54 protein-coding genes and 1 riboswitch are annotated in these 57671 nt (G+C 40.4%); of the genes, 15 read left to right on the forward strand and 39 right to left on the reverse strand.

Features of this window, described 5'->3' with window-relative positions; all coding sequences use genetic code 11:
- Positions 1 to 5: 5 nt before the first annotated feature.
- The 7 genes from ACYQ0H_RS08885 to ACYQ0H_RS08915 all read right to left on the reverse strand — a co-directional run bounded on the left by ACYQ0H_RS08885 (position 6) and on the right by ACYQ0H_RS08915 (position 8782).
- Positions 6 to 2198, reverse strand: a complete 2193-nt coding sequence (locus tag ACYQ0H_RS08885; protein ID WP_459812494.1) for an ABC transporter ATP-binding protein — start codon at positions 2196 to 2198, stop codon at positions 6 to 8.
- 25 nt (positions 2199 to 2223) lie between these two features.
- Complete coding sequence (locus ACYQ0H_RS08890; protein ID WP_459812495.1) at positions 2224 to 2712, reverse strand: NUDIX hydrolase; 489 nt, start codon at positions 2710 to 2712, stop codon at positions 2224 to 2226.
- 34 nt (positions 2713 to 2746) lie between these two features.
- The gene (locus tag ACYQ0H_RS08895; RefSeq protein ID WP_459812496.1) at positions 2747 to 3283 is read right to left on the reverse strand and encodes a DUF1854 domain-containing protein; all 537 of its coding nucleotides are present in this window, start codon (positions 3281 to 3283) and stop codon (positions 2747 to 2749) included.
- Between the two features lie 12 nt (positions 3284 to 3295).
- Complete coding sequence (locus tag ACYQ0H_RS08900) at positions 3296 to 3820, reverse strand: GNAT family N-acetyltransferase (RefSeq protein WP_459812497.1); 525 nt, start codon at positions 3818 to 3820, stop codon at positions 3296 to 3298.
- Between the two features lie 22 nt (positions 3821 to 3842).
- Complete coding sequence (locus ACYQ0H_RS08905) at positions 3843 to 5048, reverse strand: RtcB family protein (RefSeq protein WP_459812498.1); 1206 nt, start codon at positions 5046 to 5048, stop codon at positions 3843 to 3845.
- Positions 5049 to 5099: 51 nt separating this feature from the next.
- A complete protein-coding gene (locus tag ACYQ0H_RS08910) occupies positions 5100 to 7370 on the reverse strand; it encodes an ABC transporter ATP-binding protein (protein WP_459812499.1) in 2271 nt (756 codons plus the stop codon).
- Positions 7371 to 7717: 347 nt separating this feature from the next.
- Positions 7718 to 8782 (reverse strand): acyltransferase family protein, encoded by a 1065-nt coding sequence (locus ACYQ0H_RS08915; RefSeq protein ID WP_459812500.1) that lies wholly within the window; start codon positions 8780 to 8782, stop codon positions 7718 to 7720.
- Between the two features lie 284 nt (positions 8783 to 9066).
- Here ACYQ0H_RS08915 and ACYQ0H_RS08920 point away from each other — a divergent pair, with 284 nt between their 5' ends.
- The 7 genes from ACYQ0H_RS08920 (at position 9067) to ACYQ0H_RS08950 (ending at position 15131) form a co-directional block, all read left to right on the forward strand.
- Entirely contained in the window at positions 9067 to 9546 is a 480-nt protein-coding gene (locus ACYQ0H_RS08920; protein WP_459812501.1) for an Lrp/AsnC family transcriptional regulator, read from the forward strand.
- The gene (locus ACYQ0H_RS08925; RefSeq protein WP_459812552.1) at positions 9546 to 10730 is read left to right on the forward strand and encodes an aminotransferase class I/II-fold pyridoxal phosphate-dependent enzyme; all 1185 of its coding nucleotides are present in this window, start codon (positions 9546 to 9548) and stop codon (positions 10728 to 10730) included. Before ACYQ0H_RS08920 ends, ACYQ0H_RS08925 begins: the two co-directional genes overlap by 1 nt.
- Positions 10720 to 11601, forward strand: a complete 882-nt coding sequence (ispE, locus tag ACYQ0H_RS08930) for a 4-(cytidine 5'-diphospho)-2-C-methyl-D-erythritol kinase (protein WP_459812502.1) — start codon at positions 10720 to 10722, stop codon at positions 11599 to 11601. Before ACYQ0H_RS08925 ends, ispE begins: the two co-directional genes overlap by 11 nt.
- Positions 11602 to 11790: 189 nt before the next feature.
- Positions 11791 to 12249: an HIT family protein gene (locus ACYQ0H_RS08935; RefSeq protein WP_459812503.1), complete on the forward strand. Its 459-nt coding sequence runs from the start codon at positions 11791 to 11793 to the stop codon at positions 12247 to 12249.
- Positions 12250 to 12418: 169 nt separating this feature from the next.
- A complete protein-coding gene (locus ACYQ0H_RS08940; RefSeq protein WP_459812504.1) occupies positions 12419 to 13522 on the forward strand; it encodes a hypothetical protein in 1104 nt (367 codons plus the stop codon).
- Entirely contained in the window at positions 13512 to 14444 is a 933-nt protein-coding gene (locus tag ACYQ0H_RS08945) for a radical SAM protein (RefSeq protein ID WP_459812505.1), read from the forward strand. The genes ACYQ0H_RS08940 and ACYQ0H_RS08945 overlap by 11 nt, the downstream gene beginning before the upstream one ends.
- A 147-nt stretch (positions 14445 to 14591) precedes the next feature.
- The gene (locus ACYQ0H_RS08950; RefSeq protein WP_459812506.1) at positions 14592 to 15131 is read left to right on the forward strand and encodes an HDIG domain-containing metalloprotein; all 540 of its coding nucleotides are present in this window, start codon (positions 14592 to 14594) and stop codon (positions 15129 to 15131) included.
- A gap of 126 nt (positions 15132 to 15257) precedes the next feature.
- On the opposite strand, the gene ACYQ0H_RS08955 is transcribed toward ACYQ0H_RS08950, so the two are convergent.
- The 19 genes from ACYQ0H_RS08955 to ACYQ0H_RS09045 all read right to left on the reverse strand — a co-directional run bounded on the left by ACYQ0H_RS08955 (position 15258) and on the right by ACYQ0H_RS09045 (position 33310).
- On the reverse strand, positions 15258 to 16565 hold the full coding sequence (locus ACYQ0H_RS08955; RefSeq protein WP_459812507.1) for an ATP-binding protein: 1308 nt from the start codon (positions 16563 to 16565) through the stop codon (positions 15258 to 15260).
- A gap of 19 nt (positions 16566 to 16584) precedes the next feature.
- Entirely contained in the window at positions 16585 to 17265 is a 681-nt protein-coding gene (locus ACYQ0H_RS08960) for a response regulator transcription factor (protein WP_459812508.1), read from the reverse strand.
- Between the two features lie 526 nt (positions 17266 to 17791).
- Positions 17792 to 19237 carry a nicotinate phosphoribosyltransferase gene (locus tag ACYQ0H_RS08965; protein WP_459812509.1) on the reverse strand — a complete coding sequence of 482 codons (1446 nt, stop codon included), beginning with the start codon at positions 19235 to 19237 and terminating at the stop codon, positions 17792 to 17794.
- Positions 19234 to 19785, reverse strand: coding sequence for a cysteine hydrolase family protein (locus ACYQ0H_RS08970; RefSeq protein ID WP_459812553.1), 552 nt, complete (start codon positions 19783 to 19785; stop codon positions 19234 to 19236). Before ACYQ0H_RS08970 ends, ACYQ0H_RS08965 begins: the two co-directional genes overlap by 4 nt.
- 65 nt (positions 19786 to 19850) lie before the next feature.
- Positions 19851 to 21638, reverse strand: coding sequence for a Na/Pi cotransporter family protein (locus tag ACYQ0H_RS08975; RefSeq protein ID WP_459812510.1), 1788 nt, complete (start codon positions 21636 to 21638; stop codon positions 19851 to 19853).
- Between the two features lie 131 nt (positions 21639 to 21769).
- Positions 21770 to 22174 (reverse strand): ATP synthase F1 subunit epsilon, encoded by a 405-nt coding sequence (atpC, locus tag ACYQ0H_RS08980; protein ID WP_459812511.1) that lies wholly within the window; start codon positions 22172 to 22174, stop codon positions 21770 to 21772.
- Positions 22175 to 22189: 15 nt separating this feature from the next.
- Entirely contained in the window at positions 22190 to 23593 is a 1404-nt protein-coding gene (gene atpD, locus ACYQ0H_RS08985; RefSeq protein ID WP_459812512.1) for a F0F1 ATP synthase subunit beta, read from the reverse strand.
- A gap of 64 nt (positions 23594 to 23657) precedes the next feature.
- A complete protein-coding gene (gene atpG / locus ACYQ0H_RS08990; RefSeq protein WP_459812513.1) occupies positions 23658 to 24524 on the reverse strand; it encodes an ATP synthase F1 subunit gamma in 867 nt (288 codons plus the stop codon).
- Between the two features lie 57 nt (positions 24525 to 24581).
- Positions 24582 to 26096, reverse strand: coding sequence for a F0F1 ATP synthase subunit alpha (gene atpA / locus ACYQ0H_RS08995; protein WP_459812514.1), 1515 nt, complete (start codon positions 26094 to 26096; stop codon positions 24582 to 24584).
- A gap of 26 nt (positions 26097 to 26122) precedes the next feature.
- On the reverse strand, positions 26123 to 26665 hold the full coding sequence (gene atpH, locus ACYQ0H_RS09000) for an ATP synthase F1 subunit delta (RefSeq protein WP_459812515.1): 543 nt from the start codon (positions 26663 to 26665) through the stop codon (positions 26123 to 26125).
- Positions 26665 to 27174 (reverse strand): F0F1 ATP synthase subunit B, encoded by a 510-nt coding sequence (atpF, locus tag ACYQ0H_RS09005; protein ID WP_459812516.1) that lies wholly within the window; start codon positions 27172 to 27174, stop codon positions 26665 to 26667. The genes atpH and atpF overlap by 1 nt, the downstream gene beginning before the upstream one ends.
- Positions 27175 to 27221: 47 nt before the next feature.
- Positions 27222 to 27476, reverse strand: a complete 255-nt coding sequence (gene atpE / locus ACYQ0H_RS09010; protein WP_459812517.1) for an ATP synthase F0 subunit C — start codon at positions 27474 to 27476, stop codon at positions 27222 to 27224.
- A 55-nt stretch (positions 27477 to 27531) separates the two neighbouring features.
- A complete protein-coding gene (locus tag ACYQ0H_RS09015; RefSeq protein WP_459812518.1) occupies positions 27532 to 28269 on the reverse strand; it encodes a F0F1 ATP synthase subunit A in 738 nt (245 codons plus the stop codon).
- A gap of 4 nt (positions 28270 to 28273) precedes the next feature.
- Positions 28274 to 28690 carry an ATP synthase subunit I gene (locus ACYQ0H_RS09020; protein WP_459812519.1) on the reverse strand — a complete coding sequence of 139 codons (417 nt, stop codon included), beginning with the start codon at positions 28688 to 28690 and terminating at the stop codon, positions 28274 to 28276.
- 247 nt (positions 28691 to 28937) lie between these two features.
- On the reverse strand, positions 28938 to 29243 hold the full coding sequence (locus ACYQ0H_RS09025; protein ID WP_459812520.1) for a hypothetical protein: 306 nt from the start codon (positions 29241 to 29243) through the stop codon (positions 28938 to 28940).
- Between the two features lie 140 nt (positions 29244 to 29383).
- Complete coding sequence (locus tag ACYQ0H_RS09030) at positions 29384 to 30271, reverse strand: hypothetical protein (RefSeq protein ID WP_459812521.1); 888 nt, start codon at positions 30269 to 30271, stop codon at positions 29384 to 29386.
- A 210-nt stretch (positions 30272 to 30481) separates the two neighbouring features.
- On the reverse strand, positions 30482 to 31462 hold the full coding sequence (locus ACYQ0H_RS09035) for a hypothetical protein (protein ID WP_459812522.1): 981 nt from the start codon (positions 31460 to 31462) through the stop codon (positions 30482 to 30484).
- 345 nt (positions 31463 to 31807) lie between these two features.
- A complete protein-coding gene (locus ACYQ0H_RS09040; RefSeq protein ID WP_459812523.1) occupies positions 31808 to 32653 on the reverse strand; it encodes a hypothetical protein in 846 nt (281 codons plus the stop codon).
- A gap of 162 nt (positions 32654 to 32815) precedes the next feature.
- The gene (locus ACYQ0H_RS09045) at positions 32816 to 33310 is read right to left on the reverse strand and encodes a PTS sugar transporter subunit IIA (protein ID WP_459812524.1); all 495 of its coding nucleotides are present in this window, start codon (positions 33308 to 33310) and stop codon (positions 32816 to 32818) included.
- Between the two features lie 401 nt (positions 33311 to 33711).
- Between ACYQ0H_RS09045 and ACYQ0H_RS09050 the strand changes: the two genes are divergently transcribed.
- Both ACYQ0H_RS09050 and ACYQ0H_RS09055 read left to right on the forward strand, forming a co-directional pair.
- The gene (locus tag ACYQ0H_RS09050; RefSeq protein ID WP_459812525.1) at positions 33712 to 35652 is read left to right on the forward strand and encodes an ABC-F family ATP-binding cassette domain-containing protein; all 1941 of its coding nucleotides are present in this window, start codon (positions 33712 to 33714) and stop codon (positions 35650 to 35652) included.
- 104 nt (positions 35653 to 35756) lie between these two features.
- The gene (locus ACYQ0H_RS09055; protein WP_459812526.1) at positions 35757 to 36293 is read left to right on the forward strand and encodes a hypothetical protein; all 537 of its coding nucleotides are present in this window, start codon (positions 35757 to 35759) and stop codon (positions 36291 to 36293) included.
- Here ACYQ0H_RS09055 and rpe read toward each other — a convergent pair.
- The 4 genes from rpe to ACYQ0H_RS09075 form a co-directional block, all read right to left on the reverse strand.
- On the reverse strand, positions 36286 to 36930 hold the full coding sequence (gene rpe, locus ACYQ0H_RS09060; RefSeq protein WP_459812527.1) for a ribulose-phosphate 3-epimerase: 645 nt from the start codon (positions 36928 to 36930) through the stop codon (positions 36286 to 36288). The genes ACYQ0H_RS09055 and rpe overlap by 8 nt on opposite strands.
- Positions 36931 to 37017: 87 nt before the next feature.
- Positions 37018 to 37599: a 5'-deoxynucleotidase gene (gene yfbR / locus ACYQ0H_RS09065; RefSeq protein WP_459812528.1), complete on the reverse strand. Its 582-nt coding sequence runs from the start codon at positions 37597 to 37599 to the stop codon at positions 37018 to 37020.
- 61 nt (positions 37600 to 37660) lie between these two features.
- Positions 37661 to 38887 (reverse strand): sodium ion-translocating decarboxylase subunit beta, encoded by a 1227-nt coding sequence (locus ACYQ0H_RS09070; RefSeq protein WP_459812529.1) that lies wholly within the window; start codon positions 38885 to 38887, stop codon positions 37661 to 37663.
- Positions 38888 to 38928: 41 nt separating this feature from the next.
- Complete coding sequence (locus tag ACYQ0H_RS09075) at positions 38929 to 39354, reverse strand: OadG family protein (RefSeq protein ID WP_459812530.1); 426 nt, start codon at positions 39352 to 39354, stop codon at positions 38929 to 38931.
- Between the two features lie 471 nt (positions 39355 to 39825).
- On the opposite strand from ACYQ0H_RS09075, the gene ACYQ0H_RS09080 reads away from it, so the two are divergent.
- Complete coding sequence (locus ACYQ0H_RS09080) at positions 39826 to 40632, forward strand: mechanosensitive ion channel family protein (RefSeq protein WP_459812531.1); 807 nt, start codon at positions 39826 to 39828, stop codon at positions 40630 to 40632.
- A gap of 59 nt (positions 40633 to 40691) precedes the next feature.
- Here ACYQ0H_RS09080 and ACYQ0H_RS09085 read toward each other — a convergent pair whose 3' ends face one another.
- The 7 genes from ACYQ0H_RS09085 to ACYQ0H_RS09115 form a co-directional block, all read right to left on the reverse strand.
- A complete protein-coding gene (locus ACYQ0H_RS09085; protein WP_459812532.1) occupies positions 40692 to 41579 on the reverse strand; it encodes a YesL family protein in 888 nt (295 codons plus the stop codon).
- Between the two features lie 40 nt (positions 41580 to 41619).
- Positions 41620 to 42225, reverse strand: coding sequence for a hypothetical protein (locus tag ACYQ0H_RS09090; protein WP_459812534.1), 606 nt, complete (start codon positions 42223 to 42225; stop codon positions 41620 to 41622).
- 53 nt (positions 42226 to 42278) lie between these two features.
- Positions 42279 to 43079, reverse strand: coding sequence for a pyrroline-5-carboxylate reductase (gene proC / locus ACYQ0H_RS09095; RefSeq protein WP_459812535.1), 801 nt, complete (start codon positions 43077 to 43079; stop codon positions 42279 to 42281).
- Positions 43080 to 43279: 200 nt separating this feature from the next.
- Positions 43280 to 43912, reverse strand: a complete 633-nt coding sequence (locus ACYQ0H_RS09100) for a folate family ECF transporter S component (RefSeq protein ID WP_459812536.1) — start codon at positions 43910 to 43912, stop codon at positions 43280 to 43282.
- A 107-nt stretch (positions 43913 to 44019) separates the two neighbouring features.
- Positions 44020 to 44132, reverse strand: a riboswitch (THF riboswitch).
- Between the two features lie 68 nt (positions 44133 to 44200).
- Positions 44201 to 45163: a 6-phosphofructokinase gene (gene pfkA / locus ACYQ0H_RS09105; protein WP_459812537.1), complete on the reverse strand. Its 963-nt coding sequence runs from the start codon at positions 45161 to 45163 to the stop codon at positions 44201 to 44203.
- 166 nt (positions 45164 to 45329) lie between these two features.
- A complete protein-coding gene (locus ACYQ0H_RS09110; protein WP_459812538.1) occupies positions 45330 to 47153 on the reverse strand; it encodes a protein kinase domain-containing protein in 1824 nt (607 codons plus the stop codon).
- Positions 47154 to 47295: 142 nt separating this feature from the next.
- Positions 47296 to 48114, reverse strand: a complete 819-nt coding sequence (locus ACYQ0H_RS09115) for a hypothetical protein (RefSeq protein WP_459812539.1) — start codon at positions 48112 to 48114, stop codon at positions 47296 to 47298.
- Between the two features lie 239 nt (positions 48115 to 48353).
- On the opposite strand from ACYQ0H_RS09115, the gene ACYQ0H_RS09120 reads away from it, so the two are divergent.
- The 4 genes from ACYQ0H_RS09120 (at position 48354) to ACYQ0H_RS09135 (ending at position 54465) form a co-directional block, all read left to right on the forward strand.
- Positions 48354 to 50336, forward strand: a complete 1983-nt coding sequence (locus ACYQ0H_RS09120; RefSeq protein ID WP_459812540.1) for a DNA gyrase/topoisomerase IV subunit B — start codon at positions 48354 to 48356, stop codon at positions 50334 to 50336.
- Positions 50337 to 50350: 14 nt separating this feature from the next.
- Positions 50351 to 50566: a hypothetical protein gene (locus ACYQ0H_RS09125; protein WP_459812541.1), complete on the forward strand. Its 216-nt coding sequence runs from the start codon at positions 50351 to 50353 to the stop codon at positions 50564 to 50566.
- Between the two features lie 32 nt (positions 50567 to 50598).
- Entirely contained in the window at positions 50599 to 52848 is a 2250-nt protein-coding gene (locus ACYQ0H_RS09130) for a DNA gyrase subunit A (protein ID WP_459812542.1), read from the forward strand.
- Positions 52849 to 53031: 183 nt separating this feature from the next.
- Positions 53032 to 54465 carry an LCP family protein gene (locus ACYQ0H_RS09135; RefSeq protein WP_459812543.1) on the forward strand — a complete coding sequence of 478 codons (1434 nt, stop codon included), beginning with the start codon at positions 53032 to 53034 and terminating at the stop codon, positions 54463 to 54465.
- A gap of 46 nt (positions 54466 to 54511) precedes the next feature.
- Here the strand turns inward: ACYQ0H_RS09135 and ACYQ0H_RS09140 are convergent, their stop codons facing one another.
- Positions 54512 to 55339: an AraC family transcriptional regulator gene (locus tag ACYQ0H_RS09140; protein WP_459812544.1), complete on the reverse strand. Its 828-nt coding sequence runs from the start codon at positions 55337 to 55339 to the stop codon at positions 54512 to 54514.
- 187 nt (positions 55340 to 55526) lie between these two features.
- Here ACYQ0H_RS09140 and galE point away from each other — a divergent pair, with 187 nt between their 5' ends.
- Positions 55527 to 56540 carry a UDP-glucose 4-epimerase GalE gene (gene galE / locus ACYQ0H_RS09145; protein WP_459812545.1) on the forward strand — a complete coding sequence of 338 codons (1014 nt, stop codon included), beginning with the start codon at positions 55527 to 55529 and terminating at the stop codon, positions 56538 to 56540.
- Between the two features lie 45 nt (positions 56541 to 56585).
- Here the strand turns inward: galE and ACYQ0H_RS09150 are convergent, their stop codons facing one another.
- Entirely contained in the window at positions 56586 to 57533 is a 948-nt protein-coding gene (locus ACYQ0H_RS09150) for a PP2C family protein-serine/threonine phosphatase (RefSeq protein WP_459812546.1), read from the reverse strand.
- Positions 57534 to 57671: the final 138 nt, after the last annotated feature.

A 57671-nucleotide genomic window follows, 5' to 3' on the forward strand; every position in this document is an offset into this window, starting at 1 on the left:
CCCGCTTATGCTTCCGATGCCGTCTGAGGCAAAGCCGCTTTTTTCATTTTTGTAGTCTGTCTCTGAGCCATTACCAGCTTATAATATACTCCTTTTGCTCTCATAAGCTCGTTATGAGTACCGAATTCGGCAAGCCTGCCCTTGTCCAGCACGATAAGACGGTCGGCGCTGCTGAGTGTCGAAAGCCTGTGAGCAATGGCGATAGTAGTTCTGCCCTTTGTAAGCTTTCCAAGCGCCTCCTGTATCTGCTTTTCGGTCTGGGTATCAAGCGAGGCTGTAGCTTCGTCGAGAATTATTATCTTGGGATCATGAAGTATTGCTCTTGCTATTGCAATTCTCTGTCGTTCTCCGCCCGATAGCTGATAGCCCTTGTTGCCTACTCTGGTGTTATATCCATCGGGAAGCTTAGTTATCAAATCGTGGGCGTTTGCAATTTTCGCCGCCTTAATAACCTCCTCAAATGTTGCGTCAGGCTTTGCATAAGCGATATTTTCAAGAACGTTGCCGTCAAAAAGAAAGGTTTCCTGCAAAACTACTCCTACCTGAGAACGAAGACTCTGCTGAGCAATTTCCTTTATGTTAACTCCGTCTATACGTATCTCTCCCTGAGTGCAGTCATAAAGACGGAGTATAAGATTTATCATTGTGGATTTGCCTACCCCCGAATGACCTACGATACCGATCATTTCTCCCTGATTTATCTTACAGGTTATGCCTTTAAGCACAGGATTATATACCTTGTAGCCGAAATAAACGTCATCGAATTCAATTTCTCCCTTAATATCAAGCTCAACCGGATCTTCTGCATCACGGACGTCAGTTTCCTCGTCGAGAATTTCAAATACTTTACCGGCTGAAACCGAAGTGTCAGCAAGATTCCTCGGGATCTGTATCAGCCAGCGGAGCGGCTCATAAAGCATAGCCACATATGTAGTAAACTGTATCAATGCTCCTAAGCTCATCTCGTTTCCGAGGATCATATTACCGCCGAAATACAGAACAAAGAAATTACCTAAAGTTAGTATGAATTCGGAAACAGGCATAGTAAGATACCACATAATTTCCGCTCTTACAGCGCTTTTTGCCCACTGCTCTGAGCATTCGGAATAACGCTGAATTTCCCTTACCTCGTTTCCGTAAGATTTTACTACTCTTATTCCGTTAAGAATATCGTGCAGTGTTTCTCCGTGAGAAACGCCTTTCTTCCATACCTTAGTATAGCGTATAGCCATCGTATCAAAGAGCTTGCTTATAATTATAAAAACTATTGGAACCGGAATTACAGTCATAAGCGCAAGCCGCCAGTCCATAACAAAAAGAAGTACGCCGATTATTATCAAAGAGAGGATTTTTACAATAGCGTCCTTTCCGTTTGCTGTAATAAAATCCTCCAGCTTTGCGGCGTCGCTTGATACACGGTTTATAAGCGCTCCGGCAGTACGCTTTGAAATCGAGCTCATGGAAAGCCTCTGAGATTTCTCAAAAACGTCCTGTCTAAGATCCCTGCCCAGATTAAGCGCTACCTTAAAGCTGTTCTTCATATTGAAAAATTCAAATATCCCTGCAAACAGAAGCATAAGAATTATTGTGACAACAACAGCGGCAAGTCCCGACCATTCCGCCGCTTTCGGGGTAACGTATTTATCAATAATTATTCTGTCAAGATAAGGCATTATAACCCAAAGAGCTTCTGAAAGTATTGTACAGATAACGGCAATAGCAAAATATTTTTTATACGGCGCTATCCTCTTTATCAGCTTGAGCATAGTCCTGCCCTTGCTTATACAGAAAATACATTCCTTTGCGCCATCTAACGGCAATCCGCATTTAGGGCATACCGGTTCTTCTTCATCTGTTTCATTTATGAATTCACCTGTTCTTGCATAGTAATCCAGCAGCTTAAGAAGCTCAGCAAACCTTAAAAACCTATCCTGTGTAAAAGCACAGAAGCAAACAGTTTCACCCTCAGCAGTAGTTCCCCAAGCCATTGAGGTTCCTATTTGCTGCCGGCATTCAAATTCAGAAAAGTCCGAAATTTTGTACTCATTAACTATTTTTTCATCTATATATATTATTATTTTAGTCCTTGTAACACAGAAATGACCGTTGACCTCTTCTCCGCTGCTGTTAAAATTAAAGGGCAGCGAATATATTATACCGTCGTCTGCATTTTCAGGCTTTGATGTGCATAAATTCATTTTTTATCAGCTCCTTTGCCGAAAATTATTCATGTGTTACTATATGGCATATTCCATTGTCGGTTACAGGCAGCTTTTCTGCAAAAAAAGTCGGAAAAGCCTTGTATTCCGAAAGTCTGTCAATAGGCAGCCAAAACATTTTTTCCTTAACGCCGCCCTCACAAACGCTATTGCAGTTAAACTCCGTTATTTCTCTTTGCTTCATAAGATAATAAAAAGTTATCTCATGACAGCTTTTTGAGAAAATAGCATCGTTTTCTTCGCCTTTAAAAAAGTTTTCATGGATAAACGCAAGACGGTCTATCTCATAATTCACGCCAGTTTCTTCATAAACCTCACGCACTACCGCCTGTTCAGAGGTTTCACCGTGATGAATTGCGCCGCCTACTGAGTAAAAGTAATCATCTCTGTCATTGCCTGCAAAAAGCACGCATCCGTTTTCAATAATTATCGCTGCTGCACGAAGTCTGAACAATCGCTCGCTGTCAGAAAAACCAATATTATATTCTTTCATTTTCTCCTCCATCAGTTTATATTCCGACTGATAATTATGTAAACATTTCAAGCACCAGCTGACTTTTCTTATCAAGCTTATGAATATCGGGACAGAAATACTTATTTCCGTCGGCGTCGTTGACATAAAGATAATCATAGCCTATCATACGGAAATTCTGATACCAGTCCCGTATGCATATAGTTTTCTCTCCCGAAGTCGTATCCGCCTTTACAAATATTGCTCCGTGCATATTATCCTTTATACTGTAAACCTTTGTAATTTCAGGCATATAGTATTTATATTCAAGATATGTGTCCAAGATTTTGTACTGTTCTTCCGGCAGCTGAGCCATATCCCTGATGACTCCGATCTCTCGGAACTCCTTTTCGGAATTTTCATAAGACAGGCTTATATATGTTGTTTTTGAAAAAAACGGTATAAGTCTTGTGGGGTTGACCTTATAATAAACCTTACCGTTATAGTCAAGAGTAAGGTAGCCGCTTTTCTCCTTAGAAAGCTTGATTTTTGAACAGTCAAGCAATGTAAGCTTATCGACCTCGTAAACTTCTTCTGTATTTGTTTGTGTCATACATTCACGCTCCTATCTCAGTTTTTTCAGCAAGTATAGATTCAGATCATCATTATTTTTGCACTCAGCGTACTGAGGGCAGACTTTATCTCCGTACCAAACTCCCGAACCGTCCGGAATATATCCGCGCTTAACATATAATCGCTGTGCGCTTCCGTATCCGCTGTGAAGTCCGACGCCAAGATATACTGTATCGGAATATTCTGCGGATAGCTGTTCGGCAATATCCATTAGCTTTGAACCTATTCCCTTCTTACGGAATTTTTCCAATACGGCGAAATCAATTATCTCTGTATACCCTTTTCCTCCCAAAGCTCCCCATTTGCAGTCGGGATAAATATTTATATATCCCGCCGGACTTCCAAGGTAATCAGCAGCCAGCGCGATACACTTTTTATCCTGCATATCTTTTAAACGCATTAAAAACTTTTCTTTATTGGTGTCCCAGCCCTGAGAGTTTTCTTCCGCTGCAAACAGTTCAGCATCTTCAGATTTAAGTAATCTTATAGTAATCCTGCTGTCATTATAGTATATCATACAAAACCTTTCTGCAAAGTATTTATTCTTCCCCTGCCTTAAAATTATAAATCGGTTTGATTATATCGAGAATTTCAGCAGTGTCACCGATATTATCAACAATATCCTCCATCGTTTTATAAGCCATAGGACTTTCGTCAAGCGTTCCCGCATTAACAGAAGTTGTGTAGATACCGCTCATCTGCTTTTTAAATTCCGATACTGTAAGAGAATGTTTAGCCTGCGAACGCGAAAGCAGTCTGCCAGCCCCGTGAGGCGCAGAAAAGTTCCAGTCTGGATTTCCCTTTCCCTTGCAGATAAGACTTCCGTCCCTCATGTTTATAGGAATAAGCAGCCTTTCATCTTTTTTAGCGGAAACAGCTCCCTTACGCAGTATCATACTATCTGTATCAATGTAATTGTGAACAGTAGTGAACTGTTCTATTACATGAAGACCCATTCCCTTGATGATCTCGTCCATCATAGCCTGACGGTTTATCGCCGCAAACTCCTGAACTATTTTCATATCATGAATATACTGCTCAAAGAGCTCTCCCTCTGCGTAAGCCAGCTCTTTCGGGACAGAAGTACGCTTTGTGCTTTTCAGCTTTTTGATCTCAGCTTCAAGCTGCTTCTGCCTGCCTTCGGATTTCATTTTCGCAATAAGCTCGTTTACATCCGACTGCGACGATTTATTCAGCCTTCGGTAAGCCTCCTCCTGATAATATTTTGCTACCTCGACGCCTAAATGACGCGAGCCGGAATGAATAACGATATAAACCGCTCCGTCCGAGCCTTTGTCAGCTTCAATAAAATGATTTCCGCCGCCTAAGGTACCGATACTCCTTTCCGCTCTAACAGGATTGATCTTATCGTAGCAGAAAAGCTTTGCTAAATCTATTTTCTCGCTGTATCTATGAGGCTTTTCCCTGATAGAAAAACCTGACGGTATCGCTTTGTAAATAAGCTTATCAAGCTGCATTACTTCAATATGCTTTTCCTTAAGTCTGACTGTTTCCATTCCGCAGCCAATGTCTACGCCAACAAGATTAGGCACTATTTTATCAGTAACAGTCATAGTAGTTCCGATCGTACAGCCAGCTCCCGCATGAACGTCAGGCATAATCCTTACCGTCTGTTCCTGTGACATAGGCTGATTGAGCAGAGTAATGATCTGCGAAACCGCTCCCTCGTCAATGATTTCCGTAAAAATCTTTGCTGAGTTATATTTTCCCTGTAATTCCAGCATAATTTATTCCCCCTTGCTGTATATCTATGTTTTATATCTTTTATTATAGTTTTATTCCTGAATAAACTGAAGCGCCTCCGACTGAAGCTTATAAAGCTCATAATATTTTCCCTTAGTTCTTATAAGCTGGTCGTGTGTTCCCATTTCCTTCAGTTCGCCGTTTTCTATTACGCAGAGCATATCCGCGTCGCGCAGAGTAGAAAGCCTGTGAGCGATAGAAATAATAGTTCTTCCCTGCTTCAGCGAATCAATAGCCGCCTGAATTTTTCTCTCGGTACGGGTATCCATTGAAGCTGTAGCTTCGTCAAGAATAAGAATATTAGGCTTCTGTATTATCGCTCTTGCAATAGATATTCTCTGCTTTTCACCGCCTGAAAGAGAGATTCCTCCCTCTCCAACCTTAGTATTGTATCCCTCAGGAAGCTTTGTTATAAACTCGTGAGCGTTTGCTGATTTTGCAGCTTCTATAACTTCTTCCATTGTAGCTTTGGGATCGGCATAGCGTATGTTGTCGGCGATCGAGCCTATAAACAAAAAGGTTTCCTGTGATACTATCCCTATATTCCGTCTCAGATCCTCAAAGGCTATTTTTCTTATAGGAACTCCGTCAATAAGAATTTCTCCTCCGGTAACGTCATAAAGCCGTGCCATAAGATTTATTATCGTTGATTTTCCCGCTCCGGTTTTTCCGACTATTCCGAACATATGACCTGACTGAACCTTAAATGACACGTTTTTTATTATCGGGTGACCCGCTTCATATTCAAAAGATACGTTTCTCAGCTCAATATCGCCTTTCATATCCTTGATGTGGATCGGCTCGCTGTCCTCCTTAACAGTTGCTACTGCGTCGGTAATTTCAAACATTCTGGAAGCGGCGTCCATACATTTTGCCCATCGGTCGCCTATCCATGTAAAAAAGTTAATAGGCTCCATTGCCATTTCAGTATATGAAATCAGCGCTGATAAAGCTCCGAAAAGTATATGTCCTTTAATTACCAATACTGCACCAAGACAAAAAACAAGTTTGTTTACTATTCTGTAAAACGTCCAGATAACCGGAACTGTATTAGCTATTCTTGAATTGATCCTAGAATTTATTACGAAAGCGTCGGTATTTTTCACACGATAGCGTTCAATTTCCGTATCTTCGCGGGCAAAGGATTTTACTACTCTCTGTCCATTCATTACATCTGAAAGTACGGAGTTTGCAGAACGCATAGCAACATCAAATTTACGGTAAAGCTTGCGCTGATTGCGGTAAAATCTATTCTGAACTATTTCAATAACTGTAATAGTAGCTATAATTCCCAGAGAAAGCACAGGAGAAATAATAAGCATTATTACCGCTATACCAATTATTTTTACTACATTTGTTATACCGTATGGCACTATATCCGTAAAAAACCAATAGATATTCTGACTGTCGCGGTCTACTCTTGACATAAGCGAACCTGTCTGCTTGCTGGTGAAAAAGTCCAGAGAAAGGCTCTGCATAGACGAAAATATTTTCACTCTCAGCTTATGCGTAACTATCGGTACTATCCTTGAAGTAATAATTCCTGAAACTATACGCATTATCATTCCGGAAAGATTTATTGCCGCTATTATAAGAACTATCATTAGAATTTTACCGTAATACTTCCCGCCCTCTGCAAGAACGTCGTCATAAAGCATCTGTGCTCCGAAAATAGGCGACAGTACGGCGAAAACATTACTAAGCACAATAGTCAGCAAAATCAGAAATACCGCTGTTTTAAAATCCCTGAACATTGACAGCAGACGTTTGAAAACCGAACGGCGGTCAACGCACCTGGGGCATACAGGTCGGTTTGGATCGGGAAAAGGCTCTCCGCATATTGGACAATGAGTTTTTATACCCTCCAGCAGAGTATCGTCTATAGGCTCTCCCTTTACCGTTGAATTTACTCTCTGTGAAAACTTTTCAAATTTATCAGCATAGCCAAGTGAAAATCTCGCAGCCGGAAATTCCTCGCCGCTTCTGTTTTTTATCATTAGCCTGGCAGAATTGGCATGCCTGTCAACATACATTTCCTCGATATCAGCCAAATCATATTCGCTGTACCCGGAAACAGTAAATTCGATCAGATTTTTGCGCTTTGAACCTCTTTTCATCTTTCCGTATTTTTCATATCCGCTCAGTATCGACAGCGTTTCCTTTGTAAAGGTTATGTACACATCAATATAACAGCCGTCTCCGTCAAGATCCGATTTAACACAGTAAAGAAGTTCGTCCGTCATAACTCCGCGCTTTAAAAGCTCAGTTTCGGCAAGCGCAGGCAATACGTCAAAAAACTTCATATATATAACCATTCCTTTCTGAAATATACGTTCTGCGCTTATAGATCAATACGCAGTCCGCTCCCTGAAATTGTAATTTCAAGCCTCTCAACTTTTCTCTTTTCTAATAGTCTTGTGCTGAAAATACGCAAAAAGACCCCTGATTCGGCACATCAGAGGTCATGATTACTGCATATACAATTATCCGTAAAAACTAAAATATCAGCAACGAACAAAAAACGCAGGTAAAACAACATCTGACATAAACAAATTATTGATATCATTAAATATATTACTTTTTGTCATTTTACCCACCCCTTTCTTAATTTTAGTTTAACAATCATGTTTTATAGTATAAACCCTTATTATTATTTTGTCAAGTCCTTTTCTAATATTTTTTTCTTTTTGCCTACACAAACAGGAAAATATTTTTCCGTAAGCCATGCTAAAGGGAGAATAATTATAAATACCGCCGCTGCCATAATAAACCTGTAAACATCATTTTTGCTTTTAAGAGCGGGAATAAAATGCTGGATAAATCTTATTATCGGAACGTGAAATGCAATATATACCAATGTATTTCTTCCTACATAATTGAAGATACATGCAGCCTTTGAAAAAAGTTTATGATCCGACAGCTTCATTACTGCAAGAGCGAATGAAAGTGATGTGCAGAACGCCGAAAAGAAAAATATGACCGGCTTTCCGTATCGGTTGTTTACCATTGAGATCCTGCTGTTTTCCGACGAAGCCCATGCACCCAGAAGCAGAAGTGCCGCAGAAACGGCGAAAATTATCCACGTCTTTTTAAAGCAGGCTTTTACTGCTTCTATATTTTTCATAAGTAAATATCCGCCGAGATAAAATACAAAAGCACTGAAAGCGACCTGCCAATGCCACACGCCCCATTGCTTGTCTGTTATAATTCCTGCTGTAAATGCCAGACCGTATACAAATGCAGATATGCCGATTAAAGCCGAATCCTTATCAGAAGCTCTGCTTATAACAAAAAACAAAATATCGGTTAAAAACAGGCAGGTGATAAACCATGTTGTATTAGAAGCCATTTTAAATCCGCTTTCAACATTTGATACCAAAACTCCTTTAAACAGGTCGGTAAATGACTGATACGAAACTTCGGAAAGCTGACGGTTTACATACCAGAGCGGAGCAACGAGAGCGTTAAGACAGAAATATGGTATTATAAGACCCTTTATCTTCTTAAATGCATACCTGAAAAAGTTAGTTTCTTTATTAAACGCAAAGGTCATTCCTGAAATAATAAAAAATGCCGGCATATGAAAGCTGAATATATATTTTCCGATATACTGATCAGACAACGAATGTCCCCATACTACAAAAAACATCATTATACCCCTTAAGGTATCAATCCATTCAATACGGCTTCGATTATTCACACTTATAATAAACACCTCAAATATGAATTATTTTGTTTTAAGTATAATTCATATTAAGCTTTATGTCAATAAAAGATTCAAATAATAAACCCAAACGTACAGTAACAGCGCCGATTTTTAATTTACGGATATCATTTAAAGTTTCTGCGGGAATAATATAATTTTTATCTCCTTTCCCAGGTGCAAGACGAGTAAAATATAAATCAAAATCAGTCTTTGCGTTTGTAATCAAATATAAATTGACTTTCATTATTAAAAATAGTATAATAAAAATATATAAATTACAAGGAGGTTATTTTATGGATTCATTGATCAAGCTGCTTAAAACCAACGCCCGACTTTCCAATGCCGAGCTTGCGGTAATGCTCGATAAAACAGAGGAGCAGGTAGCCGCAGATATAGCCAAGCTTGAATGTGACGGCATAATTAAAGGCTATTCTGCTATTATTGACGAAGCCTCGATCGACAGCAATGCGGTTTTCGCACTTATTGAACTGAAGGTCACTCCTCAGTCACAGAGCGGCTTTGACGAAATTGCCGGAGAGATCTCGTCACATGAGCAGGTCGAATCCGTAAGACTTATGTCAGGTGGATATGATATACTTGTTTCTGTTACAGGAAACAACATCCGTGACATTTCACAGTTCGTATCTCAAAGACTTGCGGCTATCGACGCCGTTCAGTCAACGACAACTCATTTTGTACTGAAGAATTACAAAGAAAACGGAATTATTATAAACAATGATGAAACCGACGAAAGAGGAATGATCTCTCCATGATGGATTATGATATGCTGCTTTCAAAAGAAGCGGTAAAAATGAAACCCTCAGGCATAAGAAAATTTTTTGATATAGCTCAGACTGTAGAGGGAGTAATATCTTTGGGGGTCGGTGAGCCGGACTTCAAAACTCCCTGGAAGATCAGGCAAACGGCTATTGAAACTCTGGAAAAAGGCAGGACGGTCTATACTGCAAATGCAGGTCTTTTAGATCTGAGAAAAGAAGTTTCGGGTTATTTTGAGAGGACTATTCACAGAAAATACGATCCGGAAAATGAAATACTTATTACGGTAGGAGGCTCTGAGGCTATAGACTTAGTTATACGGACAGTTGTAAATCCCGGTGACGAGGTCCTTGTCGTAGAACCCTGCTTTGTATGCTATTCTCCTATTATTTCACTTATGGGAGGTAAACCCGTAACTATTGAAACAAAAGCTGAGGACGGCTTTAAGCTTACTCCTGACGAGCTGAAAGCAAAAATTACGGATAAGACTAAGCTATTGATAATGCCCTTTCCCAATAATCCGACCGGAGCGGTAATGCATAGGGAGGAGCTTGAGGGTATTGCAGAGGTTCTGCGCAATACAAACATACTCGTTGCCTCAGATGAAATCTATTCCGAGCTTACATACTCAGGAAATCACTGCTCAATTGCGGAACTGGACGGAATGAAGGAGCGTACTATAGTAATAAACGGCTTTTCAAAAAGCTTTGCTATGACCGGCTGGCGTCTGGGCTTTATGGCCGGACCGAGGGATATAATGAAGCACATTCTGAAGATTCACCAATATGCGATAATGTGTTCCCCTACTGTAAGCCAGTATGCTGCAATTACTGCTTTGAAGGAATGCGGTGATGACGTCGTAAAAATGCGCAGGGAATACGATATGCGAAGAAGATATGTCGTTGACGCATTCAATAAGCTTGGATTGGAGTGTTTTACGCCTATGGGTGCTTTTTATGTATTTCCAAGCATAAAATCAACAGGACTAACCAGCGATGAATTCTGCAATAAATTAGTATTTTCAAAAAAGGTAGCAGTAGTACCCGGAACTGCTTTCGGCGAATGCGGAGAGGGTCATATCAGAGTTTCGTACGCTTATTCGATCAATCACCTCAGAGAAGCAATAAAACGTATCGGCGAATTTCTTGAAGAACTGAAGGAAAGCTCCAATGATAAATAAAACGCTTACTATAAAAGCATACGGAAAACTTAATCTATTCCTTGATATAACCGGAAAAAGAAGCGACGGCTATCATCTGCTTCAGACAGTAATGCAGTCGGTATCGGTTTTTGATACGCTGACCTTCATTTTATCAGACGGAGAAGGTATCGAGCTTAGATGCGGCGCCGATGACTTTCCTTTAGATAAACGCAATTTGATATGGAAGGCTGCTGAAGCTTTTTACAAATACATAGGTATAAAACAGCCTTGCAAAATAACCGCCGAAACGAAGAAAAACATACCTTCTATGGCAGGAATGGCAGGCGGCAGCGCAGACTGTGCAGCTGCACTTATCGCACTAAATGAATTATCAGATGCAGGACTAAGCCTATCCGAGCTTTGCAGGATCGGCGTCAAGCTAGGAGCAGACGTTCCTTTTACGCTGACGGGAGGAACAGTGCTTTGTGAAGGGATAGGAGAGCAGCTTACGATCATTCCTAATGTTCCGAAAATGTATTTTGCGGTAGTCAAACCTCAGATCAGTATTTCAACCCCGGAGGCTTATAGAATTTATGATTCTTCTCCGCAGATAAACCATAAAAAGTACCCTGATTTTGAAGCGGCTTTAAAATCGTCGGATCTATACGGTATTTCCGAAAATATTTACAATGCTCTGGAGATCGCTGCGAATTTTGATGAGATAAAAAAAGCAAAGAACAAAATGTTAGAGCTCGGCGCTCTGAATGCGATGATGACCGGAAGCGGTTCAGCGGTTTTCGGAATATTCAATAAACGTACTGACGCGGAAAAATGCATTCAGCAGATGTCAGACTACAGCTTTTCTGAAGTGCTTACGCCGGTTCAAAAGGGCTGGGAAATAGTAAAATAAAAAAAACAGTGAAATATCCTTGTAGAGCAGGATGACTACATCACGCCGAAATCCGCATAAATACTATCTTTTTTCGGCCTCTCAGCTTACCGATGAATGGATTTAAATACCACTTGACGCTTTTTGACGCCCGTGCTTGCAAAGAAAAGATATAAAACGACAAATTTTCAATTTTACGGAGGAATATGTATGTGTTTTGTTTGCAATAGAATAAATATGATTAAAGAAGGAACTAATCCATATTTCGTAAAGGAATTAGAAACGGGATATGTTGTTATTGGAGATAATCAACATTTTAAAGGATATTCCTTATTCCTTTGTAAAGAACATAAGACAGAATTATTTCAGTTAGATTATTCAACTAAAATAAAATTTTTAGAGGAAATGTCTGTTGTCGCCGAAGCGGTTTTAAAAGCATTTAGTGCTGAAAAAATGAATTATGAGTTATTAGGAAATGGAGATACACACCTCCACTGGCATCTGTTTCCGAGAATAAGCGGCGATATTGACAATTATGGAAACAATGGGAAAGGGCCTGTCTGGTGGTATCCTATTGAGAAAATGTATGGTGATGATAATCGTCCGTCTATTATGGAATTAGAAGAAATGAAAGTAAAATTAATAAATGAATTAGATAATCTATTGTAATAGAGAAATCCACGTTTGGTGTGGGTTTGGGATATTCCCAACAAGCAGAAATCTCTCTTTATGTTATAGACGTAAACGAGTGATTTTTACGGAAAGGGTACCGCTATCCTATGCTTGTTAAAGACGATTTACGTCAATCAAATCAATAAAAAATTATGAGGTGAATTAATTGAATAAAAAATGCAAGGTATGCGGGTATAAATTCAAAAGCAGTGATGAGATTATCTGCCCTGAATGTTTTACTTCAAGAGAGGACGATATTTCCTGCAACAGGTATACAGACGATTTACACACTCACAGCTGCGGCTATAATTCTGATAATTCCAATACAGACAATTCAGGGAATGATATATTTGAGGAATTTGACAATAAAGAGAGATCATTTATTGATGATCAGCGCGGAGATGAAGCAGATAATCCTATCCCCTCCAGCACTTATAGCAAAAGTTTATACGGATCTTCTTCAGATATGTCTTCAAGGCAGCAAAAACTTGAGGCGCTTAAGAATACCGGCAGCTTTTCTTCAAACTCTGCGCCAGGCAATTACAGCGATCGCAGTTTTAATTCCGGCTTTAATTCGCAGCAGCCCTTTGGATACAAACCTAACGAAGCAATAAACTTCCAATCCGTTAAATTTAATTCTAAAAAAAGAAATCAAGGCTGTCTGATCTCCCTTATATGCGGTTTTCTAATACCGCTTCTGGTAATAGTCACTGCTAAATTTAAAAATGTGAATAATGATAAATATGATTACCGTTACGATCATGATTTTAATATTGATTATTCTTTTGTAGAGCCTGATATAAGTTTGCCGGATATGAGTATTGCGGATTTTCCCGATCTGCACTCTGCAAACTATGAAAGCTCCGACGGATCGTTTACGCTTACTCTCAGCAATGCCGAAAAGTTCAATTTGATCAGCCTTGGAGAAAACGCTGATAACGTAATATTACATGACGAAAGTTACAGTAATAAAGAATGGCGTTTTGTGGAATTTGATTTATCAATCAACAATACTGACAAAATCCTGATCGATAACGTTAAGATCACAGCTGATGACATCGGCGGAAATATAATTTCAGAAGGTACTATTATTAACTATAACGGCTATGACGGATATTATGAGAATTGTCAGTTTATCGTTCCGTCGGACGCTTTTACTATTAATATTAATATTCCTGTGGAAAACGAAAGCAATTCAGTAGAAAATGCTGAACTTGAGATGTATAACTACCAATTTATGACGAAAGACGAGAATAATAATGCAGAATAATCTTCTTGAACGATGTATGCTGTGTCCCCGCAGCTGCGGAGTTAACCGCTATGAAAAAAACGGTTACTGCGGCGAAGGTTCAGCTGTAAGGATCGCCAGAGCGGAGCTTCATTTTTGGGAAGAGCCTTGCATAAGCGGTAATAACGGTTCAGGAACAGTATTCTTTTCAGGCTGTCCGCTAAAATGCTGCTTTTGTCAGAATTATGAAATATCTGCTGAAAATAAAGGCTTTGAAATTTCCGTCAAACAGCTTGCTTCAATATTTATAATGCTTCAGGAAAAGGGAGCCGAAAATATTAATCTTGTTAATCCTACGCACTTTGTACCTCAGATACTTTCTGCGCTGGATTTATGCGGCAGCAGACTGAACCTGCCTATAGTATATAACAGCGGAGGATATGAAAAGACAGAAACCCTTGAGCTTATGAAAGGATATATAGATATTTTTCTGCCTGACCTAAAGTATTACAGCAGCGATATAGCATCTAAATATTCTAAAGCTAAAGATTACTTCAGCCGCTGTTCTGAAGCGATAATAAAAATGCATCAGATAACAGGAGATCCTGTATTTGATAAAAACGGAATGCTTAAAAAAGGAGTTGTCGTTCGCCATCTTATTCTTCCCAGCTGCAGACATGATTCAATCAAGCTGATCGAATGGCTAGGAAAAACATTTCGCAGCAACGAGATACTTGTAAGCCTTATGAGTCAGTATACGCCTGTTTTCAAAGCGTCCGAGTTTAAAGAGATAAACAGAAAAACTACAACGTTTGAATACAATTCGGTCGTAAGTGAACTTCTTAAACACGATTTTAACGGGTACTATCAGGAAAGGTCTTCAGCCGACTGCGGTTTTATCCCGGAATTTTACGGAAATTTATATTTTGAAATTCCGAAGCTTGCGGCTGACATTGATTTGTAAATATATTGTCATTAATTGACCTTGACTTTTTAGGTAAACCGAGATATAATATATTTGTCAGAATGCACAATTAATTTTAAACATTACTGACATCATTCACAAAAACTTATAACTCAACCTTTCAGATATTGAAAAGAGGTAATGCCAATGTCAAAAGCGATCGGTTCAAAATACCGTATTGAAACCTCAAAGGAAGCTCAGGAGTATTTTGAATTTGTAAAAGATCTGCTTGACAGCGATGTTGTAAAACAGATGAAAAATTTCCGTCATCATTACAGCACAACTTGTTATCAGCACTGTCTGAACGTATCATATTATAATTATCTTGTATGCCGCAAGCTCGGACTGGATTCAAAACAAGCCGCGAGAGCCGGTTTGCTTCACGACCTCTTCCTTTACGATTGGAGAGAAAGAGAACGTCAGCGCGGTGAAAAACCTCACGGAATGCGTCATCCTCATATTGCGCTTGACAACGCAAAGCAGAATTTTGATATTACAAAACGTGAAGCCGATATGATAGTTAAGCATATGTGGCCGCTTACGATCAAGTTTCCCCGATATGCCGAAAGTTATGTAATTGTAATGATAGACAAATACGCCGCAGCACTTGAGATAGGTACTCACATTTCCAATGTTGTTAAGGAAAAATGCAGAAGCTTTTCAAAAAACAAAAGCTATTCTGCATAGATCGTTTATTTATCAGGTATTTAAAAACAGCCTTCTTATGATCTAATAGTAATTTTACTATTGAATCGTTCGGAGGCTGTTTTATATTACTGAAACTCTTCTGATATATACAGCAGACACTGAAATTCACTTCATATCCTGAATAATAAACGGCAGTTCTACAACAAAGCATACGCCGCCCTCGTAAAGGTTTTCAACATATATCCTTCCTCCGCACAGATCAATTATGCGCTTAACCAAAGCCAGACCCAGACCGTTGCCCTCGGTTTTTCTTGAATGATCTCCCTGATAAAACTTCTCAAATATTTTTTCTTTTGCCTCATGAGATATTCCTATTCCGTTATCGGATATTCTGACAGTTATATTGCTTTCCGTCCTGTAAAGCTGAACCTTTATTACACCGTTATCAGGCGTAAACTTTATCGCATTGTTAATAATATTCTGCCATATCTGACCCATCAGTTCTTCATTGCCGAAATAGTAAATATCATCAAGAGCAATATCAAGATTTATATTCTTCTTGGACCATTCAGGCTCCAGCATAAGAATTATCTTTCTAATCTGTTCGTCAAGCGAAAATCTAGTCTTATTCGCTATTGTCGTTTGATTTTCAAGCTTTGAAAGATTCAGAATATTTGAAGCTAGCTTCGATAGCCTGGTTGTTTCGTCAATTATTATCTGAGTATATTCACACCTGTCGCTGTCTGAAAGCGAATCGTCCTGAAGCAGCTTGGCAAAACCCTGTATAGAAGCCAGGGGAGTTTTGAATTCATGCGATACATTGCTTATAAAATCCCCTCTCAAAGTTTCGATACCCGAAAGCTCCTCCGCCATTCGGTTAAAGTTTCTGGTAAGCGTTCCGTATTCAGCGTCAAGCGGCTCGCGTACCCGAACTGAGAAATTTCCTCTTGCTACCTCTGTTGTGGCCTTATTGAGATCCCTGATAGGCTGAAGTATAGTGCGGCTGATAAAAGCAGTAATTACAGTTCCGAGAATTATGCATACTATAAAAGCTATAATAACCACAAAGTTGACTACCCAATACACGTTTTCTTTTGCAAAGCTGTCAATCTCAACATACTCTCCGTTAACTACAGTAACCGCAGTAACATTAGGAAGCACGCCGGAAGCTTGAATAACCGTTCCCTTATCATTAAGCTCGTCCTTTATTCCTTTCAGCGACTTGTCCCCAGGGTCAATTTTTTTAACGGAAAAGGAGCTGTTGGTACAAAGATTTATTATTTCGTCGGTGGTATACTTCCCCAAAGTTTCCAGCTCGTCCATTGAAGAGGTTACAGAACGAAGCTGCTGCTCCGAATTATCCTCCATAATAGGACTGAATATCAGCAGCAGGGCAGAGATCGAAATAGAAGCGGAAACAAGCATAACGACAAAAAACATAAGCGCCATCTTAAACTGTAAACTTGTTTTCAACCCTCTTCCCTCCGATCTTTTAGTTTGAAAGCTTTACCGCTTTATATCCCAAGCCTCTTACCGTTACAATTTCAAAGTCTCCGTTTCCGCTGTAACGCTCTCTGAGACGCTTGATATGAACATCTACCGTTCTTTCATCAACCTCTTTCTCCATTCCCCAAAGCTCGTCAAGCAATTGACGGCGCGTAAAAATTTTATTTGGATAGGACAGAAGCTTAAAAAGAAGCATAAACTCTTTCTGAGGTATCGTTTCGCCGGGTTCTCCGTTAAATGACACAGAAACAGCGTCATAATCAAGAGTACAGTTTCCTATGATCAGAGAATGCTCCGACGCCATTCTTGCCCGTCTTAGTAATGCTCCTACTCTTAAAATCATCTCGTTTATATCTATAGGCTTTACCATATAATCGTCAGTTCCCGCCATAAAGCCCTTCTGCTTGTCCTCAAAGCTTTCCTTTGCGGTTACCATTAATATAGGAATATCATATTTCGCCTGTCTGAGCTGACGGGTAAGCTCGTATCCGTCCATATTCGGCATCATAATATCAGATATTATCAGATCAATATTTGTTTTTTCAAGCACGTCAAGCGCCTTTTCACCGTCCTCAGCGGTAAACGGTATGTAGCCGTTCTGCTTCAAGGCGGCGGAAATCAGCCTGCGCAGACTTGAATCGTCCTCTACTACCAGTACCTGAAACATACATTCACTCCCTTTTAACGTATAAGAACAATAATTTCTGCCAATAATAAATACTGAAAAAGCTATATTCCCCAACAACTTAATTATACCAGCTATTTATGAAGTTGATATTAACGTGACCCTAAAATGAAGTAATAAAAAGTTAACAATTTTACCTGCCGCATATCCAAAAAAACACCCTGAAATTCATATTCGGTTCACACAGGACTGTTATTATATAAATGTCAACAGGGAACGCATGAATAAAATATGCTCCGCCGCTTATAGCTTACGGTTTTGACAACTGATAAAACTTAAAGTTCAGTCCGTAGTTCACTTCCCTCAAGCGATTCCCCAAGTCGCATATTATAAAGGTTCTGCACTTTAAGTTTTACCAATTGTCAAATGTTGAAGAAATTTTCCCTTTCATAATTCTATAGAAAATTAATGCTCATTACAGCCGATAGTAGTGAGCATTAATTTTTTGTTATATATTTTCTTTTCCACGAATTCAAACAAACAGCTGACAAAACGACGATCTAATATTTCAGTTTGTACCCTCTATTTCCGCAAGCAGCCGGTTTTTCACATTCCATAGCTTTTGAGAGAGATCCACATAATAAGTGTGAGGATTTTCAAAACGCTTTATTTCATCCCAAAGCGTAGCTACCTGATCTCTGCAATATTCGCATATTTCATCATAGGACGGCTTTTTATAAACAAGCTTACCGTCTTTGAAAATCGTTTTCTGCAGCTCCAAAGCATAAAAATCAGTAATTTTTTTCTTTTTCCATGTATATGTCGGGTCAAATACAGTAAGCTCTTTGCTGTCGTCAATTACTTCGTCGTAAACGCAAAGCTGATCTGCTATAGCTTTTCCGCTCTTTCTGTCATACAGGCGGTACAGCTTTTTAAAATGAGGCGTAGTTATCTTTGCAACATTCTCTGAAACTTTTATTTTCGGAATGATCTTACCGTTTTCCTCAACTGCCGCAAGCTTATAAACGCCTCCGAAAACAGGGTGCGATTTTGAGGTTATAAGACGCTCGCCGACTCCAAACAGATCGACCTTAGCTCCTTGAAATATCATATCCCGAATAAGATATTCATCTAAAGAATTTGATGCTACGATCTTACAATCAGCGTATCCCGCACTATCTAGCATCTCACGAGCTTTCTTAGACAAATATGTGATATCCCCGGAATCGATCCGTATTGCTTTAGGTCTGAATCCATTCGGCTTCAACACATTGTCAAATGCCTTGACCGCATTGGGAATACCGCTTTTGAGAACATTATAGGTATCTACTAACAGCGTTACAGAATTCGGGTAGCATTCACAGTAGGTTTTAAACGCCGTATATTCGTCGTCAAACATTTGAATCCACGAATGAGCCATAGTTCCTGTTGCAGTAAAACCAAAAAGCTGGTCTGTTATCGTACAGGCGGTAGCGGAACAGCCTCCTATTCCCGCCGCTCTTGCTCCGAGTATAGCAGCGTCAGCCCCGTGCGCTCGTCTTGAGCCGAATTCAGAAACCGCTCTTCCGTCCGCAGCCCGAACTATTCTGTTAGCCTTGGTAGCAATAAGCGACTGATGATTTACTGTAAGCAAAAGATAGGTTTCTATAAGCTGAGCTTCTATAGCGGGAGCTTTTACTGTAATTATCGGTTCGTTGGGAAAAACTGCAGTTCCCTCCGGAACAGCATAAATATCTCCGGTAAATTTGAAATCCCTGAGATATTCAAGAAAGCGTCCGTCAAAAATATTTTTGCTTTTTAAATACTCTATATCTTCATCAGAAAAATGAAGATCTTCAATATACTCTATGACCTGCTCCAGACCGCAGGCAATGGCAAAGCCCCCGTTATCCGGTATCTGCCTGAAAAACAGATCAAAATAAGTTATTTTATCTTTCATTCCGCTTACAAAATATCCGCTTCCCATAGTAAGCTCATAAAAATCACAGAGCATTGTATAGTTCAGATTATTCATTTATCTACCTTCCTCTGTTTTTTTCTTCCCAAAACCGTTATCTGCATTCCCTCCATAACGTCAAGACACTTTTCATGCAGAGCCTTATCAGCACCGGCTGTACAGCTTGCGTCAACAATAATTTCCGCCTCAGGAAGCGCAGCCTTGACCATTACGGCATTTGAAATAACACAGATATTTGAAACCAGACCTGCAAGCTCTACGCTTTCATATTCTTTCTGCTTCAGATATTCAGCCATTTCAAGCGACGGAAAAGTGTTTTTTTCAAATAACATATCGCACATAATCCTTTGTTTAGCGGTTTTTCCGTATAGCTCATGTCCTCTTGTTCCCTTTATGCAATGAGGCACAGGGAGCTTTCTGCCCTCCTGAGTTTCATTATAATTATCGTAATGAGTATCGAGAGTAAACGCAACTGCGTCACCGTTTCTGCGGTACTGTGCAATTTTAGAAGCTATAATACTGTCAAGCCTTTCAGCTTCCTCAAATCCCAGCGAACCGTCTACAAAGTCATTCTGATAATCAACAACTATCAGCAGCTTCATTATATATCATTCCTTTCAAAAACAGGACGGAAAAATACTTCCGCCCCGTATGTTCAAATAGTTTGAGATCACTGCTGAAGCGAAAACCTTCTCGCATATTTCTCTATCTTTTCTTCATAATCAACAGGTCCGTTTTTATGAAGCTTATCAAGATATTCATGCTTTTTAAGATTATCGTAATGTACGTTATCGGCAATCAGATAAATCGCTATATTAGAACAGTGATCTGATATCCTTTCAACATTAGTAAGAATGTCAAGAAAATTGACTCCCATTTCAATATTGCATATTCCGTTTTTAGCCCTTTCAATATGAATAGATTTCAGCTCTTCGACAAGCCTGTCAACGACCTCCTCAAGAGGCTCGACAGAGGATGCTATATTCATATCACCCGTTCTTGTCGTTTCTATAGCCAGTCTTATTATTTCCCGTATCGCGTCAGAAATAACATTAAGCTCCTGCATTGCCTTTTCAGAAAAGCCTGATTCCTTTTCATATAATAGCTCGGCTGTTTCCATTATATTTATCGTATAATCCCCTATACGTTCAAACTCTGAGATCAAATGAAAGAGAGTAGTTACAGAACGGTTTTCATTTTCATTCAGACCGCAGTCATTAAGTTTTATAAGATACGAGCCTACCCTGTCCTCCAGCCTGTCAATAAGCTGCTCTCTCTCGTTTATCTTTTCTACGACCTTCAGATCATATTTATCGAATAGCGTTCTTACCGAATCAAAATTCTTCTGAGCATATACTCCCATCTGTACTACCGCCTCGGTAGCCTGAGCTATCGCTACGTTCGGAGTAACAAGAAATCTGTCATCAAGAAGATCCTCTTTTGTGAATCCGCCGTCCTCGTCGTCGTCATGCTTGGAATCCCGTACTGTAGCAACCGCAAGCTTTTCCAGAACCGTATAAAACGGAAGAAAAAGAATAGTGACTGAAACATTAAAAATAGTATGAAAATTTGCAATGCTGCCTGTATCAAAGCTGTTATTCCAGAAAGGCAGTCCTATAGTATATTGGAAAATATAAACAGCAATAAGAAATACTATTGTTCCTATAAGATTGAAATAAAAATGGATCATTGCCGCTCTTTTCGCATTCTTGGAAGCGCCTATGCTTGAAAGAAGCGGAGTAGCGCAGGTACCGATATTTGTTCCCATAATTATCGGAAATGCGGCGGCAAAGCTTATCAGACCTGTTTCAGAAAGCGCCTGCAAAATTCCGATAGACGCAGCGGAGCTTTGTATTACTGCAGTAAACAGCGTTCCTACCAAAACCCCAAGAACAGGATTCTTAAGAGCGGCGAAAATAGACTTGAACTGAGGCATCGTGGCAAGCGGCGCGATCTTCTCCTGCATTAGAAGCATTCCCGTAAAAAGAATACCTATTCCCATCATTATTTCACCGGCAGTTTTTGTTTTATTTCGCTTTGCGGTCATTATAATTATTATGCCTGCAACGGCAAGGATCGCAGAAAAATTCGACGGCTTGCACAGCTCGAGAAAAAGACCTCCTCCGGTATCTCCCTCAAGATTTGCAAGGCGCAGGATCTGAGTAGTTACAGTAGTGCCGATATTCGCACCCATAATTATTCCTACTGCACCTTTAAGCTTCAAAAGTCCTGCGTTAACAAGTCCCACAACAATAACTGTTGTTGCGGAGGAAGACTGTACTGCCGCAGTAACAAGAGCGCCGAAAAGTATGCCTGAGAAAACGTTGCTTGACATTTTTGCAAGAACCTTTTCCATCAAACCGCCCGAAGCCTTTTCTAGACCTGAGCTTAAAATCGTCATTCCGTACAGGAACAGAGCCAATCCGCCCGCCATTCCTACTATATTAAATATATTCAAAAGTCAACCATTCCTTTACTGATTTAGCGTATTTCAACAGAGCTTCAAACTTGATTCAATATGTACCGGAAAAATATAATAAACAAAGCCAAAGCCTGCATATCCTGCATATGCGACTTTGACTTTTCTATCTAATATTTTCCTGCAACTGTCAGACGGTTCAATGCACGTTTAAGCTTCTGCTCCGCTCTGTCAAACTCCTTTTGGCTGTTATAATTATCCAGCTTATTCTGTGCAGCTTCCCTAGCGCGTTCCGCCCTTCCGATATCAATATCTTCAGCCCATTCGACCGCTTCGGCAACTACAGTAACCTTTTCCTTTTCAGCTTTCAGAAATCCGGCTGAAACCGCTGCAGTTCTGAAGTCCTGACCATCCGCAAGAATTTTAAGCGGTGAAGGTACGATATTGGCAACATAAGGAGTATGCCCTGCAAGAATACCTACGTTTCCGGCAGGGGTTTTTGCAATTATCTGCTGTACATCTCCCTCAAAGAAAACTTTTTCAGGAGTGATTATCTTGAGCCTGAAATTCTGCATAAATAAAACTCCAATTTAATTTTTATCAGTCTGTTTAGCTTTCTCAACAGCCTCGTCGATAGTTCCTACAAACAGGAATGCCGATTCCGGCAGATCGTCATGTCTGCCCTCAATAATCTCCTTAAAGCCTCTGATAGTTTCCTTGATAGGAACATATTTTCCCTGCATACCGGTAAACTGTTCTGCAACGGAAAAAGGCTGAGATAGGAATCTCTGAATCTTTCTTGCTCTTGAAACCGTAAGCTTATCCTCGTCTGAAAGCTCGTCCATTCCCATGATCGCTATAATATCCTGAAGCTCTTTATATCTCTGAAGAATCGACTGAACCTCTCTTGCGACCTGATAATGCTCGTTTCCGACAATTTCAGGAGAAAGTATTCTGGAATTTGATTCAAGTGGATCGACCGCCGGATAAATTCCCAGCGACGAAATACTTCTAGACAATACCGTAGTAGCGTCAAGATGAGCAAAAGTTGTAGCGGGCGCCGGGTCAGTAAGGTCATCAGCAGGAACATAAACCGCCTGAACCGAAGTTATAGAACCTTTTTTTGTAGAAGTGATCCTTTCCTGAAGCGCACCCATTTCCGTCGCAAGCGTAGGCTGATAGCCCACTGCCGACGGCATTCTTCCAAGAAGCGCTGAAACCTCTGAACCTGCCTGAGTGAATCTGAAAATATTATCTATAAAGAGCAAAACGTCCTGTCCTTCTACGTCCCTGAAATATTCAGCCATAGTCAGTCCTGAAAGACCTACTCTCATTCTCGCTCCGGGCGGCTCATTCATCTGTCCGTATACCAAAACGGTCTTATCAATAACTCCGGACTCGATCATTTCATTGTAGAGATCGTTTCCCTCTCGGGTACGTTCACCCACTCCGGTAAATACGGAAATTCCTCCGTGCTGCTTAGCAATATTGTTGATAAGCTCCATAATAAGAACTGTTTTTCCTACTCCCGCACCTCCGAAAAGTCCTATCTTTCCGCCTTTAAGATACGGAGCGATAAGGTCAACGACCTTGATCCCAGTTTCAAGCACCTCGTTTGAAGCCTTCTGTTCCTCATAGGAAGGCGGATCGCGGTGTATTTCCCACCTTTCCTTTGTCTGAGGAGCAGGCTTATTGTCTACCGGCTCTCCGAGAAGATTAAATATTCTTGAAAGCGTTTCCTTTCCAACCGGAACAGAGATAGCCTTACCTGTATCAATTGCATCAGCGCCCCTTACAAGACCGTCGGTAGAGCTCATGGCAATACATCTTACAATATCGTCGCCTATATGCTGAGCAACTTCAACAACCAGCTTCTCACCGTTGTTGTCTATTTCAACCGCATTGAGCAGATCAGGCAGACTGTCCTTTGAAAATCGGATATCAACAACTGCTCCGACTATCTGAACGACCCTGCCTTTATTTATTTCTCCCATCTGACTGACCATTCCTTTCATGAAACGAAAGCTTTAAAAAGCTTTCGCACAAGTCGATAAAAATCTATTCTTCCCTGAGCGAGCCAGAGCTTATCTCGTTGATCTCCTGAGTTATCTGCGCCTGTCTTGCACGGTTATAAAGCAGCGAAAGCTGATTTATCATTTCGTCCGCATTGTCGCTTGCCGACTCCATAGCCGTTCTTCTTGCCGCCTGTTCTGACGCAAAGGAATCGACTATCGCCGCGTACAAAATACCGCAGAGATACTGAGGCACCAATCCGTCGAAAACCTCCTCCGGAGATGGATCATACTCAGTAAGCGAACGCTTTCCTATATCAGAGCTTTCAAGATTTTCAACAGGAAGCACGGATACCTCCACCGGCTGCTGAGTAAGAGCCGAAACGAAGGTAGTATAAACAAGTTCTACCCTATCAAACTCCAAACACCTGAATCTTACGATTATTTCATCGGCAATATCCATTGCCTCATATATATCCAGACTTTCCGCAATATTCGGATACCTGTCGGTTACATCGTAATCACGCTTGTCAAAATATTCGATCGCCTTTTTCCCTATTGCCATTATCGATACCTGTTCATTCTCAGACATCAGCTTTTGGATCCGCTGCTCCGCTATTTTAAGAACGTTGGTATTATAACCGCCTGCAAGGCCTCTGTCTCCTGCAATTACGATAAGGAGCGTAGTTTTTTTGAATTTCTTTTTTGTATATACCGATCTAAACGCCGGATCGCTTGAAATATCGCTCATAATATCGTAAAGCGTTTCAAAAAACGGCTGTACTGCTAAGGCTCTTTCCTTTGCCCGCCTTAGCTTTGAGGAAGCGACAAGCTCCATAGCCTTGGTTATCTGCTTAGTGCTTTCAACGCTTTTGATCCGGCGCTTAACGTCTTTCATATTTGCTGTAGCCATAAAAGTTCACACCTCGGTCAACCGTCGACCAAAGCTTTCCTCCCTTTCAGAAATAGCTTATCTTGACTTTAAAAACTTATCAACAAATTCGCTCAGAGCTTCTTTCAGCTCTGCTTCGGTTTCAGCAGTCAGATCCTTTGTCTGTGAAATAGATTTAATTATATCGGGATGAGCCGAATCTATATGGTCAAACAGATCCTTTTCAAAATCGCTGACGTCGCTTACCGCTATTTTCTTAAGGTAATTATTGATTACAGCATAAATTATTATAACCTGATGTTCAACTGAAAGAGGAGAATTTCTTCCCTGCTTCAGTACCTCGACTATTCTCTCGCCCTGTGCGAGCCTTTCCTTCGTATCTTTATCAAGGTCGGAACCGAACTGTGAAAACGCCTGAAGCTCTCTGTACTGAGAATAAAGCAGCTTCAAAGAGCCGGATACCTTTTTCATCGCCTTGATCTGAGCAGAACCTCCTACACGGGAAACAGAGATACCCGGATTTACCGCAGGTCTTACTCCCGAGAAGAACAGCTCCGATTCCAGGAATATCTGTCCGTCGGTAATTGAAATAACGTTTGTAGGGATATAAGCTGAAACATCTCCCGCCTGTGTTTCAATAATCGGCAGAGCGGTTATTGATCCGCCGCCGTAGTCCTTATTTAGATTACAGGCGCGCTCCAGAAGTCTTGAGTGAAGATAAAATACATCTCCGGGATATGCCTCTCGTCCTGTAGGCCTTTTAAGAAGCAGCGACATTGTACGGTATGCAACAGCATGCTTTGACAGATCGTCGTAAACACACAGTACATCCTTTCCCTGAAGCATAAAATGCTCAGCCATCGCAACTCCAGAATAAGGAGCAATATACTGAAGAGGCGCCATTTCAGACGCAGTAGCCGAAACAACTATAGAATAATCCATCGCTCCGGACTTAGACAGAGTATCGACAACATTTGCTACAGTAGAACGCTTCTGTCCTATAGCAACATATATACAGATAACGTCCTTGCCCTTCTGATTGATTATAGTATCTAAAGCAATGGCGGTCTTTCCTGTCTGACGGTCGCCGATGATAAGCTCACGCTGACCTCTTCCTATCGGTATCATAGAATCAATAGCCTTTATACCGGTCTGAAGCGGACGGTTTACCGACTGCCTGGTTATAATCCCGAACGCCGGACTTTCAATAGGCCGTGATTCGTCCGTAAGGATCATACCCTTTCCGTCTATAGGCTGTCCCAAAGCATTTACAACTCTGCCTATCAAGGCATCTCCGACGGGAACCGAAACTATTTTACCCGTGCGCTTTACCTGACTTCCCTCCTTTATTCCGTCGTCACTTCCCAAAAGAACCGCTCCGACAAAATCCTGCTCGAGATTCAGCGCCATTCCAAGAGTTTTGTTTTCAAATTCAATAAGCTCGCCCGACATACAGTTATCAAGACCGTGAACTCTGGATATTCCGTCGCCTACGGTAACGACCGTGCCTATGTCCGCAAGCTCGATTTCTGAACGGTAATCTTTGATCTGCTGTTTTATAATACCTGTTATTTCATCAGGACGTAATTTCATAGTCAAGCTCCATACCTTTCATAAAATTATGCAATAACCGAATTGATCTGCAATTTCAGCTTCTCCAGTCTTCCTCTGACGCTGGAATCGATCTCTGAGTTTTCATATCTGACGATAATTCCGCCCAAAAGACCTCTGTCGGTGCTTTCATGCATAATTATCTTCTTATTCAGGGTTTTTTCCAGCTTTTCTTTAAGCTTCATACTAAGCGCAGAACTTAAAGGAACAGCCGTTACCACCTTAACCTCCAGTATATTTCTGTCTTTAAAATACAGTCTTTTAAATTCAGTGCATATTGACGGAAGAAATCTTGCTCTTCCCTTTTCAGTTACGACGCAGAAAAAATCCAGAACTATCCCGGAAACACGGCTATTAAAAACCTTTTCAAGCACATCTATCCTATCACTGAGGCTTATAAGCGGAGAACTCAGAATACTGAGAAAATCCTCATTATCCCGAAAAACAACCTCGCACTGTTCCAACTCTCTGTAAACCTCGTCGCAGCAACCCTGCTCCCTGCAAAGCTCAAACATAGCTTTTGCATAAACATTTTCCAAGCACTCAGCCATTACACTTCACCCACGCTGTTAATAAAGCTTTCTATAAGCTTTTCGTTGTCTTCCCTGCTTATTTCCTTTTCAACTACAGCAGTAGCTGCGGAAATAGCAATATCAGCGATCTCGTCCTTGATCTGATTAACAGCAATTTTCTTTTCCCGTTCTATTTCCGAATTTGCATTGTCGATAATACCCTTAGCTTCGATCTTAGCTTCCGATATTATTTCATCTGAACGAGTCTGGGCTTTCTGAGTAGCGGCTTTTACAATTTCAGCCGACTCTTCCTTAGCTCGTCCAAGCTTTTCGGCATACTCGTCCGCAAGCTGCTTAGCTTTGCTTTCCGCCTCGTCAGCCCGCTTATAGCTATCTTTAATATCATTCTGACGGTCGTCAATTACCTTATTGACTCTTTCAAAAAGAAAATGCTTTAGAATAAGGAAAAGAATAAGCGTATTGCAAAGCGTAAGAACTATAGTCGCCGGGTCGATCGACAGAAAATCAGTTACTTTTACCAATGCCATTAAACTTTCCTCCCGTCCCTTGCGGGTACAAATTTATACGCTATATCTTAAAGCCTGCCTAAAAACGGATTGGCAAACATAAGGATAAGCGCTACAACAAAGGCATAAATACCTGTTGACTCAGCCATAGCGACGCCGATAAACATTGTTCTTGTACAATCACCCTTGGCTTCCGGCTGTCTTGCGATCGACTCGATAGTTTTTCCTACCGCATATCCTTCACCGATACCGGGTCCTATACCTGCGATCATAGCAAGACCTGCACCGATCGCCGAGCATCCTAAAACAATTGCCTTTTCCATAAAAATATCCTCCATTTTTCAACTATTATTTTATGCAGCATTTAGCTGCTGACCTTTAGCTTTCTTCGGCGGCGCTGGAAACATAGACCATCGTAAGCGTCGCAAATATATAAGCCTGAATACAGCCGGAGAACAGATCAAAATAAATAGACAGTACCGCAGGAGTAAAAAGCTGTCCCAGACTGATAACAACAGAACCGATGGAAAACGATATATGCAGAGCCGATGATAAAGCTCCTAACGCTCCATAGAGCAGCGTTGTAATAACCATTCCTCCGGAAATATTTCCGAACATACGGAAAGCCATTGACAAAGGCGTAGCGACCTCGCTTATAAGATTCAAAGGCAGCATAAACGCTATCGGCTGTGCAAAGCCTTTAAAATAACCTCCGATACCGTTAGATTTTATCTTATTATAGGTAATAAGAACAAAAGTCATAAGCGCCCAGGTCAGCGTAACATTGAAATCCGCTGTCATAGACCGCAGTCCCAAAAGACTTACCAGTGCGCCTAAAACGGCATAAACCAAAAGCGTTGCAATATAAGGCGCAAAGCTCATAAACCGGCTGCCCATAGACTCCTTTACAGACCCGTTTACAAAGTTAACAAAAAACTCAGCAATGATCTGCCTTTTCTTTTCCGGCACTTTTTTAAGGTCTTTTGTAAGCCATAAGCAAAGCAGCAGAACGGCTATAATTATAAGCCAGCCTATCACGATAGTTTCAGTAATATCTATTCCACCGAATATAGGCAGAGTAAAGACGACCCTCGGTCCTTGTCCTATGGAATCCATATCGTCAGTCCTTTCTGAAATAATTCTTTCCGGTAATCGCATCAAGCGACAGCACCGCTTTAGGATAAAGCTGCGGCAGCAATATTCCCGCAACACTGAACAGCTTAAATTCAAACGCCGCAAAACATAAAGCAAACAGCCCTGCAAAACGCACAACATAGCATGAAAGCATTGTATGCCTTGCTTTTTTTACGTTCATTTCGACTGCTCGAACTATAGTTTCTCCAAGATACCATAAACACCAAGCCATATATATATAGCCTATTGTAAAGCCAGTAACGTTTCTCCAGCTGAAGCCTGAGATAAGCGTTAACAGAAAGACCAGAACATTCAGAACAAACATAGGAAACAGCATCTTCTTATACAAACTGCGGATCTCATTTGTTCCTGTATTATCAGGCGGACAGTTTTTCCGGCTCATATATATAATATTTCCCTCCGCAGATTAAATTAAGTGTTCAGCGAATTTATTTTATTATAACATTTCTTACCGCGGATTTAAAGGGATGAACACAATCAATACAATTTTTTTACCATTCGTAAAAATAATATTCATAATTATTTTACTTATGTTTTCTCAACTATTGATTTTAAGCAATAATTAGTATTTATCAACAAAAAAGGACAGCAAAAAGCTGTCCTGATATAACTATGTGCGAAGTTAAAGACTATCTGAGAATACCGTCTACAACATCTTCGGCAGTGCTGAGGCCGTCGTCAATAACGTCTGCAACATCGTCACCCAAACCATTCCCGCTGTCATTTTTATTGTTTTCGGTCGCCTTGGAGGTTGTGACCGTATTTTTAGATGTTCCAGTTGAAGTTGAAGCAGTCGACGAAACAGACGAAGCCGTCGTTGTGGTCTTTCCTGTATCTCTTACATCTTCGGACGTATTATCATTTTTATTTGAGCATGACGCAAACATAAGAGAACAAGCAGCAATACTCATTACAGCCGCAATAATTTTTTTCATAATAAAAATCCTTTCCGTTATTATATTGCCAAAACAATTTGACTAACAATATTATTGCTCGCTGTTTGCCGTTTTATGCATTATTTTTTATCTATAAAATCAAAAATCGGAGACAGCGTTAAAACTATCTCCGATACCTTTTAATAAAACTTATTTTTGTGCTTGACTATTACTACTATTACTATAGCGATCAGAGCTGCTACAAGAACGGCAATTATTATAATTATAGGATTGAATCCGTCCTCGTTGTCAATACTGCTTTCATCGGGGATCTCACTATAAGTATTCCCCTTTATATTCTGCTTTATAACGTCGCCGGTATTAGTTACCTTTGCGTTTGAATTGTATGTATCAAGAGTTTTTATCTGATAAAGATTTTCATCGGCGTCTTTATAGGGCGTAATTACAGTAACATTATCAATATAGATAACATCTCCATTATAAGCACTTGAAACAGGTACTTTTAAGATTATTCTGGTAGTATCAGAATTTGACGGTATTGTTACAAACTGCTTCTCATACCCGTTTACATTTGAAGAGTTATTGTATTTTATCGTCTTTATAGTCTTTGAAGTCATTTCTCCCTCGGCATTTTCTCCGAAGGCATAAACAGCGTCATCAAATAGCAAGCCTTCCACATTTATGTTGAACCTTGCATAAAAGTTCAGAGTACAGCCGTCAAAATTTTTAAGACCTAATTTATCAGCTTCAAATATGATTCCCATTGCAGTATCATTATCCGTAGCATAATCGGGAGCTTTTTTGAGATCGGCAGAAAGCTTTATTGCTGCGCCCTGATATACAACGTCATATTCCTTCTTTAAAGTATATGCCCCCGACTCGGTATCATCCAGAACGTTTATAAATCCCGTCCAGTCATCAGAATCAAACGCCAGAGTAGGAGCAGATGAATCGGAAGTCATATTTTCAGACGGAACGAAATCTTCATCTGCATACGCCGGGAACGCAAAAGCGGCGGCGCTTACTGCAAACGCTAAAATGCATGATAGAATCCTGCTGTTTTTCATTTAAATAATATTCCCCTTCCATTTCGGCTTTTAAGTATGAAAACGTATACATCATATAATATTATTCTATAACATTTCAGTATATTTGTCAACACCGGAAATATAGCTTCCCTATTTTATGTGAAAATAGTTGTAAAATCTAAAAGTCTGTGTTATAAAAATGTAATATCATACAATGAATCCCGCATAAACTGCGGGATAGATGATAAGTTAATAGAATTTATTTTTATGCTTAACCAATACAACCGCAATAATAACCACAAGAGCGGCAACAAGAACGATTATTATGACAATAGTAGGATTGAAATGTCCTTCCGCTTCCGATGTGCTGCTGTCAGCTTCAGATAAGGTCTTTCCCTTTTGCTGAATTTTTACGCTTTCAATAATTTCCTGAGGTTTAGCATTCTCATTATAGCCGTCAAGGTTTTTAACATAAAGATCAGCTCCGTTATCACTCAAAGGGGTAGCGATCGTAATATTGTCAATATAGAAAATATCAGAGGTTACCTTCTGCAATATCGGTGTCTGAAAAATTATCTTTGTCGCACTTGACTTATCCGGTACGGTAACCATCTGTTTTCTGTACTGGCTTACATTATCGTTAACTACAGTATCATATGTAAGCTTAATAGGATTATTTGCAAGATGACCATATTCTTCATTTGCCGGAAAAGCATAAACTGAATTTTCCATAAGCTTATTTTCCGTATCCGTTCCCATTCTGTATGTAAATGAAATAAGACAGCCGTCAAAGCAGCTTAGACCAAAGTCCTCAGCCCGCAGCTCAATACCTGGTGTAATAAATTCAGCGTCCTCATTCGACGCCTCGGGATTAACAAGATTTCCTTCTGAATCCCTGACGCTTTCACCGTAATTATAATACTTTCCCGCTTCAATTCCCTCACAGTCGGAATACACCTTTAAAGATGCGCCCTGATAAAAAGTATCGGTATCCTGACTCATTTTAATTCTCATTTTTTCTCCGTCAGAAGTCAAGTGAACATACTTTTCCCAGTCAGAAGTATCGAATGAGATCGTAGGCACCGAATCGTCAGTTGAAAGCATTTCATTATCTGCCTTAAATTCTATTATTTCCTTTTCTTCTTCAGACTCTGCACCGACGCTTACAGACATACAGCTTAAGCAGGCGGAAGCGGCTACAACAGCGCAGAAAATTCTTTTTAACAGCATTAAAAAACAGCCTCCTAATATATAAATACGAATTGTTGCCTTTCTCGTTATTGATATTTTCTATTTATCCCGCAAATTAAATTTAACTCCGCTTATTCATTATATGCTAAATGCATAAATAGTATATTAATATTTTACACCAATATAAAAATATTGTCAAGCCGTATCAGGTGTTTTTTATTATTGTAACATATTTGTAACTATAGCTTACGCCCAATTTCAACAGACGGAAAACTCGCATAATACATCTACAACTTTATCATCGCTTGAGCTGCTCTGAGTCTTTATTACAGATTTTTAATAAGAACAAGCAGTAAGTCGGTCTGATACTCGACGGTATATCTGCTAAAACTCGTATTCAAAGCTTGCCCTGCTGCTTATAAATTCACATAAAGGCCTGTCTTTAAAAGAAAAACGATAATACGCCTTACATGAAGCGCTTTCGTGGATCGTTCTGCTCATTCTGCCGTTTTCAGGAGCATTAAGCGGATATGAATTATTTTTTATAAGCTTTGCCGTAAGCTGATATTGTCCTTGAGTTACTGTAACCGAATTCCGGCCGATATATTTTACAGTTGCACCTAGATAAGTAGCTATACGATATTCTCTGCCGTTTATCGTAACCGCTCCTATAATTCCATTGAAGTGAAAGCCCATTGGTATATCCGCAACTGATAGCATAAGCGAACCGCCTTTAAAAAAACTTTGAGTCCATATATATCGTTCGGGAAAAGAATAACCCCTATCTCCTTCAATATACCCTAACCCATTTTTAAAATCATATCTTCTGCCATTTATAAAAAGGTATCCGTTAATTATGTGCCTCATACTCATAACACTGTGTCTGCACTGCATAAACGGCACATACTTAAAAGGGCCCATAATATCATAACGTATAGGAATGTGAGAGGTGAATTTTAAAGTTCCGTATACATTTAAATTGTCTTCAGAAATGCCGAGTTTGATCCCCTTGTCCGAAAATAGGCATCTGCCCAGCATTACGGAATTACCTGCCTCTTTATATTCCGTAATATCAAATGGAATATTAAATGCCTCATGATCCGTTATAATCTGCATTGACGCAGTTTTTTCAAAGTTATTGATATGAAATGCAGGTATAAATGCCGCAGTAAGATCCTTATTGCAGCATTTGTAGTACCTTCCCTTAAAATAATTCCTGATACAAAACACTCCCTTTAAATTCCTATTTTTATTATCACTCGTTTCATGAAAATATATTCAGTATATTAGACAAACATCTTTCTAAAACTGTACTGGAAATTCGCAAAAAAATGGCAGTCACAATTGTGACCGCCATCATAAGTATCGTACGCTGACCTGATTTGTGAAGCTTTACAGTGTATATGTCATAACAGGAGTGCCGGGTTTATTTATCTTTCCTGTCTTCAGTTTGAAAGATCTGAAAATATCGCTGTTTGTTATGATTACAGCTATTGTAGGATCATAGCCGTCTGCAGCTATACCGCTAAAATCCGCAGTACAGATAGTCTGCCCTGCTGCAATTTCATCGCCTACGCTTACTGTCGGACGTACTCCGCTGTCCTTTCTTTTTGAAAGATTCATCCCTATATGCACCAGTATCAGCAGACCATCGGCTGTTTTAATATTTATAGCAAGTCCGTTATTAGTAATATCTTTTACAGTACCGCTTACAGGACTGCATACATTATCGGCATCAGGTATAACGCCAAATCCTTCTCCAAGTATTTTTGATGAAAACACCGAGTCTTTAATTTTTTCAACAGGAATGACTTCTCCGACAGCACATGAGGTCATGAATCCAGCAGAGCCGTTTTCATCTTCAGCCGTTTTTTTAAATAAAGTCATTTCACGCACCCCGATCCGTTTAATAATAAAATTTCTCTCTATATTATTTTAACAAATTATTATGCATTTTGCAATAGTTATTAATTTATTTTTATTATTTATTGGCAAAATTGTAGACCAATACAATTTAGACTGGATTTTCAGACAATATTTTATGCAATAAAGCTAAATATATTATAAGATTCTTTATAAAATACGATCAATTATTCTGTATTCTGAAAAAAACAACAAACAATTCTTTAAAATTTCAGAAACGGTTGAAATGAATAATAAAAAATAGTATAATAATAATTAGACTTAAAATAAAAGTTACCTATATTAAAAGATAATCAGAAGAGAAAAAGGAGGAACCCTCTGCGTACGCTTTTCATACAGTTTGCGTATTACGCACGGGATTTATAATGCTTGTAAATATAGAAAGCCTATATAAATACTTTAACGGCGAACCGATTCTTAAAAATATTAATATGACTGTTGAAGACCGCGAAACTGTAGGTTTGATCGGCTCCAACGGCTGCGGAAAATCCACTCTATTGCGTATTATAACAGGATATGAAAGCTTTGATAAGACACCCGAAGGATACGGATCTGTTTCTGTATCTACAAAAGCCTCTATAGGATTCCTGCAGCAGAACAGCGGTCTTGATAGTGACTCAACCATTGACGCGGAAATGCATAAAGCATTTGATAAGCTTTTGACTGTAAAAAAGAAAATGGAAGAGCTTGAAGTGCAGATGGCTTCAATGCAGGGCGATGAACTGGAATTTGTCAGCCAGGAATATGCTCAGCTTTCAGCGTATTTTGAGGCTCATGACGGATATATAATAGATGTTAAGATCAAACAGATCCTTAATGGTATGGGCTTCGGAAACACTCCTTCCGACAGGATAATCTCATCTCTTTCAGGAGGTGAAAAAACCCGCCTTGCTCTGGCAAAGCTGCTGCTTGAACAGCCTAACCTTCTGATCCTTGACGAGCCTACCAATCATCTTGATTTCCAGACGCTTATGTGGCTTGAAGATTATCTTAAGGGCTATAAAGGCTCAATACTTATTGTTTCACACGACAGATATTTTCTTAACAAGATCTGTACCAGAATATGTGAGATAGAAAACGGCAGGCTGACCTCTTATAACGGAAACTACTCTGCATTTCTGGTACAGAAAAAGATGAATAGTGAACGCCTGCTTAAAGAATATGAAGCGCAGCAAAAGGAGATAGAAAAGCTGGAGGATTATATAGTGCGTAACAAAACAAGAGCCTCTACAGCTAAAATGGCTAAATCCCGACAGCATATGCTCGATCGGATTGACAGGATAGATAAGCCGTTAATGTTCGCAAAACCTCCTAAAATAAAGCTGGAATATGATATAGAGCCTACTAAGGATATCGTTCAGGTTATAGACTGCCCTGTAAGCGTTGGCAGCGGTAATGACAGAAAGGTTCTGATAAATAAGCTCAATATGCACATACGCCGCGGAGAACACGCCGCTATTATCGGCCCTAACGGAATTGGCAAAACTACGATCCTTAAAATGATTCAGGGACTTATACCTCACGACAGCGGAAATATTATCTGGGGCGGAAATGTTAAAATTTCATATTTTGATCAGGAGCACAGCGGTCTGAATATGCACGATACAGTAATAGGCTCGGTCGACAGAAAATTCCCCAGAATGAGCGAGCTGGAAATACGAAAGGCTCTTGGTTCTGTACTTATTACAGGCGAAAATGTTTTTAAACCCGTTTCCGTTATAAGCGGAGGTGAGAAGGCCAAGCTTTACTTTGCGCTTATGGCTCTTAACAGGGGCAACGTACTTATTCTCGATGAGCCTACTAATCACATTGACTTAAATACTAAAGAAGTTCTTGAAGAAGCTCTTGCGGAATTTAAAGGTACAATTATTCTAGTATCCCATGACCGCTATCTGCTGAATAAGGTCGCTGATAGAATACTAGAGATAACGCCTGAAGAAGTCCGTTCGTTTGAAGGCAATTTTGATTCGTATGCAAGACAGTCTGACGAAGAACGAAGGCTTGCCGAACAATCGGATCAATTAAAAAAGCAGGAAGAACAGAAACGGGAATATCTTGAAAACAAGCAGAAACAGTACCGTTCAAAGGAACAGCGCGCAGCTGACGCTAAAAGACGAGCCAGGATCAAAGAGCTTGAAAAAGAAATAGAAGAAACTGAAATAACTATTTTTAGGCTTGAGCAGGAAATACAGGAGCCTGAAACAGCCTCCGATTTTTCACTTATGAGTGAAAAATGCACTCTGCTTGAAAACTTACGCGCACAGCTTGATGAAAAAATGGACGAATGGGCTGCACTGGAGGAATAAGCTATAGGGCAAAGCTTTTCCTCCGCTTTTTAATATTTTAAACCCTCACCCAAACGACCGCTGCTGAGTATAATATAATTAAACAGCCGCGGGAGGGATTTTAATTGGATTTACAGCCTATTTCAATGAACAGTGCTATAGTTATTCTGACAGCTGAGGAAGCGGCAGAGCTAGGGATAAGCTTTGACAGTTTTGAAAAAGAAAATCCTGAAACGAAATCTTTTCTTACCTGTACTCTTGCAGTATTACAGGAAACAGGCCTGTTCGATGCCTCGGCAGAATCGGTTTCTGTAGAGGTCTATGAGCAAAACGATGCAGGACTTGTCGTTTATATATCATCAGTAAAAAAGGCAAAGACAAACATTTCACCTGTACTTATAGGCTTTTTATCTGAAAGTCCGCTATTCTTCTTTAAAAATGCCCCTGAAATATACGAAGCCCTGAACGATAAGATAATTTCCTCCGAGCTTTATAAAATCAATAACAACTATGCTTTAATAATTTCGGTCAACTGTACAAAAGCTACCGCACAGAAAAAGCTTTCTAAAGTTCCTCCGGATATAAACAACCCGATAAAGGCTGCAAAAATAAGGGAGTACGGAAAATTACTTTCCGACTCCCCGTTCAGCTTATTTACCTGAGAGAACTTACAGCCGCCGACATATCCTCAGCATTAAAAATATATGAACCTGATACAAGTACATCTGCACCGCTCTCCCGAACCATTGCAGATGTGCTTTTATTTATTCCTCCGTCTACCTGAATAAGCACATCAAGTCCGTTCTCATCAATATATTTTCTTAATTCCTTTACTTTATTCAGCGTTTCCGGTAAAAAGACCTGCCCTCCGAATCCCGGCTCAACAGTCATTACCAATACCATATCCAAACCCTTAAGATAAGGAATAATATCCGAAACCGAAGTAGCCGGCTTGACCGACAGACCCGCCCTTAACTTTCTGGACTTTATTTTGTCTATTACCGCCTTTATGTCAGCGGCGGCTTCATAATGAACAGTTATTCCGTCGACACCTAATTCGGCATAATTATCTATGTAGCGGATAGGATCGGTTATCATAAGATGAGCGTCGATCGGCAAAGTGATCAGCTTTGCAACACTTTTCAAAACAGGCTCTCCGAAAGAAATATTACGAACGAAGGTACCGTCCATTACATCATAATGGATCCAATCAACGCCTGAGGCTTCGGCACGTTTTATATCATCTGCAAGGTGCGCAAAGTCTGCGGCTAACAGCGATGCGGCAATTATAGTTTTCAATATGATCCCTCAATCCACATTAATAAATTAATACTTATTAATTATATACCATTATATCCGTAAAGTCAATATAAATTTACCGACAGATCAGCATTGCTCGTCAATTGTCAGCTTGTAAGACGGCATAAATTCCTGCAGAAAGACCTCCGCTTCAGGAATATTCAGCTTATGAACCGCTGACAAAGTGCTTTTTTCAGCTGATGCAAAGTCAGAATTACCCATTTGTCGTTCCTCTACGCATTTTATCAGCGCAGAAATTTTATCAGCAGCCTTGACAAGCTGCATTAGCTCCTTATCTTCGTTATCCGGAAAGAAAACCGATCTATAGTCACTCTCCAGATCTTCCGGCAAATATGATAAAAGCTGATTATTTGCATTATTTTCTATTTCTCCGTAAACGCTTTTTATATCTTTATTGTAGTATTTAACTGGAGTAGGCAGATCCCCGGTTATTATTTCCGCCGCGTCATGATACATTGCAAGCAAAGCACACCGCTCCGCATTTACATTTCCTCCGAATCGCTTATTTCTCAGCAACGCCAATGCATGAGCTATAAATGCGGTTTCCAGTGAATGCTCGCTGATATTTTCAGCGATCGTATTTCTCATCAATGACCAGCGGTTAATGTATTTCATTCTAGATATTACCGCAAAAAATTTGCTTTCCATTATTATACCGCTCCTTTTGTAAAAAAATGACGGACATAACCGTCCGCCATTTATATTTAGATCAAACCTTTACTATACTCAGCAATACTCCGGCAGCAACAGCGGAGCCGATAACTCCGGCTACGTTCGGACCCATAGCATGCATGAGCAGATAATTTGTCGGAACCTCTTCCTGTCCTACTTTCTGAGAAACACGCGCTGCCATAGGTACAGCAGAAACTCCGGCGGAACCTATAAGCGGATTTACCTTTCCCTTTGTAATAACATACATAAGCTTTCCTAAAAGGACGCCGCAGGCAGTTCCGATAGCGAATGCAATAACACCGAGGAATATAACCTTTGCAAAGGATACAGTCATTATCTTATCTGCGGTTGTAGTTGCTCCAACGGAAACTCCAAGGAAAATAGTAATAATATTCATCAGCTCATTCTGTGCGGTTTTTGCAATTCTGTCACAGCAGCCGCTTTCTTTAAGTATGTTTCCAAGCATAAGCATACCTACCAGCGGAGCGGCAGACGGTATCATCAGCGCAATTATAACTGTAACGGAAATGGGGAATATAAGCTTTTCGATCTTTGAAACGGGTCTAAGCTGTCCCATAACAACTGAACGTTCCTTCTTTGTAGTCAGCGCTTTCATAATTGGGGGCTGAATAATAGGAACCAGAGCCATATAAGTATAAGCTGCAAGAGCTATAGTACCAACGCCGATACTGTCAGTGTTGGAAAGAAGCTTAGATGACACATAAATAGCTGTCGGTCCGTCGGCTCCTCCGATAATAGCGATTGATCCGCATTCGGCTGCACTCATTCCAAGAAGCGCAGCGCCTATAAATGTAAAGAATATACCTCCCTGTGCAGCAGCGCCCAGCAGGAAGCTCTTTGGATTCGCGATAAGCGGTCCGAAATCAGTCATTGCGCCGATTCCGAGGAATATCAGCGGCGGATAGATCTGAAGCTTGACTCCCATATACAGAATATCCAGCAGTCCGCCGTTTTGCAGAATATTCCCATAATCAATGTAATGATTATTATCCCCTACAGTTTTATACTCCCAAAACTGCGAATGATACATTGCAGTATCCGGAAGATTCGTCAGCAGCATACCGAATGAAATCGGCAGAAGCAGCAGCGGTTCAAAGCCCTTTGCAATCGCAAGATACATGAACAGAAAGGATATCAGTATCATTATGATATTCTTCCAGCCGCCTTCAACCAAAAAGCCCGCTACGCCCGACGTTGCCGCCAAATCGCCCAAAGTAGACAAAAAGCTGCTTATAATACTCATGTCAGTTCAACGTTCCTTTCAAAATAGCATAGTAAAAATAATTAAAAAGGTCTTGTATAATCCGCAATCGCGGCAGCCGACCAAGAATTCCGCGAAGGCTTCGCCGTTTTCACGCTTTTAAGTACCAGTTTCTTACCGCTCTGTGCGCTCATAGAAGCAATCGCTCCCATAATTGCAGCAACTGCCTCCTCCTCTATTCCGTCCTCTATCACAGGAACCGGCGTAACAGATCGCGTCGGCTTGTTTTCTGCCTTTTTTTCTGTAACTGTCTTAACCTTATTTTCTTTACTCCTGTTAAGCCTTTCAAAAAGCTTTCCATAAAGCGATACAAAAAAAACAAGCAGAATAAGACCGATAAATACTACAACCAAACCGGTAATTACTACTGAAGCGATCGTAGTCCCGGACAGATTCTTATCCGAACCGTGTATAACGTTATCGGCAAGAAGACTCATTAGCCCATACATAGTATAGTTTCTCCTTTTTTGAAATTTAAGGCGCATTAAGCAAAACATTGCAGATTAATGTCCTCATCAATATATCAATTACTATTTATTATACACTATTATCACACAGATTACAAGACCCCGTCACATATTTTTTAGATAAAAAAGTTTTAAATTAATCTAATTTTTTAGTGATTATTTATGAATTAAAGTCGTATTTACTTTCCGCAATTTTACACAGTAATAAATTTATTTGAACAAGTATCGATTTAGCTGCTGTTTTACTAACGAATAAATTTAGCTTTCTGCTCTCCGCCGAACAGCAGAAAGACAGTAAGATAACATCTTTCCGCTGAAATTTAATTGATTTTTATTTCATATTTAAGAAATTGATTTACTTGCAATTTTACAATTAGGTCTTTGCAAAATAGATGAAATATGCTATACTATTTTTAGCGAAAACAAAATTCTGACCAAAGAGGAGTTGTATTTATGGGAGAACATATGCTTAATAAGCTAAAAGATTTTGCTCCGGAGCTGCTGTCTGCTGTGATAATTTTCATTTTAGGCGTGTTGATAACAAAAATTATTATCAGAATAATGACCAAGGCCCTGAAAAGAAGCCGTGTAGACCCCACTGCACATACGTTTCTTATCTCGCTTGTTAAACCGTTGTTATACATACTGGTAGTAATAATATCTCTTTCCAAGCTGAACGTACCAATGACATCGATCATAGCTACTCTGAGCGCTGCCGGACTGGCAATAGGCCTGGCGCTTCAGAACAGCCTTTCAAACGTAGCCGGCGGGTTTATAATTATGTTTACACACCCCTTCCGCTGCGGAGACTTCGTCGAACTTAACAATGTTACCGGTACTGTAAATGCTATTACTATTCTTTATACCCGTTTGCTTACTATAGACAATAAAGCTGTTCTTATACCTAACGGTACTGTCGCCAATGCAACGATAATAAATTATACACAGGAAGATTACAGGCGGCTTGATATGTATTTTTCGGTAGACTACAACGCTGATTATAAAAAAGCGGTAAACGCAATAAGCGAATTGCTGAAAGACGAACCAATGGCGCTTTCTGAGCCGGAGCCGCCTAAAGTAGTAATGTGCGAGCACAGTGCAAGCGCTATCAAGATACTTATGAGAGTATGGGTAAAATCAGAGGATTACTGGCCGCTGAATTACCGTCTTCTCGAACTAGTCAAGGACAGATTCGACGAGGAAGGAATCAGTATCCCTTATGATCAGCTCGATGTTCACGTCAGCGGTATTGAAAAATAATAATACTTTAAAGATAAAAAAATCGTATCGGTTCACTGCTGAACTGATACGATTTTCTACTATGAAATAGTTTTTCCGCGTTTCTTGTTCTGCTTTTCCGCAGGTTTCTGCTCCAGTTCCGGCTTATCCTCAAATACGGCTTCTTCCGGTTTTGATTTCAGATAGTCAAATTCAGGATTGCTTTCTCCCTTAGCGTCATAGTAAGGCTGAATAACGTGCTTTCTTATGACCGGATAGCAGTTGAAAGAGGTAACAAAGTTTATAAAAGACAAAGGCCAGAACGGCAGTATAAAAAGTGAATACGGAATCAGCGCAGCTACAGAAAATACAATAACTATCCATACAAGAAGAGTATAGATACTGTTCTTTACACCCAGACTTACGAGGAAAAAAGCATTTTTCATGATCTGTCTGAGCCTCAGATTAGTAGATACTATCATCAGGTAAATATAAAAATGCATCATAAAAAATACGATAAGACAGCTGAGGCAAATTATAAAAGGCACATACATAGCAGAATTATTTTCCGCCCAGTTTTTATAGGTCGGAATAGCTACAGAAAAGCCTATAACAAAAACCGAATCTATAATTCCCATAGCGAAGCTCTGCTTAAAACACTTCTTAAAAGCTTCTATAAAATCGGAAAAAATAAAAGCATTACGCTCCTGAGAATAATTTCTGGTAACTTTAGTCATAGCGGCTGTAGCCGGTCCGAAGCATGCAACGGTTATAAGCGCCAGACAGTAAGGAGCATAACTGTTAAGCTTGAATGAAAGCCAGCCTGCAAACAGCGCAGGAACAAAAAACATAAAATAAAGAACATTCAGCCCCATAAGCTTCCAGCATTTTCTGCCGTAAATTTCAAAGAATTTAAAAATACCTTTCTTTTCCACAGGTGCTTTGGGAATACCTCTTCCCGGCTGATCAAAATTTCCGAACAACGCCATTTTTACGCTCCTTTAAATTAATAATCCTTTATAATAACCTTTAAAACTTCCCGGCAAAAATTACTGAACACAGACAGTCAACCGCCGCAGAAACAGCTGAAACCGCTTCCAGCACAAGAAATTTAGTTCCGTAAAGCTTTACTGCGCTCAGCATTCCGTCGGACGGTCTGTCAGACAGTGAATTGGTCATAAGCAGATTGGACATCGACAGCGCCTCTCTTGTACCGACTATCAGCGCATATGAGGAAATAACCGCAGCCGGAACTATAAGAACAGCACAGGTCAGTATTCCGGTTTTTCCGCACTGTGAATAAACCTGAGCCATTGTTACTCCCAGACCCATTCCTCTGACAACCAAGACCGCTATTTCAACCGGCTGAGCGATCGCTGAAAAACCCAGAATGAACACAGCTCCTAGAAACATTGTCGAAGCCGACAGCGATTTCATCAGTACGACCGCAAAATCCGAGTTTCGCCTTACATCAAGAAAGTTCTCCTGCGCCAGAGAAAGTTGATCTAAAAAATCCCCGCTCATAAAACAGTAAGCCATTGTTCCCAGTACGACTCCCAAAAGCACCGCACCGACAAGAAAGGCAAAAAAGCTGTTTTTACGTATGACCGAACCGCTTGTCCTTTGCTTTTGCATATACATCACTCCATATACTTTTTGTAAAGTATATGCCGTGTATTTTGATATAATTACTTAGAAAGCTCATACGCACGTCGGGTACACGCCTTACAGCAGCTCTCAACCGTCTGCTCAAGCTTTCCCTCACGCAGCTTATCAAGTCCCGCAATAGTAGTTCCGCCCTTTGACGATACCATAGTAATAAGCTCATCTAGAGTATATCCGCTGTCGGTTATCATCTTTGCAGAACCTATAAGGCTCTTTGCAAATAATGTCTTTACAACCTCCTCGTCAAGTCCTGCCGACTTACCGTATTCCGTGAAAGCCTTTGCATACAGATATATAAATGCGGGTGATGAACCGTTTATGGCGATTATCTCCTTCATTTTGTCCTTTGGAATAACGGCATATGTACCGCATGAGCCGAAGATCCGGCATACAAGCTCGAATTCCTCATCAGTAACGCTTTCAGATCTCGACAGCGCCGTAGCTCCCTCTCCGAGCAGCAAGGGCGTATTAGGCATAACAAGCACTACCTTTGCACCCGAAATCGTTTTAGAGGCAATATAATCATCGGTGATCCCGGCGCATATTGAAACCAGAACCGTATTACCGTCGACCGTTCCCGCAATTTCTTCAAGCACCTCGTCAAGCTGCTGAGGCTTTACAGCAAGAAAAATATAATCAGAGCTTTCAGTAACCTTAACGCCGCTTTCACAGCTGACAACTCCAAGATCTTTAAGTCTTTCAAGAGAAGGCTCATATTTATCAAAAGCATAAATACGAATATTCTCCTTCATATCACTCTGGAATATTCCTTTCATTATAGCATATCCCATATTACCCGCTCCGATAAAACCTACATTGATCATTATAACAAGACCTTTCAGAATATATTCAGGTATTTAAGAAAATCAGCATCTGCCATTTCTGCTTGAAAGCTCCGACAGAAACATACCTTATTAATTTTATTATACTACATTTCGGCTTTTATTTCAAGTATAAACATATAAATTTTAAAATAAGCGGCGATATATAAAATACCACCGCTTCATAAACTCAATATTAACTGCTAGCTTTGTTCCGCAGAAGCACGTTTATGTGAATAAGAACGCTTATAAACCGCCAATGCAATGGGGAGAAGTATAAACAGCAGCGGCAGGTCGGCACACAGCTCGATAACATTCTTTGCAACTCGGCTTATTACAGCAGCGCCGTAAGCTTCCTGAGGAATAAAGCCGTAATGAAGATTAAGCTTTGTCTGAATAAGCAGATTAATAACTATAACATCCAGAAGTCTTGCCAGAACGGCTCTCAGATACAGTGTCATATCGCGCGACTTCCCTGAAGCATTATTCACGAACATAATACTGTGATCGTCAGCCTTATGATACAGGCATAAACCGTAAATTAACCCCTGAAGCCCGCCTACCAGCACATACGCCGGCAGGAATCCGCCGGACGGATGTACCATAAAGCCGACTATATCACAGGCAAATCCGGCAAAAAGACCGACTGCCGGGCCGAACAGCATACCGATAACTGCGATCGCAAGAAAAGCAAAGTTTATCTTTACGAATTGCAGATCGATAGAATACATTTCAATGATCATTGAAATTGCAATAAATACGCCTGTGACCGACAGGCATTTGATACTTCTGAACTCTTTTGCAGATTTCAGAAACATAGAAAAAAAGCTCTTCATAAATATACCTCCTTTTTATGACTGAGCGACGGAACGGCGTTATACTTGCCGATCCGAAAAAATTATGCTGTGCATAACCGGAGAATGAAAAGCTCTCAAATTACACATTCAGCGGGATGCGAAATCTATACCGCAAGGGCTGAGCTTTACGCCGACCCTTTTCGTCCTGATGGCAACTCCCCGTCCCTCAGGCACTTAACGCACAGATCTCTACTCTGTAATATGCAAGCTGTCCGTATGAAAAAATTTACGGACAGCCGTATATTCAATTGTAAATAATCGCCTTAATCAAAAAGCTGTTTTATTAAGAATATCGTATCTTTCGTCCAGGAAAGGCTTTTTCATTGCAAGTCCCTCCTGAATGTCTACATCATAAACTTTGCCGTCTTTCAGTCCGACGATCCTGTTTCCGATTCCCTGCTCAAGCAGCTCAACTGCATGATAACCCATAACCGTTGCCATTACACGATCTCTTACAGTAGGAGAACCTCCTCTTTGAACATGACCGAGAACAGTTACCCTGGACTCTATTCCAGTCATTTCCTGAAGCGTTCTGGCAATATTCTCAGACTGACCTACTCCTTCAGCTACAACTACGATAAAATGCGTTTTACCGCTTTTTTTAGTTTTAAGCATATTTGCTGCAATTGCGTCAAGATCATAATCTCTCTCAAGGGTAATAACAGCTTCAGCTCCTACCGCCATACCTACGTTTATAGCGATATATCCGGCCTTTCTTCCCATTACCTCAACAACCGAGCATCTGTCATGGGACTGAGCGGTATCACGGATCTTATCTATCATTTCCATAGCTGTATTCATAGCTGTATCATAGCCTATCGTATATTCCGTGCACTGAATATCATTATCTATCGTACCTGGTATTCCTATACACGGGATCCCGAGAGAAGACAGATCTCCCGCACCTCTGAATGAGCCGTCGCCGCCGATAACTACGATTCCGTCAAGACCCATTTCGTTGCATTTCTCAACGCCTTTTTTAACTCCCTCAATATTACGGAATTCAGGACATCTTGCAGTATACAGACAAGTACCGCCCCTCTGAATGATCCCTGAAACAGTTCTTGCGTTCATTTCAATAACGTCGCCGTTAAGAAGACCGACATATCCCCTGCGGATACCGACAACCTCCATTCCTTTCTGAAGCGCAGCTCTTGCCACGGCGCGAACAGCAGCGTTCATTCCGGGTGCGTCACCGCCGCTTGTCAATACACCAATTTTCTTAGCCATAACTATTCCTCCAAATAAATGGATATCTTATATCTGCAAGATATTCCACAATAATATATTCCGCTAAACTTTAAATATCATAGCATAAAGCCCCGACATTGTCAAGGGCTTTACATTATCAGTTAATAAAATTTTAAACGTTTTCGTAAGTCCTGCCAAATTATCGTCAGCTATCATTCTCAGTATCATCAGACTGACGGCTGTCATTTGCCGAAGAGCTTTCAGTTTTTGAATCCTGACCGGAAGAAACCGACGCACTGCTTGTCTGAGGCATACCTATTGATACCTCTACCGTTAAGGTCTCGCCTTTCTTTACGTTAATATTATAGCCGACTCCTATATCTGTAGATACAACATATCCGACCGTTACCCTGGAGGTCGCGACCTCAACTTTTTTGTATTTTATATCCAGCGAATCAAGGATCGCTGAATAATCCTTATATGAAAGTCCGGAATAATCAGGAACAGGAACATTTTCAGTTCCCTTGCATACTTTAAGCACAAGCTCGTTTTTAAGCTCACGGCCGTATTCGCTTCCTTCAGGAATACTCTGCTCCGTAATAATTCCTTTTTCTTCAGTATCAGAATAAAAATATTCAGCCCTTATATTAAAATCGCTTCCAAGCTCATCTACAACGGTTTTATATCTCATTCCAACCAGATCAGGCATAATAGAACCCGTTCCGTAGGGATGTTCGTCGTCCGCATCGCTTTCTTCTGCTATAATGGATTCCTGATCGCTTAAAGATGAAGAATCCTGTTCGCCTCCGCTTATATATATCGAATTAAACAGCTCAGGCTCAGAATCCCTGCTGTCAGCTTCCGGCGTTCCGAGAAGCTGGTAAAGCAGAAAAACTCCCAGTCCGAGAAATACGACAAGTATTGTGATGCCAAGCACCATTACTGCCGGACTTGTTTTCTTTTCCTGTTCCTCGCTTTTTTTAGCGCCGAACGAAGAAGGACTGCGGCTTTTCTGATTTATCTTCTGTATAGGGATAGTCTGGGTCGCGCCCTTCTGATGTTCAATATGCGTCTGCTTGCTGAAAAGCTCTGTTACAAGCTCGTTTACTGACTGTATTCTCTCCTCGCCCTTTACTGCCATTGCACGGGCAATAACATTTGAAATATGTACGGGGACATTCGGATTGATACGGCAGGCGTCTATAAGAGTGTCGTTATATATTCTGGTATTTGCGTCAAGCGGAATACAGCCGGTAAGTATCCGATACAGTACGGCGGCAACAGCGTAAACATCGGTCCAAGTTCCCTGATATTCAAGAGAGGAGTATTGTTCCGGAGCTGTATAACCAGAATAGAATTCAGGAGATAATCCGGTATTTGAAGTTCTGATAGAGCTTATTGAAAATCCCGTCAGCTTCAGCTCGCCGTCCGTTGTAACTATTATATTTTCAGGTGAGATACCCCTGTGAATGATTCCTGCGTTATGAATAATGCTCAGCGTAGTGAATAGCGGTACAAACAGCTTTTTCACCTGATTCCACGTCAGATAGCCGGTATTTGACTGCAAAAACTTCTTGAGTGAAACTCCCTCTACATATTCAAGAATAACATAGGTAGTATTATTCTCTACGAACATATCCATTGCCGTAGAAATATGGTTCAGGTTTCTCATTCTCGAAAGAGTCTTGTTCATATCCGCAAATTCAGACATATAGGTTTTATATTTCGCAAGACAATCGGCATTTACTATAAGTTTCTGAGATCCTCTCTCACGTTCGCATAGCGTATCCGGCATATATTCTCGGACTACCGCTTTAGTCTTTCTGATAGTGTCATAGCATATATATGAAGCGCCCTCGCCGTTATAGGTAAGCATTTTGCCTACTATATATCTGTTGTCAAGCACCGTTCTCGGAGCCAGGTATGACTGCAAATGCGGCATATCGTCCGTATAGCTGCAGTAATGACATACGCCGTTTGCGTCCAGTTCGTTCATACAGCCCATACATAATTTTACACTTGTATCCATACTTAACCTCCTTCTTTCATAATTCATCAATTTATATTATCAGCATTCTGACGATAAGTCAATATTACAGTATAATCTGTAGACAATGTGAAACAATTTGTATTCTTTCTGTAACAACTGTTACAGAGCCGGAGATACGGTCTTAAAGGTTCTGAGGATATACGTCCTGCGACGTATAATACTGATATTTACCGTCATTGTCAAATACTGCGGTAAGCAGAACGCTTTGTGCATCGGAATTTGCGGCAGTGTAATAATACTTATAAACGTAGCTTATGCTGCTTTTTCCGTAAACTACCTTATAAGGATCAAGACCTATATCGTCAGAGACGGAACTGTAACGTGCGCCCTTGTCATAATTATCGAGATTTATACGCTTATCAAGCTTTTCGCCCCTGCTGTCCTTTTTCAGCAGCTTGTAATTTGTATAAACAACGCTGTCAATATTGTCCGAGGTATCTTTAAAAACAGTCACAGACCATTCAGGATATGTAATATCATCGATCTGTAATTCGTCCTCGCTTTCATATATGTAATCAAAAGCGGCCGCACTGTTCAGTATCCCGAAAGCCGAATTATCCTTAAAATGTATTTCCATATCCTTTTCGGCTTCCGTAAGCGGCATTCCGATAAATTCTGCTGCCTCCAAAGCCTTCTTGCTTCCTTTATCTGCAGAGATCTGAACAATAAAAACCCAGATAAGAACAACAATAAGAACTGCCAGCGCTATAAAAAATGCCAGCTTTATCTTTGCCTCGTTCCTGCCGTTTACAATATTCCTAAAGCTTTTTCTGCCTGACGAGGTTTCAAGAAGCGGAACATCTTTTCCGCCGTCTGGTTTCTTTTTTAAAAAATCCTTTAAGCTTTTTGTCTTTTTTGACTTCTCTCTCAGAGCAATACCGCAGTTCCTGCACACGGCGTCATGTTCTCCGACAGTTTTTCTGCATTTCGGACATTCCATTGCATAACCCCCGCTTCTTCAACATAATCTTTCATAATATATTATATCATACCAACCTGTAAAAGTCAATGACCGCAGTATAGCTGCATAGATACGGTTATTATTTCTTTTGCTGCTGCAAAAGATCATAAAGTATCATTTGACAAAACAAAAAAGAGTATGTTATAATTAAAATTAAATGTGAAAAAATAAACTACTATAATGTCATAAATATATACCGGAAAGGAATGGTATTTTAAATGCCGAGAAAGAACGATTATGACAACGAAGCCATAGTTTCACTTAAAGGCGCCGATAGAGTGCGTAAGCGCCCTGCCGTTATATTCGGATCAGACGGACTAGAAGGCTGCAAGCATTCTGTTTTTGAAATTCTCTCAAACTCGATCGACGAGGCTAGAGACGGTAACGGAAACAGAATTATTCTTACAAAATACAATGATAACAGCATTGAGGTCGAAGACTTCGGAAGAGGCTGTCCTGTTGATTACAACAAAGCAGAAAAGAAATACAACTGGGAGCTTGTATACTGCGAGCTGTATGCCGGAGGAAAATACAATAACAACAGCGGTGAAAACTACGAATACTCGCTGGGACTTAACGGACTCGGAGCCTGCGCTACCCAGTATGCCTCGGAATTTATGGATGTTGAAGTTTACCGTGACGGTTTTAAATACTCACTTCATTTTGAAAAAGGAGAAAATGTCGGAGGACTTAAAAAGGAAGAAACCTCACGAAAAAAAACCGGTACCAAAACTCATTGGAAACCGGATCTGGACGTATTTACCGATATAAATATAGAACAGGAATATTTTGAAGACATTCTAAAAAAACAGGCGGTCGTAAATCCCGGCGTTGAGTTTGTTTTCAGATTTCAAAGAGAAAACAGCAGCTTTGAAGAGAAAATATTCATATATGAAAACGGAATTGCCGACTATGTTGCGGAAATTGCCGACGGAAAAGCTCTGACCTCAGTACAGTGCTTTCAGGGTGACAGAAAAGGCCGTGACCGTGAAGACAAGGACGATTATAAGGTGAAACTCGCCGTTGCTTTTACATTTTCAAATCAGATAAAGAAGCTGGAATATTTCCACAATTCAAGCTATCTTGAACACGGCGGTTCTCCCGAGGATGCAGTAAAACTTGCTTTTACCGGACAGATAAACGCTTATCTTAAAAACAACGGAAAATACCAGAAAAACGAAAAGCAGATAACCTTTGCCGACGTTGAGGAAAGTCTTATACTGGTTTCAAGTTCTTTTTCTACACAAACCTCCTATGCTAACCAGACCAAGAAGGCTATTACCAATAAATTTATAAAAGAATGTATGACGGAGTTTCTAAAGCATCAGCTTGAAATATATTTTATAGAAAATCCCGACGAAGCTGTCAAAATAGCGGAACAGGTGCTTATAAACAAGCGAAGCCGCGAACACGCTGAAAAATCCCGTCTGAATATTGCCAAAAAGCTTACCGGTACTATTGATCTGTCGAATCAGGTGCAGAAATTTGTGGACTGCCGTTCAAAGGATCTTTCAAAACGAGAGCTTTATATAGTTGAGGGTGACTCGGCACTAGGCTCGGTCAAAATGGCACGTGATGCCGACTTTCAGGCGGTTATTCCTGTACGGGGAAAAATTCTCAATTGTCTTAAAGCAGACTACGATAAAATATTCAAAAATGAGATCATAACCGATCTAATCAAGGTTCTCGGCTGCGGAGTCGAAGTCAGATCAAAAGCAAATAAGGATCTGTCGCTTTTTAATATTGAAAACCTTAAATGGAGCAAGGTCGTTATCTGTACCGATGCCGATGTCGACGGTTTTCAGATAAGAACGCTTATTCTTACGATGCTTTACCGTCTTACTCCTACGCTTATTGAGGACGGCTACGTTTATATCGCCGAATCTCCCCTGTTTGAAATAACTACAAAGGATAAGACCTATTTTGCTTATGACGAAAACGAAAAGGTCCAGATACTGAATGAAATAGGAAACAAGAAGTTTACTATACAGCGCTCAAAGGGTCTTGGAGAAAACGAAGCCGATATGATGTCGCTTACGACTATGAACCCTGAAACACGTCGTCTTATAAAGGTAAATCCGGATACCGTCGAGGACACTCAGTTTATGTTCGATATGCTGTTAGGCGAAAATCTTCAGGGACGAAAGGATTTTATCAGCCAGAACGGTCACGATTATCTTGACATGGCTGATATCTCATAGAGGAAAAACTTTTTATGGTAAATATAATATTTTTAATAATAACTATCGTTCTTTTGGTATTGTCAGCTTTTAATTTCATAAAGCTTGTTAAGTATCTCAAAGAGAGCGGAAAACAGACGGCTGAGAATTCAGGTACCGATATAAAGAGGCTGACAAAGCGTATACAGCTTAACTATGCGGTTATTGCAGGCGTTATTATTCTCTGGTGCGTTCTGAAGTCGGTTTTATAACTCAGACATAATACTGAAAAGAGGTCAGAATATTGGCAAAGAAAAAGAAAGAAGCTGAAAGCAAAAATAAAATTTCATCGCCGGAGGACGCAGGGGCTTATATTGCCGGCGCAGGTCAGGTAGTTGAGGAGCCTATAACGCTTACCCTTGAAAAAAACTATATGCCCTACGCAATGAGCGTTATAGTTTCCAGAGCATTTCCGGAAATAGACGGCTTTAAGCCTTCTCACAGAAAGCTGCTTTATACAATGTATAAAATGGGGCTGCTTACCGGAAATCTTACAAAATCCGCCAACATTGTAGGACAGACAATGAAGCTGAATCCTCACGGCGACGTAGCTATTTACGAAACTATGGTGCGCCTTGCAAGGGGCAACGAATGTCTGCTCCACCCATATGTAATGTCGAAGGGAAACTTCGGAAAGGCATATTCGCGCGATATGGCATACGCCGCTTCGCGTTATACAGAAGCAAAGCTGGAGCCTATCTGCGCAGAACTTTTCAAGGATATTGACAAAAATACCGTGGATTTTGTTCCGAACTACGACAATACAATGCTTGAGCCAACTCTGCTCCCTGCGTCGTATCCATCAATTCTGGTCAATGCAAATGTAGGTATAGGAGTTTCTATGGCTTCGGCAGTGTGTTCCTTTAACCTGAGTGAAGTATGCGAAACCGCTATAGCCCTTATGCGCGATCCGAAGCACAATGCGCTGGATACGCTTAAAGGTCCGGATTTTCCCGGCGGCGCTTATGCTTTGTACGACGAGGAAGAGCTTGATAAAATTTACCGTACAGGAAAGGGATCTGTGAAGCTGAGGGCAAAATATCAGTATGATAAGAAAGCAAACTGCCTTGAGGTAGTGGAAATTCCCGCTACTACTACTGTCGAAGCTATTATAGAAAAGATCATTGCGCTTGTTAAGGCAGGAAAGATCAGGGAGATACAATACATCAGAGATGAAACTGACAAAACAGGCCTTACTATAGGAATCGACCTTAAACGGGGAACAGACCCGGACAAGCTTATGCAGAAGCTTTATAAGCTTACTCCGCTTCAGGACAGCTACTCCTGTAATTTTAACATTCTTGTACACGGATACCCAAAGGTTATGGGCGTATACGATATTCTCAAAGAATGGACGGAATTCAGAACAGGCTGCGTGAAACGGCGTATTGAATTTGACCTCGAAAAGAAACAGGCTAAGCTGCATCTTCTGAAGGCTCTTGGAAAAATTCTTCTGGATATAGACAAGGCTATCAAAATAATACGGGAAACCGAAGAAGAAAACGAAGTTGTTCCAAATCTTATGATCGGCTTCGGAATAGACGAGGTTCAGGCGGAATATATAGCTGAAATAAAGCTACGGCATTTGAATCGTGAATATATCATGAAGCGCCTGGACGAAACCGATGCACTTGAAAAGGAAATAGCCGAGCTTTCCGATACTCTCGGAAGTGATAAAAAGATCAGGAATATTATAATTTCAGAACTGAAAGAGGTTTCAAAGAAATATGGTCAGCCACGCCGAACCCAGTTCTTCTATAAAAACGATATAGAAGAGGTTGAGATCGAGGACGAAACTCCTGATTATCAATGTACGCTGTTTATTTCTCAAAGCGGATATTTCAAGAAGATCACTCCTCAGTCGCTGAGAATGTCAAGTGAACACAAGCTTAAAGAAGGCGACTTTATTAATCAGGAGATAGAAGCTTCAAATAAAACCGATCTGCTGTTCTTTACCGATAAATGTCAGGTCTACAAATCCAAGGCTTCGGCTTTCGATAATACAAAAGCCAGCGATCTGGGTGACTATATTCCTGCTAAGCTGTCATTTGACGAAGGCGAAAGCTTTATGTATATGGTTCCGACTGTACGCTATGAGGGATATATGCTTTTTATTTTTGAAAACGGAAAAGCCGCAAAGGTACCGCTTAAAGCATATGAAACAAAAACGAACCGCAAAAAGCTAAGCAATGCATATTCGGGAAAAGCAAAGCTTACCGCAATGTTCTATATACCTGAAAACGCCGAGATTATGCTGAGAACCACCAATGGACGTGCTATGATCTTCAATACCGTTCTGCTTCTTCCTAAGTCCTCCAGAGATACTATCGGAGTACAGGTAATGACTCTTAAAGCAAAATCGACGCTGGAAAAAGCGTTTATTATTTCAGAAGAAACCGCGGCTCAGCTTTCAAAGTACCGCAGCAAAACAATACCTGTTGCCGGAAGCTTTGCAAAGGATATCCCCGACCCCGACCAGACTACTATGCTGTAACCCGGCAGACGCTGTTAAGCTTCTCTGTGCAATTAAAAGTACAGAGAAGCTTTTTATATGCAGTTTCTTAAGAATTTCATAGGATCGTGTGAAAGCTTTCTGAGAATTGAGCGTAAAAAATTGACTTCCTTGTCCTTTTGTAATATAATATATTAAAGCTTGTGCAAAAAAGGAGGCTAAACGATGAACAATGACAATCAAAACAGACCCGCAGGAAAAAGCGGCTCTTATAATAAAAATATGAACGGCGGACAGGAATACGACGAATTTCAGCGTCAGTATGAAGAACAGCTAAGACAGTTCTCTGCTCTTGAGAAAGAAGATATGGATAATACTTACGATACGGACGGTCTTGAATTTAAACAGTATGATATCAACGGGCAGAACCAATACGGAAAAAGACCTCCGTCCTCTGAACATTCTCAGGCACAGGATCATAAGCAATACCCTAGGAAAGATTCGGTACAAAGAAAACCCTCTCAAAATTCAAGCCGAAAAATCTCTCAGCAGCGAAGCAGAAATGACGAGCCTCTGAAATTCGGCGGCAATAACAGCTATAAGCAGAAAACCAGATCATCAGGAAAAAACACCAAGAAAAGAACTGTGCGCCCCGAAACAAATAACAATAAAAAGAAAAGGTCTAAGAAAAAGAATATGAAAATAGAAAAAAGCAGATCTCCGATTAAAACGTTTTTTAAGTGCCTGCTAATAATTGCTCTGATACTGTTTATACTTTTCCAGCTTCTTATATTCAGATATTTGGGCATGGTAAACTATGTAAAAAGCGGAGAAAGAAGTGTTACATCGGCTTCTATGAAGTCAAAAGATGTACTTAACGTACTTGTAATAGGCTCAGATTCCCGTAAGGAGGAGGAACGTGGACGCACTGACTCAATGATACTGCTTTCAGTCAATAAGTCATCAAAGCAGATAACCATGACTTCTTTTATGAGGGATATGTACGTTGAAATACCGGGAAACGGCTGGGATAAAATGAACGCAGCCTATGTATACGGAGGAGCAGAGCTTCTTATGGATACAATAGAGCTTAACTTCGATATTGAAGTCGATAAGTACATTTATATCGACTTTTACTCGTTTATTGATATCGTAGACGCAGTAGGAGGAATTGAGCTTGATATTTCCGATGAAGAAGCGGTCGGTATGCAGCCTCCTATGGCAGAGCAGAATAAATATCTCGGAAATAAAAAGGGAACGGACTATCTTACCTCAGGCGGAAAAAATATGACAGTAAACGGAAATCAGGCGCTTGCTTATGCAAGACTCAGGTATGTAGGAAACGCCGATTTTGAACGTACTGAAAGGCAGAGAACGGTAATCTCAAAAATTATTGAAAAGGCCAAAACGCTTAATCCTTTCGAGCTTGACGGTTTTGCAAGAGCCTGCCTCTCAGACCTTACTACAAATATGACAAAATCCGAGCTTTACTTCCTTACCTACAGAGCGCCGTTTATACTCGGCTATGATATGAAGCAGCTGCGGATACCTGCCGACGACGCTTACGGCTACGGCTCTACAGACAGCGGACAGTCAATACTGACGGTCGATTTTGACAAATGCCGTGAAGATCTGAATAAAGCTGTATATAATAAGTAAACTGAAAGCAAAGCCGCGTAAACAATACGCAGCTTTGCTTTTAATTTTAGGAATGTTTTTTTCTGTATGCTGACGGAGATATTCCTTTGTATCTTTTAAATACTTTTGAAAAATACAAGGGATCCTCATAGCCGGAGGACAGCGAAACGGAGGTTACAGACAGTTCGGTATGTTTAAGCAGTCTGCACGCCTGCTCGATCCTAAAACGAGTCAGATATTCAATGGGAGAGGCAGCCAAGACTTCGGTAAATGCTCTGAATAAGGTGCTTCTGCTTACTCCTGCTCCGGCAGCAACGTCCTCGACTGATATGGGAAGCGAATAGTTATAGGCAATAAATTTCTTTGCCGCCTTAATATGCCGCTCCGAAGTATTTTCCGAAACAACTCCCCTGTCAGACTTTTCAACTAAAAGCGAAAGCGCAAGGTAAAGCTGTCCCGTCATTTTCAGCGCCGCAGCTTCGCTCTGACCACGGCTGATATAAATATCGTTAAGCCTTTTTCTCAGTTCACCTCCGAAATCTGCCGACATAACCGGAAATTCTTTTGTAAAATCAGTACGGTTGATTATTACCTCTGCATCACTTCCCGAAAAGCCTGCCCAGTAATATTCCCAAGGGTCGTATTCGTCAGCAATATAAGTTATCTCAGTATAGGGATATATAAGAAAGGTATCTCCCGCTTTAAGCTGAAATCTGCCGGACGGAGTTATATATACTCCCTTTCCGGAAATAATATGGTGAATAAGAAAGTGATCTCTTACTCCGCTTCCCCATTTATGAAGACCGCTGCACCTTTCATACCCAACGTTATAAACCGACAAAGCGACACTGTCGGTGGGATTTGTTTTAAATGAATGTTTTTTTGCTTCAGTCACAGCACTGCCCCCTGAAATAACACAATAATATCCTTATGAATATATTATAGCATCTGAATATTAAGAACGCAACAATTTTCCATACAGATGAAACAAATAATTATTGAAATCAGTGTTATTTTATGTTATACTGAAACCGAAGGTTAAGATAAGTCTTAATAAAACTTATATGAAAGGACGGATATTTATGGCAAATATTCTTGTAACAGGCGGAGCGGGGTTTATCGGAAGTCATACCTGTGTTGAACTGCTTAACGCAGGATACGATTTAGTTATTGCTGATAACTTTTCAAATTCAAAGCCTGAAGCCCTTAACAGAATAAAGAAAATTACAGGGAAAGATTTTAAATTCTACCGAGCGGATATCCTTGATCTTGATGCGATGAATAATATTTTTGACGAGAATAAGATCGACGCCGTTATTCATTTCGCAGGACTTAAAGCTGTAGGCGAATCTGTTCAGAAGCCTGTGGAATATTATCATAATAATATTACGGGAACTCTTATGCTTATTCAGGCAATGAAGGCTCACGGCTGCAAAAAAATAGTTTTCTCGTCGTCTGCTACAGTTTACGGTGTTGAGAATCCTGCTCCGTATATTGAAACTATGCCTACAAACTCTTCTACAAATCCGTACGGCTATACAAAAGTCATGATCGAGCAGATTTTAAAGGATGTTTTTACTGCCGATAAAGACTGGTCAGTTTCGCTGCTTCGATACTTTAATCCTATAGGAGCGCATAAAAGCGGTCTTATAGGTGAAGACCCAAACGGAATACCGAATAACCTCTTCCCGTATATCGCACAGGTCGCTTCCGGAAAGCTTGAATGTCTTGGCGTTTTCGGCAATGATTATGATACTCCCGACGGAACCGGCGTAAGAGATTATATTCATGTCGTAGATCTTGCATCGGGACATTTGTGCGCTGTCGAATATGTGCTTAAACACAAGGGCGTTGAAGCGGTAAACCTGGGAACAGGCAAGGGTTCAAGCGTAATGGACGTTCTTCATGCATTTGAAAAAGCCTGCGGAAAGGAAATACCCTACAAAATCATGCCAAGACGTGCCGGAGATATTGCCGTATGCTACGCAAATACCGATAAAGCTAAAAAGCTGTTCGGCTGGGAAGCAAAATACGGACTTGATGAAATGGCTGAGGACGGTTGGAACTTTACAAAAAACAATCCTAACGGTCTTTGATATAATTAAAAAACGCATGAAGCTTGTACTGGTGCTTCATGCGTTTTATGTATTCCTGAATTTTTCAAGATCGTCAATAAGCTTCTGAAGGCTTCTGTCCGACTGTTCCATCAAAATACTGTTATGATAACGGGTCTCATATGCAAGGCACTCCTGCTCTGCCTTTATAGTTTCTGCCCTTTCCTCGTGAGTTACAAGGCCTCCTATAAGCGCTTCATATTCTTCGTGAGTATTCCATGGTTTTATGCCTATTACCGAAACGTTATCCGTACTTCCGTTTCTCAATGCAAGCTCGCATAGCGCCTCTATTTTTTCATTAAAAGTCATACTTTCTATTTTCATCGCTATCTCTATCTCGTCTATAGTTACAAAATCCGAAACCCCGTCGGAGCATATCAGTACAGTATCGTCAGATTCGCTGCCGAACGGCGTAACAAACTCAAAATGATCTATAATAGGCAGCTGGAGAACACTTCCTACCGATGATACGATAGCGTTCTGCATTTCAGGGTCAAGCTCGGCAATACCGTCGATCTCACCATGTTCATAAAGGAATCTACCGTAGGTCTGATCTACTGAGATCTGACGCGCAGAGCCTCCGGCATAGCGGTATAATCTGCTGTCGCCGATATTATAGCATAACGCCCTGCCGTTTTCATCGACCGCAAGACAGCATAGAGTAGTCTGCATATTAACAGAATCAGGCGAGGATATACCGCGCTTTATAATTTTATTATGTATATCTATTATCTGCCTGTCCAGATCCATAGAGGAATCATAATCGACTATCGAAAGGTACCTTACGCAAAGCTCTGAAGCTACCTCTCCTGCCTGCTCCCCGCCTACTCCGTCGCACACAGCGGTAAGAAAAGGAGCAATACACACCGAACCGAAACCGCCCTTATGTACTGTTTCCCGATTTATAAGCAGGCAGTCCTCATTATGCTTTCTGTAATTGCCCTTGTCCGTAAAGCCGTAAATATAATAGTTCATATATAAGTTCTCACAATTAATAAAAATAAATCAATATAATTTTATCACACATACAGTAAAAAGTCAACAAAAATATAATGCAAAAACGAATAATTTCCGTAAAAGATAACTAATTATTGACTTTTATATATTTCAGTG

It is taken from the genome of Hominimerdicola intestinalis (assembly GCF_054655215.1).

Coding starts and splice junctions, on each gene's coding strand:
- ACYQ0H_RS08885 (WP_459812494.1), bottom strand. CDS start 2,198: ATGAATTTATGCACATCAAAGCCTGAAAATGCAGACGACGGTATAATA.
- ACYQ0H_RS08890 (WP_459812495.1), bottom strand. CDS start 2,712: ATGAAAGAATATAATATTGGTTTTTCTGACAGCGAGCGATTGTTCAGA.
- ACYQ0H_RS08895 (WP_459812496.1), bottom strand. CDS start 3,283: ATGACACAAACAAATACAGAAGAAGTTTACGAGGTCGATAAGCTTACA.
- ACYQ0H_RS08900 (WP_459812497.1), bottom strand. CDS start 3,820: ATGATATACTATAATGACAGCAGGATTACTATAAGATTACTTAAATCT.
- ACYQ0H_RS08905 (WP_459812498.1), bottom strand. CDS start 5,048: ATGCTGGAATTACAGGGAAAATATAACTCAGCAAAGATTTTTACGGAA.
- ACYQ0H_RS08910 (WP_459812499.1), bottom strand. CDS start 7,370: ATGAAGTTTTTTGACGTATTGCCTGCGCTTGCCGAAACTGAGCTTTTA.
- ACYQ0H_RS08920 (WP_459812501.1), top strand. CDS start 9,067: ATGGATTCATTGATCAAGCTGCTTAAAACCAACGCCCGACTTTCCAAT.
- ACYQ0H_RS08925 (WP_459812552.1), top strand. CDS start 9,546: ATGGATTATGATATGCTGCTTTCAAAAGAAGCGGTAAAAATGAAACCC.
- ispE (WP_459812502.1), top strand. CDS start 10,720: ATGATAAATAAAACGCTTACTATAAAAGCATACGGAAAACTTAATCTA.
- ACYQ0H_RS08935 (WP_459812503.1), top strand. CDS start 11,791: ATGTGTTTTGTTTGCAATAGAATAAATATGATTAAAGAAGGAACTAAT.
- ACYQ0H_RS08945 (WP_459812505.1), top strand. CDS start 13,512: ATGCAGAATAATCTTCTTGAACGATGTATGCTGTGTCCCCGCAGCTGC.
- ACYQ0H_RS08950 (WP_459812506.1), top strand. CDS start 14,592: ATGTCAAAAGCGATCGGTTCAAAATACCGTATTGAAACCTCAAAGGAA.
- ACYQ0H_RS08960 (WP_459812508.1), bottom strand. CDS start 17,265: ATGTTTCAGGTACTGGTAGTAGAGGACGATTCAAGTCTGCGCAGGCTG.
- ACYQ0H_RS08965 (WP_459812509.1), bottom strand. CDS start 19,237: ATGAATAATCTGAACTATACAATGCTCTGTGATTTTTATGAGCTTACT.
- atpC (WP_459812511.1), bottom strand. CDS start 22,174: ATGCAGAATTTCAGGCTCAAGATAATCACTCCTGAAAAAGTTTTCTTT.
- atpD (WP_459812512.1), bottom strand. CDS start 23,593: ATGGGAGAAATAAATAAAGGCAGGGTCGTTCAGATAGTCGGAGCAGTT.
- atpG (WP_459812513.1), bottom strand. CDS start 24,524: ATGGCTACAGCAAATATGAAAGACGTTAAGCGCCGGATCAAAAGCGTT.
- atpA (WP_459812514.1), bottom strand. CDS start 26,096: ATGAAATTACGTCCTGATGAAATAACAGGTATTATAAAACAGCAGATC.
- atpH (WP_459812515.1), bottom strand. CDS start 26,665: ATGGCTGAGTGCTTGGAAAATGTTTATGCAAAAGCTATGTTTGAGCTT.
- atpF (WP_459812516.1), bottom strand. CDS start 27,174: ATGGCATTGGTAAAAGTAACTGATTTTCTGTCGATCGACCCGGCGACT.
- atpE (WP_459812517.1), bottom strand. CDS start 27,476: ATGGAAAAGGCAATTGTTTTAGGATGCTCGGCGATCGGTGCAGGTCTT.
- ACYQ0H_RS09015 (WP_459812518.1), bottom strand. CDS start 28,269: ATGGATTCCATAGGACAAGGACCGAGGGTCGTCTTTACTCTGCCTATA.
- ACYQ0H_RS09020 (WP_459812519.1), bottom strand. CDS start 28,690: ATGAGCCGGAAAAACTGTCCGCCTGATAATACAGGAACAAATGAGATC.
- ACYQ0H_RS09025 (WP_459812520.1), bottom strand. CDS start 29,243: ATGAAAAAAATTATTGCGGCTGTAATGAGTATTGCTGCTTGTTCTCTT.
- ACYQ0H_RS09030 (WP_459812521.1), bottom strand. CDS start 30,271: ATGAAAAACAGCAGGATTCTATCATGCATTTTAGCGTTTGCAGTAAGC.
- ACYQ0H_RS09035 (WP_459812522.1), bottom strand. CDS start 31,462: ATGCTGTTAAAAAGAATTTTCTGCGCTGTTGTAGCCGCTTCCGCCTGC.
- ACYQ0H_RS09045 (WP_459812524.1), bottom strand. CDS start 33,310: ATGACTTTATTTAAAAAAACGGCTGAAGATGAAAACGGCTCTGCTGGA.
- ACYQ0H_RS09050 (WP_459812525.1), top strand. CDS start 33,712: ATGCTTGTAAATATAGAAAGCCTATATAAATACTTTAACGGCGAACCG.
- yfbR (WP_459812528.1), bottom strand. CDS start 37,599: ATGGAAAGCAAATTTTTTGCGGTAATATCTAGAATGAAATACATTAAC.
- ACYQ0H_RS09070 (WP_459812529.1), bottom strand. CDS start 38,887: ATGAGTATTATAAGCAGCTTTTTGTCTACTTTGGGCGATTTGGCGGCA.
- ACYQ0H_RS09075 (WP_459812530.1), bottom strand. CDS start 39,354: ATGTATGGGCTAATGAGTCTTCTTGCCGATAACGTTATACACGGTTCG.
- ACYQ0H_RS09080 (WP_459812531.1), top strand. CDS start 39,826: ATGGGAGAACATATGCTTAATAAGCTAAAAGATTTTGCTCCGGAGCTG.
- ACYQ0H_RS09085 (WP_459812532.1), bottom strand. CDS start 41,579: ATGGCGTTGTTCGGAAATTTTGATCAGCCGGGAAGAGGTATTCCCAAA.
- ACYQ0H_RS09090 (WP_459812534.1), bottom strand. CDS start 42,225: ATGCAAAAGCAAAGGACAAGCGGTTCGGTCATACGTAAAAACAGCTTT.
- proC (WP_459812535.1), bottom strand. CDS start 43,079: ATGATCAATGTAGGTTTTATCGGAGCGGGTAATATGGGATATGCTATA.
- ACYQ0H_RS09100 (WP_459812536.1), bottom strand. CDS start 43,912: ATGAAGAGCTTTTTTTCTATGTTTCTGAAATCTGCAAAAGAGTTCAGA.
- pfkA (WP_459812537.1), bottom strand. CDS start 45,163: ATGGCTAAGAAAATTGGTGTATTGACAAGCGGCGGTGACGCACCCGGA.
- ACYQ0H_RS09110 (WP_459812538.1), bottom strand. CDS start 47,153: ATGGATACAAGTGTAAAATTATGTATGGGCTGTATGAACGAACTGGAC.
- ACYQ0H_RS09115 (WP_459812539.1), bottom strand. CDS start 48,114: ATGGAATGTCCGAAATGCAGAAAAACTGTCGGAGAACATGACGCCGTG.
- ACYQ0H_RS09120 (WP_459812540.1), top strand. CDS start 48,354: ATGCCGAGAAAGAACGATTATGACAACGAAGCCATAGTTTCACTTAAA.
- ACYQ0H_RS09125 (WP_459812541.1), top strand. CDS start 50,351: ATGGTAAATATAATATTTTTAATAATAACTATCGTTCTTTTGGTATTG.
- ACYQ0H_RS09135 (WP_459812543.1), top strand. CDS start 53,032: ATGAACAATGACAATCAAAACAGACCCGCAGGAAAAAGCGGCTCTTAT.
- galE (WP_459812545.1), top strand. CDS start 55,527: ATGGCAAATATTCTTGTAACAGGCGGAGCGGGGTTTATCGGAAGTCAT.
- ACYQ0H_RS09150 (WP_459812546.1), bottom strand. CDS start 57,533: ATGAACTATTATATTTACGGCTTTACGGACAAGGGCAATTACAGAAAG.